This window comes from Bradyrhizobium sp. S3.2.6 (genome assembly GCF_040546885.1).
Classification (GTDB): domain Bacteria; phylum Pseudomonadota; class Alphaproteobacteria; order Rhizobiales; family Xanthobacteraceae; genus Bradyrhizobium; species Bradyrhizobium cytisi.
In genome coordinates this window covers 1-55,115 of sequence record NZ_JBEPOS010000027.1, presented here as the reverse complement: position 1 = coordinate 55,115, position 55,115 = coordinate 1, and the positions used below count along the sequence as shown (strand labels likewise).

General features: G+C 64.4%; 58 protein-coding genes (1 of these 58 running past the window's edge). 26 read left to right on the top strand and 32 right to left on the bottom strand.

What is annotated here, in order from left to right:
* Together ABID58_RS32365 and ABID58_RS32360 are read left to right on the top strand one after the other, a co-directional pair.
* On the top strand, positions 1-466 hold the 3' portion of the coding sequence (locus ABID58_RS32365; protein ID WP_354036941.1) for an NAD(P)-dependent oxidoreductase. It extends 443 nt beyond the left edge of the window; only the last 466 of its 909 coding nucleotides appear in the window; its start codon lies beyond the left edge, outside the window; its stop codon occupies positions 464-466.
* Positions 467-628: 162 nt separating this feature from the next.
* Positions 629-2,374, top strand: coding sequence for a tannase/feruloyl esterase family alpha/beta hydrolase (locus tag ABID58_RS32360; RefSeq protein ID WP_354036940.1), 1,746 nt, complete (start codon positions 629-631; stop codon positions 2,372-2,374).
* Positions 2,375-2,414: 40 nt separating this feature from the next.
* On the opposite strand, the gene lysA is transcribed toward ABID58_RS32360, so the two are convergent.
* The 3 genes from lysA to argH all read right to left on the bottom strand — a co-directional run bounded on the left by lysA (position 2,415) and on the right by argH (position 5,485).
* Positions 2,415-3,680, bottom strand: coding sequence for a diaminopimelate decarboxylase (gene lysA, locus ABID58_RS32355; protein ID WP_148751690.1), 1,266 nt, complete (start codon positions 3,678-3,680; stop codon positions 2,415-2,417).
* A gap of 23 nt (positions 3,681-3,703) precedes the next feature.
* Complete coding sequence (gene lptM / locus ABID58_RS32350; RefSeq protein WP_254134669.1) at positions 3,704-3,994, bottom strand: LPS translocon maturation chaperone LptM; 291 nt, start codon at positions 3,992-3,994, stop codon at positions 3,704-3,706.
* A gap of 93 nt (positions 3,995-4,087) precedes the next feature.
* A complete protein-coding gene (gene argH, locus ABID58_RS32345; protein ID WP_354036938.1) occupies positions 4,088-5,485 on the bottom strand; it encodes an argininosuccinate lyase in 1,398 nt (465 codons plus the stop codon).
* 101 nt (positions 5,486-5,586) lie between these two features.
* Between argH and tlpA the strand changes: the two genes are divergently transcribed.
* Positions 5,587-6,252, top strand: a complete 666-nt coding sequence (gene tlpA / locus ABID58_RS32340; RefSeq protein ID WP_148751686.1) for a thiol:disulfide interchange protein TlpA — start codon at positions 5,587-5,589, stop codon at positions 6,250-6,252.
* Here tlpA and ABID58_RS32335 read toward each other — a convergent pair.
* The 6 genes from ABID58_RS32335 to ABID58_RS32310 all read right to left on the bottom strand — a co-directional run bounded on the left by ABID58_RS32335 (position 6,249) and on the right by ABID58_RS32310 (position 10,200).
* Positions 6,249-6,443, bottom strand: a complete 195-nt coding sequence (locus ABID58_RS32335; RefSeq protein ID WP_148751685.1) for a hypothetical protein — start codon at positions 6,441-6,443, stop codon at positions 6,249-6,251. The two genes, tlpA and ABID58_RS32335, sit on opposite strands and share 4 nt — an antisense overlap.
* A gap of 71 nt (positions 6,444-6,514) precedes the next feature.
* Positions 6,515-7,396: a 3-hydroxybutyryl-CoA dehydrogenase gene (locus ABID58_RS32330; protein ID WP_148751684.1), complete on the bottom strand. Its 882-nt coding sequence runs from the start codon at positions 7,394-7,396 to the stop codon at positions 6,515-6,517.
* A gap of 209 nt (positions 7,397-7,605) precedes the next feature.
* Positions 7,606-8,556 carry an electron transfer flavoprotein subunit alpha/FixB family protein gene (locus ABID58_RS32325; RefSeq protein ID WP_354036937.1) on the bottom strand — a complete coding sequence of 317 codons (951 nt, stop codon included), beginning with the start codon at positions 8,554-8,556 and terminating at the stop codon, positions 7,606-7,608.
* The gene (locus ABID58_RS32320) at positions 8,556-9,305 is read right to left on the bottom strand and encodes an electron transfer flavoprotein subunit beta/FixA family protein (protein WP_148751682.1); all 750 of its coding nucleotides are present in this window, start codon (positions 9,303-9,305) and stop codon (positions 8,556-8,558) included. Before ABID58_RS32320 ends, ABID58_RS32325 begins: the two co-directional genes overlap by 1 nt.
* A 126-nt stretch (positions 9,306-9,431) precedes the next feature.
* On the bottom strand, positions 9,432-10,004 hold the full coding sequence (locus ABID58_RS32315) for a cob(I)yrinic acid a,c-diamide adenosyltransferase (protein WP_148751680.1): 573 nt from the start codon (positions 10,002-10,004) through the stop codon (positions 9,432-9,434).
* A 1-nt stretch (position 10,005) separates the two neighbouring features.
* Positions 10,006-10,200: a twin transmembrane helix small protein gene (locus ABID58_RS32310; protein WP_148751678.1), complete on the bottom strand. Its 195-nt coding sequence runs from the start codon at positions 10,198-10,200 to the stop codon at positions 10,006-10,008.
* Between the two features lie 182 nt (positions 10,201-10,382).
* On the opposite strand from ABID58_RS32310, the gene ABID58_RS32305 reads away from it, so the two are divergent.
* A complete protein-coding gene (locus tag ABID58_RS32305; protein ID WP_148751816.1) occupies positions 10,383-11,276 on the top strand; it encodes a YihY/virulence factor BrkB family protein in 894 nt (297 codons plus the stop codon).
* On the opposite strand, the gene ABID58_RS32300 is transcribed toward ABID58_RS32305, so the two are convergent.
* Positions 11,203-12,477 (bottom strand): ATP-binding protein, encoded by a 1,275-nt coding sequence (locus tag ABID58_RS32300; protein WP_354036936.1) that lies wholly within the window; start codon positions 12,475-12,477, stop codon positions 11,203-11,205. The two genes, ABID58_RS32305 and ABID58_RS32300, sit on opposite strands and share 74 nt — an antisense overlap.
* A 106-nt stretch (positions 12,478-12,583) precedes the next feature.
* Positions 12,584-13,456 carry a tRNA glutamyl-Q(34) synthetase GluQRS gene (gluQRS, locus tag ABID58_RS32295; protein ID WP_148751674.1) on the bottom strand — a complete coding sequence of 291 codons (873 nt, stop codon included), beginning with the start codon at positions 13,454-13,456 and terminating at the stop codon, positions 12,584-12,586.
* Positions 13,457-13,603: 147 nt separating this feature from the next.
* On the opposite strand from gluQRS, the gene ABID58_RS32290 reads away from it, so the two are divergent.
* From ABID58_RS32290 to ABID58_RS32260, 7 genes are all read left to right on the top strand, one after another.
* On the top strand, positions 13,604-14,251 hold the full coding sequence (locus tag ABID58_RS32290; protein WP_148751672.1) for a DNA-3-methyladenine glycosylase family protein: 648 nt from the start codon (positions 13,604-13,606) through the stop codon (positions 14,249-14,251).
* 242 nt (positions 14,252-14,493) lie between these two features.
* Complete coding sequence (locus tag ABID58_RS32285; protein ID WP_354036934.1) at positions 14,494-16,287, top strand: flavin-containing monooxygenase; 1,794 nt, start codon at positions 14,494-14,496, stop codon at positions 16,285-16,287.
* Positions 16,288-16,301: 14 nt separating this feature from the next.
* Positions 16,302-17,279, top strand: a complete 978-nt coding sequence (locus ABID58_RS32280; protein WP_354036932.1) for a peptidyl-alpha-hydroxyglycine alpha-amidating lyase family protein — start codon at positions 16,302-16,304, stop codon at positions 17,277-17,279.
* 183 nt (positions 17,280-17,462) lie between these two features.
* Positions 17,463-18,020, top strand: a complete 558-nt coding sequence (locus ABID58_RS32275) for an HNH endonuclease (RefSeq protein WP_148751668.1) — start codon at positions 17,463-17,465, stop codon at positions 18,018-18,020.
* 329 nt (positions 18,021-18,349) lie between these two features.
* Entirely contained in the window at positions 18,350-19,600 is a 1,251-nt protein-coding gene (locus tag ABID58_RS32270; RefSeq protein ID WP_354036930.1) for a glycosyltransferase family 87 protein, read from the top strand.
* Between the two features lie 173 nt (positions 19,601-19,773).
* Complete coding sequence (locus ABID58_RS32265) at positions 19,774-19,995, top strand: dodecin (protein ID WP_354036929.1); 222 nt, start codon at positions 19,774-19,776, stop codon at positions 19,993-19,995.
* Between the two features lie 181 nt (positions 19,996-20,176).
* A complete protein-coding gene (locus ABID58_RS32260; RefSeq protein WP_354036927.1) occupies positions 20,177-22,081 on the top strand; it encodes a sensor domain-containing diguanylate cyclase in 1,905 nt (634 codons plus the stop codon).
* Positions 22,082-22,133: 52 nt separating this feature from the next.
* Here the strand turns inward: ABID58_RS32260 and ABID58_RS32255 are convergent, their stop codons facing one another.
* The 7 genes from ABID58_RS32255 to ABID58_RS32225 form a co-directional block, all read right to left on the bottom strand.
* Positions 22,134-23,378: an MFS transporter gene (locus tag ABID58_RS32255; RefSeq protein WP_354036925.1), complete on the bottom strand. Its 1,245-nt coding sequence runs from the start codon at positions 23,376-23,378 to the stop codon at positions 22,134-22,136.
* 64 nt (positions 23,379-23,442) lie between these two features.
* On the bottom strand, positions 23,443-24,411 hold the full coding sequence (locus ABID58_RS32250; protein ID WP_354036923.1) for an ABC transporter ATP-binding protein: 969 nt from the start codon (positions 24,409-24,411) through the stop codon (positions 23,443-23,445).
* Entirely contained in the window at positions 24,408-25,415 is a 1,008-nt protein-coding gene (locus ABID58_RS32245) for an ABC transporter ATP-binding protein (protein WP_354036921.1), read from the bottom strand. Before ABID58_RS32245 ends, ABID58_RS32250 begins: the two co-directional genes overlap by 4 nt.
* Positions 25,415-26,332 carry an ABC transporter permease gene (locus ABID58_RS32240; protein WP_354036920.1) on the bottom strand — a complete coding sequence of 306 codons (918 nt, stop codon included), beginning with the start codon at positions 26,330-26,332 and terminating at the stop codon, positions 25,415-25,417. Before ABID58_RS32240 ends, ABID58_RS32245 begins: the two co-directional genes overlap by 1 nt.
* On the bottom strand, positions 26,298-27,257 hold the full coding sequence (locus ABID58_RS32235) for an ABC transporter permease (RefSeq protein ID WP_354036918.1): 960 nt from the start codon (positions 27,255-27,257) through the stop codon (positions 26,298-26,300). Before ABID58_RS32235 ends, ABID58_RS32240 begins: the two co-directional genes overlap by 35 nt.
* Positions 27,258-27,286: 29 nt before the next feature.
* Complete coding sequence (locus ABID58_RS32230; protein WP_354036916.1) at positions 27,287-29,077, bottom strand: peptide ABC transporter substrate-binding protein; 1,791 nt, start codon at positions 29,075-29,077, stop codon at positions 27,287-27,289.
* A 261-nt stretch (positions 29,078-29,338) separates the two neighbouring features.
* Entirely contained in the window at positions 29,339-30,757 is a 1,419-nt protein-coding gene (locus tag ABID58_RS32225) for a M20 family metallopeptidase (protein WP_187434890.1), read from the bottom strand.
* A gap of 286 nt (positions 30,758-31,043) precedes the next feature.
* Between ABID58_RS32225 and ABID58_RS32220 the strand changes: the two genes are divergently transcribed.
* The 3 genes from ABID58_RS32220 (at position 31,044) to ABID58_RS32210 (ending at position 33,396) form a co-directional block, all read left to right on the top strand.
* Positions 31,044-32,015 (top strand): S1C family serine protease, encoded by a 972-nt coding sequence (locus ABID58_RS32220; protein ID WP_148751658.1) that lies wholly within the window; start codon positions 31,044-31,046, stop codon positions 32,013-32,015.
* A gap of 20 nt (positions 32,016-32,035) precedes the next feature.
* On the top strand, positions 32,036-33,103 hold the full coding sequence (locus tag ABID58_RS32215) for a carboxylesterase family protein (protein ID WP_148751657.1): 1,068 nt from the start codon (positions 32,036-32,038) through the stop codon (positions 33,101-33,103).
* 86 nt (positions 33,104-33,189) lie between these two features.
* A complete protein-coding gene (locus tag ABID58_RS32210) occupies positions 33,190-33,396 on the top strand; it encodes a hypothetical protein (RefSeq protein WP_148751656.1) in 207 nt (68 codons plus the stop codon).
* 82 nt (positions 33,397-33,478) lie between these two features.
* Here ABID58_RS32210 and ABID58_RS32205 read toward each other — a convergent pair whose 3' ends face one another.
* The 4 genes from ABID58_RS32205 to ABID58_RS32190 all read right to left on the bottom strand — a co-directional run bounded on the left by ABID58_RS32205 (position 33,479) and on the right by ABID58_RS32190 (position 35,845).
* A complete protein-coding gene (locus tag ABID58_RS32205) occupies positions 33,479-34,138 on the bottom strand; it encodes a DsbA family protein (protein ID WP_354036915.1) in 660 nt (219 codons plus the stop codon).
* Positions 34,139-34,225: 87 nt separating this feature from the next.
* Positions 34,226-34,948 carry an LrgB family protein gene (locus ABID58_RS32200; protein ID WP_354036914.1) on the bottom strand — a complete coding sequence of 241 codons (723 nt, stop codon included), beginning with the start codon at positions 34,946-34,948 and terminating at the stop codon, positions 34,226-34,228.
* Positions 34,945-35,328, bottom strand: coding sequence for a CidA/LrgA family protein (locus tag ABID58_RS32195; protein ID WP_148751652.1), 384 nt, complete (start codon positions 35,326-35,328; stop codon positions 34,945-34,947). Before ABID58_RS32195 ends, ABID58_RS32200 begins: the two co-directional genes overlap by 4 nt.
* Positions 35,329-35,368: 40 nt before the next feature.
* Positions 35,369-35,845 (bottom strand): PaaI family thioesterase, encoded by a 477-nt coding sequence (locus ABID58_RS32190; RefSeq protein WP_354036913.1) that lies wholly within the window; start codon positions 35,843-35,845, stop codon positions 35,369-35,371.
* A 100-nt stretch (positions 35,846-35,945) separates the two neighbouring features.
* On the opposite strand from ABID58_RS32190, the gene ABID58_RS32185 reads away from it, so the two are divergent.
* Positions 35,946-36,494 (top strand): TetR/AcrR family transcriptional regulator, encoded by a 549-nt coding sequence (locus ABID58_RS32185; RefSeq protein ID WP_354036912.1) that lies wholly within the window; start codon positions 35,946-35,948, stop codon positions 36,492-36,494.
* A gap of 41 nt (positions 36,495-36,535) precedes the next feature.
* Here ABID58_RS32185 and ABID58_RS32180 read toward each other — a convergent pair whose 3' ends face one another.
* Positions 36,536-37,033, bottom strand: a complete 498-nt coding sequence (locus tag ABID58_RS32180) for a hypothetical protein (RefSeq protein ID WP_148751648.1) — start codon at positions 37,031-37,033, stop codon at positions 36,536-36,538.
* A 186-nt stretch (positions 37,034-37,219) separates the two neighbouring features.
* Between ABID58_RS32180 and ABID58_RS32175 the strand changes: the two genes are divergently transcribed.
* Complete coding sequence (locus ABID58_RS32175) at positions 37,220-37,495, top strand: PsiF family protein (protein ID WP_354036910.1); 276 nt, start codon at positions 37,220-37,222, stop codon at positions 37,493-37,495.
* Between the two features lie 100 nt (positions 37,496-37,595).
* A complete protein-coding gene (locus tag ABID58_RS32170; RefSeq protein ID WP_148751645.1) occupies positions 37,596-38,681 on the top strand; it encodes an AbrB family transcriptional regulator in 1,086 nt (361 codons plus the stop codon).
* Here ABID58_RS32170 and ABID58_RS32165 read toward each other — a convergent pair.
* Positions 38,678-39,307: a pyridoxamine 5'-phosphate oxidase family protein gene (locus tag ABID58_RS32165; RefSeq protein ID WP_148751644.1), complete on the bottom strand. Its 630-nt coding sequence runs from the start codon at positions 39,305-39,307 to the stop codon at positions 38,678-38,680. The two genes, ABID58_RS32170 and ABID58_RS32165, sit on opposite strands and share 4 nt — an antisense overlap.
* A gap of 124 nt (positions 39,308-39,431) precedes the next feature.
* On the opposite strand from ABID58_RS32165, the gene ABID58_RS32160 reads away from it, so the two are divergent.
* On the top strand, positions 39,432-40,316 hold the full coding sequence (locus tag ABID58_RS32160; protein ID WP_354036909.1) for a LysR family transcriptional regulator: 885 nt from the start codon (positions 39,432-39,434) through the stop codon (positions 40,314-40,316).
* 3 nt (positions 40,317-40,319) lie between these two features.
* On the opposite strand, the gene ABID58_RS32155 is transcribed toward ABID58_RS32160, so the two are convergent.
* Positions 40,320-40,739 carry a PaaI family thioesterase gene (locus ABID58_RS32155; RefSeq protein ID WP_148751642.1) on the bottom strand — a complete coding sequence of 140 codons (420 nt, stop codon included), beginning with the start codon at positions 40,737-40,739 and terminating at the stop codon, positions 40,320-40,322.
* A gap of 173 nt (positions 40,740-40,912) precedes the next feature.
* The gene (gene pobA, locus ABID58_RS32150; protein WP_354036908.1) at positions 40,913-42,082 is read right to left on the bottom strand and encodes a 4-hydroxybenzoate 3-monooxygenase; all 1,170 of its coding nucleotides are present in this window, start codon (positions 42,080-42,082) and stop codon (positions 40,913-40,915) included.
* A gap of 257 nt (positions 42,083-42,339) precedes the next feature.
* Here pobA and ABID58_RS32145 point away from each other — a divergent pair, with 257 nt between their 5' ends.
* The 8 genes from ABID58_RS32145 (at position 42,340) to ABID58_RS32110 (ending at position 48,951) form a co-directional block, all read left to right on the top strand.
* Positions 42,340-43,356, top strand: a complete 1,017-nt coding sequence (locus tag ABID58_RS32145; protein WP_354036906.1) for a TRAP transporter substrate-binding protein — start codon at positions 42,340-42,342, stop codon at positions 43,354-43,356.
* 74 nt (positions 43,357-43,430) lie between these two features.
* The gene (locus ABID58_RS32140) at positions 43,431-43,937 is read left to right on the top strand and encodes a TRAP transporter small permease (RefSeq protein WP_148751638.1); all 507 of its coding nucleotides are present in this window, start codon (positions 43,431-43,433) and stop codon (positions 43,935-43,937) included.
* Positions 43,938-43,939: 2 nt separating this feature from the next.
* Positions 43,940-45,259, top strand: coding sequence for a TRAP transporter large permease (locus tag ABID58_RS32135; RefSeq protein ID WP_354036905.1), 1,320 nt, complete (start codon positions 43,940-43,942; stop codon positions 45,257-45,259).
* Positions 45,260-45,269: 10 nt separating this feature from the next.
* Positions 45,270-45,731 (top strand): DUF3237 domain-containing protein, encoded by a 462-nt coding sequence (locus ABID58_RS32130; RefSeq protein WP_354036904.1) that lies wholly within the window; start codon positions 45,270-45,272, stop codon positions 45,729-45,731.
* A gap of 312 nt (positions 45,732-46,043) precedes the next feature.
* Entirely contained in the window at positions 46,044-46,463 is a 420-nt protein-coding gene (locus tag ABID58_RS32125) for an HIT domain-containing protein (RefSeq protein WP_148751635.1), read from the top strand.
* An 11-nt stretch (positions 46,464-46,474) separates the two neighbouring features.
* Positions 46,475-47,413, top strand: coding sequence for an NAD(+) diphosphatase (nudC, locus tag ABID58_RS32120; protein ID WP_354036902.1), 939 nt, complete (start codon positions 46,475-46,477; stop codon positions 47,411-47,413).
* 6 nt (positions 47,414-47,419) lie between these two features.
* On the top strand, positions 47,420-48,343 hold the full coding sequence (locus ABID58_RS32115) for a sugar kinase (protein ID WP_354036900.1): 924 nt from the start codon (positions 47,420-47,422) through the stop codon (positions 48,341-48,343).
* A 98-nt stretch (positions 48,344-48,441) separates the two neighbouring features.
* Positions 48,442-48,951 (top strand): Lrp/AsnC family transcriptional regulator, encoded by a 510-nt coding sequence (locus tag ABID58_RS32110; protein WP_148751631.1) that lies wholly within the window; start codon positions 48,442-48,444, stop codon positions 48,949-48,951.
* A 160-nt stretch (positions 48,952-49,111) separates the two neighbouring features.
* On the opposite strand, the gene ABID58_RS32105 is transcribed toward ABID58_RS32110, so the two are convergent.
* The 6 genes from ABID58_RS32105 to ABID58_RS32080 all read right to left on the bottom strand — a co-directional run.
* Positions 49,112-50,611, bottom strand: a complete 1,500-nt coding sequence (locus tag ABID58_RS32105) for a phosphomannomutase/phosphoglucomutase (RefSeq protein ID WP_354036898.1) — start codon at positions 50,609-50,611, stop codon at positions 49,112-49,114.
* Between the two features lie 154 nt (positions 50,612-50,765).
* Positions 50,766-51,113: a HepT-like ribonuclease domain-containing protein gene (locus ABID58_RS32100; protein WP_354036897.1), complete on the bottom strand. Its 348-nt coding sequence runs from the start codon at positions 51,111-51,113 to the stop codon at positions 50,766-50,768.
* Positions 51,103-51,399 (bottom strand): nucleotidyltransferase family protein, encoded by a 297-nt coding sequence (locus ABID58_RS32095; protein ID WP_354036896.1) that lies wholly within the window; start codon positions 51,397-51,399, stop codon positions 51,103-51,105. The genes ABID58_RS32100 and ABID58_RS32095 overlap by 11 nt, the downstream gene beginning before the upstream one ends.
* A 63-nt stretch (positions 51,400-51,462) precedes the next feature.
* Positions 51,463-51,975: a TIGR02281 family clan AA aspartic protease gene (locus tag ABID58_RS32090; RefSeq protein ID WP_354036894.1), complete on the bottom strand. Its 513-nt coding sequence runs from the start codon at positions 51,973-51,975 to the stop codon at positions 51,463-51,465.
* Between the two features lie 128 nt (positions 51,976-52,103).
* Complete coding sequence (gene hrpB / locus ABID58_RS32085; protein ID WP_354036893.1) at positions 52,104-54,578, bottom strand: ATP-dependent helicase HrpB; 2,475 nt, start codon at positions 54,576-54,578, stop codon at positions 52,104-52,106.
* 141 nt (positions 54,579-54,719) lie between these two features.
* On the bottom strand, positions 54,720-55,115 hold a 396-nt coding region (locus tag ABID58_RS32080), incomplete at its 5' end, for a UDP binding domain-containing protein (RefSeq protein WP_354036891.1).

The following is a 55,115-nucleotide window of genomic DNA, read 5'->3' as shown; positions in this document are numbered from 1 at the left end:
GCTCGACGTGATCGGAAAGGTGTTCTTCATCGGCGAGAAGCCGGGCGCTGCACAGACCATGAAGCTCGCCAACAATTTCCTCTCGGCCACCGCGATCGTGGCGACGTCGGAAGCCGTGGTGATGGGCGTCAAGGCCGGGCTCGATCCCGCCGTGATGATCGACGTCATCAATTCAGGTTCGGGCATGAACACGGCGAGCCGCGACAAGTTTCCGCGCTCGGTGCTGCCGCGGACCTTCGACTTCGGCTTCGCCACGGGGCTGATGGTGAAGGACGTGCGGCTGGCGCTGGAGGAGATGAAGCAGCTCGGCCTGTCGATGGAGGTCGCGGATGCCGTCGGGCGGCTGTGGGAGACGGTGATCAGCGCCGAAGGCGCCGAGTCCGATTTCACCGCAGCGATCAAGCCGATCGAGAAGAAGGCAGGTGTGGTGGTCGGCGGCAAGACCGGCGGATTGGCGGGGAGATAACCGCGCAGCCCGAGTTGTCGAGACGCCATCGTGCCCTGATCCTCACAACCGAGGCGCGAAGCTGCAGGCTGCTTCGCGAGGCGGCGCTTCATCCTTGAGTTGTATTCGTTGTGGGGTATCCTGCGGGCCCTACACGACTGCAAAAAAATCAGGGAGGACGGAATGAAGCGTCATCGACACTTACTTGTCGGTGCGACCACGGCCCTGTTTGGCTGTGTCGCACTCGGTACGTCGCCCGCCATGGCGACGGCGTGCACCAATCTTCGATCCTTGCAACTGCAGCACACGGTGATCAATTCGGCGGACGACAACACGACCGGCACCTTCGTGCCGCCTGGCGCGAGCCCGATCACCGGCCTTCCCGCCTTCTGCCGCATTACCGCAACCGTGATCCCGAGCTCGGATTCCAGCATCAAGATCGAGGTCTGGCTGCCCGAGACCACGTGGAACGGCAGGTTCCTCGGCACCGGCGGCGGCGGCTTCCAGGGCGTGATCACCTACAACGAGCTCGGCATCGGCATCCAGGGCGGCTTTGCCGCGACCAACAGCGACCTCGGCACCGGATCATCGGGATGCAATCCGCTGTTCTGCGGCTCGGCCGGCAACATGGGAAATCCGCTCGCGATCGAGTTCGGCGATCCGACGGCGCCGTCGACCGGCCTGTTCGGGCATCCCGAGCGGATCAAGGATTTCGGCTACCGCGCGATCCATCTGATGACCGAGCGGGGCAAGGAGATCGTCAGCGCGTTTTACGGCCATCGATCGCAACGGGCCTATTTCGCCGGTTGCTCCACCGGCGGCCAGAACGCCCTGATGGAGGCGCAGCGCTTCCCCAACGACTATGACGGCATTCTCGCCGGCGCCGCCGCATTCAACCGCACCCATTTGCACATAGCGGGACTCTATGGCTGGCAGAACACGCATGCGAGCCCCGGCCGGTTCATCCAGCCCGGCCAGATGACGCTGATCAACCAGGCTGTGCTGAAGCAATGCGTCGGCCAGGACGGCGGCGCCAAAACCGATCAGTTCCTGACCGATCCGCGCGACTGCCATTTCGATCCGAAGGTCCTGCTCTGCACCGGCGGCAACGCACCGCCGGCCTGCCTGACCCCCGACCAGGTCACGACCATGCAGCGCTATTACGCCGGCACGATCGACCCGGTGAACGGACAGCTCGTCAATCCGGGCTCCGAGCGCGGCAACGAGACCGACGACATCCTCGCCCTCGGCCTGGCGTTTCAGGAACGACTGCCCGAGCCGGCCTTCGACGGCCTGTTCTACTGGGTGTTCGGCCCGAGCTTCGGCTATCCGGCAAGCCCGACCAATTTTGCCAATTTCGATTTCCACCGCGACATCGACAAGGTCGACGACCAGCTCGCCACGGTGCTGAACGCGACCAGCACCGATCTCGGCGAATTCAGGGGACACGGCGGCAAGCTGCTGATGTACCACGGCTGGGCCGACCCGCTGATTCCGTCCCAGAGCAGCATCAACTATTTCCTGGCCCTGGTGGGGAATGAAGGCCCGGGATTCCAGCAAGGCCTCCAGCCGGTCGGCTTCTTCGATCACGGCAACGGCAATCCGGCGCTGCGACGGACCCAGAGTTACGCGCGTCTGTTCATGGTGCCCGGGCTGTACCACTGTTCCGGCGGCCCCGGTCCCAACACGTTCGATGCGCTCACACCGCTGGTCAAATGGGTCGAGGCCGGCGTCGCGCCGGAGACGATCCTCGCCACGAAGTTCGTGGCCGATACGCCGCCCGCGGTTCAGATGACCCGGCCGCTCTGCGTCTTCCCCAAGGTCGCGAAATACAACGGCAGTGGCGACACCAACAACGCAGCGAGCTTCACCTGCGTCACCGACGAGAACGATTTCAACCAGAAGCCGGCTCCGAAATACGGGCCGTGACAAACACGCGGCGCCGGCGAGCGCATGCTCGCCGGCGTCCTCACAGCCACGGCGCCGGCGTATCCATCGCGATCAGCTGCTCGACCTCGATGCGCGGGCGCACGACCGCGTATTGATCACCCTTCACCAGCACCTCAGGCACCAGCGGTCGCGTGTTGTAGGTGCCGGCCTGCACGGCGCCGTAGGCGCCCGCGGTCATGATGGCGATGAGATCGCCCACCTTCGGCGTCGGCAGCGTGCGGTCGAGAGCGAGGTAGTCGCCGGTCTCGCAGACGGGGCCGACGACGTCGGCCACGACGGTCGCCGCGCCCTTTGCCGGCTGCGTCACCGGCAGGATGTCGTGATGCGCCTCGTACAGCGTCGGGCGGATGAGGTCGTTCATCGCGGCGTCGATGATGACGAAGTTCTTGCCGTCGCCGTGCTTCACATAGATCACCTTGGCGACGAGGATGCCGGCATTGCCGACGATCATGCGGCCCGGCTCGAACATCAGGGTGCAGCCGAGATTGTGGCTGACGCGCCTGACCATCGCGGCATAGGCATCCGGCGCCGGCGGCGCCTCGCGGTCCATGTAATAGGGAATGCCGAGCCCGCCGCCGAAATCGACGTGGCTGATGTTGTGGCCGTCGGAACGCAGCGTCTGCACGAATTCGGACAGGATGCGGAACGCGGTCTCCATCTTGGACAGGTCGGTGATCTGGCTGCCGATATGCACGTCGGTGCCGGTCACCTGGATGCCCGGCAGCTTCGCGGCCCGCGCGTAGACCTCGCGAGCATGCGCGATCGGGATGCCGAACTTGTTCTCGGACTTGCCGGTGGAGATCTTGGCATGCGTGCCGGCATCGACGTCCGGATTGACGCGGATGGAGATCCGCGCGGTCTTGCCCGTCTCGGTCGCAAGCCGCGAGAGCAATTCGAGCTCGGGCTCGGATTCGACGTTGAGACAGAGGATGTCGGCGGCGAGCGCGGCGCGCAGCTCGTCTTCGGTCTTGCCGACGCCGGAGAACAGGATCTTGCTGGCAGGGATACCGGCGGCCAGCGCGCGCTTCAGCTCGCCGCCGGAGACGACGTCAGCGCCGGCACCAAGCTTCGCCAGCGTGCGCAGCACCGACTGGTTGGAGTTCGCCTTCATGGCATAGCAGACCAGCACCTTCTCGCCGGCAAAGGCATCGGCGAAGACGCGATAGTGCCGCTCAAGCGTGGCGGTCGAATAGCAATAGAACGGCGTGCCGACGGTTGCGGCCAGCTCGGACAGGTTCACCGCCTCGGCGTGCAGCACGCCGTTGCGGTAGTCGAAATGGTTCATGGCGATGGCTCGGTTGCCCCAGCCTATCGGCTGGGTTTTTCGTCCAGGAGCGGGTCGAGGATAAACGGTTTCTTCTTGCCCTTGGTCGCCGCCGGGGGGGCATCCGCGCCATAGGTCGGATTGAACACGCTCGGCGTTTTCTGGGCTTCGGTCTCGGTGTCGGTCGGCGCGGCGATATTGGCCGTGGACGCGTTGGAGGCGGTCGGCGGCAGATCGAGCGGGCCCTTCCGGCCACAGCCGGCGAGCGCAAGCGCGCTCAGGCTCAAGACAATGATGGCCCACCCCGAGCCGGCCGGGCGAAACTTTGACGTCACGACGAAATCCCCACTACGCGGGGCGCACCATACAGAGATTGGCGCGCTCTGGCGAGAGCCGGATGACCATGAAACATAAGCGAAATTTTGCCTTCAGCCCAATTTTCGCTCTTTTTCCAGCCGCTTCGCCCATGCCTTGGCCTGCGACGTCACGTTCTTCGGCGCAGTGCCGCCGAAGCTGGTGCGGCTCTTCACCGACGATTCGACCGAGAGCACGCCGAGCACGTCCTTGGTGATCCTGGGCTCGATCGCCTGCATCTCCTTCAGCGGCAGCTCGTGCAGCGCCACGCCGCCCTCGGCGGCCTTGGCGACAATGCGGCCGGTGACGTGATGGGCCTCGCGGAACGGCATCTTCAGCGTCCGCACCAGCCAGTCGGCGAGATCGGTCGCAGTGGCATAGCCCTCGCCTGCGGCGGCCTTCATTTTTGCCTCGTCCGGAATGAGGTCGCGGACCATGCCGGTCATGGCGCGGATCGCCAGCGACAGCGCGGCAAAGCCCTCCATCGCGCCCTGCTTGTCCTCCTGCATGTCCTTTTGATAGGCGAGCGGCAGGCCCTTCATCACGATCAGGAGACCGTTGAGCGCACCGATGACGCGGCCGGTCTTGGCGCGCACCAGCTCGGCCGCATCAGGATTGCGCTTCTGCGGCATGATCGAGGATCCGGTGGTGAACTTGTCGCTGAGGCGGATGAGGCCAACCAGCGGCGAGGTCCAGATCACGATCTCCTCGGCGAAGCGCGACATGTGCACGGCGCAGATCGAGGCCGCCGACAGCGTCTCCAGCACGAAGTCGCGGTCGGAGACCGCATCAAGCGAGTTCGCCATCGGACGGTCGAAGGCCAGCGCCTTGGCGGTGGCATGACGGTCGATCGGGAACGAGGTGCCGGCGAGCGCGGCCGCGCCGAGCGGGGATTCATTGAGCCGCTTGCGCGCATCCTGGAAACGGCCGCGATCGCGCGCAGCCATCTCGACATAGGCGAGCAGATGGTGACCGAACGTCACGGGCTGCGCGGTCTGCAGATGCGTGAAGCCGGGCATCACCGTTCCCGCATGCTCCAGCGCGCGCTCCACCAGCGCCTGCTGGAACGCGGCGAGCGCGGCATCGGTCTCGTCGACGATCTCGCGGACATAGAGACGGAAGTCGGTCGCGACCTGGTCGTTGCGCGAGCGCGCGGTGTGCAGGCGGCCGGCGGCCGGCCCGATCAGCTCCGACAGGCGGCTCTCGACATTCATATGAATATCCTCGAGCGCGCGCTTGAACTCGAAGCCGCCCTTCCCGATCTCTGACAAAATCGTGTCTAGACCCTTGCCGATATTTTTCGCATCAGAGGCCGTGATGATGCCTTGGCTGGCAAGCATCGCGGCGTGGGCCTTGGACGCGGCAATGTCCTGGGCGAAGAGGTGACGATCGACGTCGATGGAGACGTTGATCTCTTCCATGATCTCATCGGGACGTTCCGAGAACCGGCCGCCCCACATCTTGTTGCTCATGATCCCCTGCTCACGCCTTGCTTTGCCGCACGTTTGCTGGCGGAGGCCAGCCGTATTAAGAGGCCCCTGATAGCCATATCTGCGACCGGATGACAAACGATATGCTCGACCAGAAGCCCTCCGCCACGCGCCGGATCCCCATCGTCATCGCCACCGTGGTGGTCGGCGGGCTGGCCGGCTTCGCCGCGCTGTACGGGCTGGGCCTGAGCCGGGCGCCATCAGGCGATCCGGCCTGCCGGGCTGCGGTGGCCACCGCCCAAAAGATCGCCCCGCTCGCCCATGGCGAGGTGGCGGCACTGACCATGGCGAGCGCCCCCCTGAAGCTGCCGGACCTGGCCTTCGAGGATGCCGATGGCAGGCCGAAGAAGCTGTCCGATTTCCGAGGCAAGACGCTGCTGGTCAACCTCTGGGCGACCTGGTGCGTGCCGTGTCGGAAAGAGATGCCGGCGCTGGACCAGCTCCAGGCCAAGCTTTCCGGCCCGAATTTCGAGGTGATCGCGATCAATATCGACACCCGCGATCCCGAGAAGCCGAAGAATTTCCTGAAAGACGCCAGCCTGACTCGGCTTGGCTACTTTACCGATCAGAAAGCTAAGGTTTTTCAGGATCTTAAGTCGATAGGCCGAGCCCTGGGCATGCCGACCTCGGTGCTCGTCGACCCGCAGGGCTGCGAAATCGCGACGATTGCGGGACCGGCCGAATGGGCGAGCGACGACGCGCTCAGGCTGATCCGGGCCGCGCTGGGGCCGACCGCTGCGTCGCTTTAAGCTGTGATATTGAGGTTGCCGCCAACGCCTGCGCCGACATTGGCGAGCGAGGGCTGACCAGCGCCCAGCAGCGTCAGGACGGCGGATTTCTCCGCATCCGCGTTCTGCTTCATCAGCGTTGCCGAGATGTTCGACTGCAGCGCGCCTTGCTGAGAGGCCAGCATGGTGCTGACCATCGCCATCGTGTCCATTACGCAAATCCTCGTACCGGCGGCAGCCTAGGGGCGAGCGGTTAACGCGACATGAATTGTCACAAGATGGATCAGCGCGTCGGAACCGGCTTGGCACCGCGGTAGTCGTAGAAGCCGCGCTGCGTCTTGCGGCCGAGCCAGCCGGCCTCGACGTATTTCACCAGCAGCGGGCACGGGCGGTACTTGGAGTCGGCCAGGCCCTCATGCAGCACCTGCATGATCGAGAGGCAGGTATCGAGACCGATGAAATCGGCGAGCTCGAGCGGGCCCATCGGATGGTGGGCGCCGAGCTTCATCGCCGCGTCGATCGCCTCGACGTTGCCGACACCTTCGTACAGCGTGTAGATCGCCTCGTTGATCATCGGCAGCAGGATGCGGTTGACGATGAAGGCCGGAAAATCCTCGGAGACCGCGACCTGCTTGCCGAGCTTGGCGACGAATTCCTTGGACGCCTCGAAGGTCGAATCGTCGGTGGCGATGCCGCGGATCAGCTCCACCAGCTCCATCAGCGGCACCGGATTCATGAAGTGAATGCCGATGAAGCGCTCGGGCCGGTCGGTGGCGGCGGCGAGCCGCGTAATCGAGATCGAGGACGTATCGGAGGCGACGATCGCCTCCGGCTTCAACACCGCGCAGAGCTCGTGGAAGATCTTGCGCTTGACCTCTTCCTTCTCAACCGCGGTCTCGATCACGAGATCGCAGTCGGCGAGGTCGTCGAGCTTCTCGGCGAGCTTGATGCGCGCCATCGCCTTGGCCTTGTCGTCCTCGGTCACGCCCTTCTTGGAGACCTGGCGGGCCAGATTGCCGTTGATCGTCGCCATGCCCGACTTGAGGCGGTCGGCCGAGATGTCGTTGAGCACCACGTCGAAGCCGGCCAAGGCCGCGACATGCGCGATGCCATTGCCCATCTGACCCGCGCCGATCACGCCGACCTTCTTGATTACTGCCGCCATAATGTCATCCACCGGAACGGCGCGCAGATCGCGCCCTGCCTATCCCCTGAGCCGGGGAAGTCTGATTTATCAGAAGCTCGATTAGATCAGAATCCTGGCTCGAAACCTAGATTGGATCGCTTCGAAGGCGTGCCCCACGCCAAAGAAAACGCCTCGAAAAAGCAACACCGGCCGGAGTTTATGCCTCCGGCCGGTGTTTTTAACGCGTTTTACTTGCCGAGTTTGCCGAGTTCGGCCGTCAGCTCCGGAACCGCCTGGTAGAGGTCGGCGACCAGGCCGTAGTCGGCGACCTGGAAGATCGGCGCGTCCTCGTCCTTGTTGATCGCGACGATCACCTTGGAGTCCTTCATGCCGGCCAGATGCTGGATCGCGCCGGAAATACCCACCGCGACATAGAGCTCGGGGGCCACGACCTTGCCGGTCTGGCCGACCTGCCAGTCGTTCGGCGCATAGCCGGCGTCGACCGCCGCGCGCGAGGCACCGACACCGGCGCCGAGCTTGTCGGCGAGCGGCTCGATGTACTTGGCGAAGTTCTCGCGGCTCTGCATGGCGCGGCCACCGGAGACGATGATCTTGGCCGAGGTCAGCTCAGGACGGTCGCTCTTGGCGACTTCCTCGCCGACAAAGGACGACAGGCCCGGATCGGCCGCAGCCTGAACGCTCTCGACCGGCGCGCTGCCGCCGGCAGCTGCCGCCGCGAAGGTCGAGGTACGGACCGTGATGACCTTCTTGGCGTCCTTCGACTTCACCGTCTGGATGGCGTTGCCGGCATAGATCGGACGCTCATAGGTATCGGGCGCGACCACCTTGGTGATCTCCGAGACCTGCATGACATCGAGCAGAGCTGCGACGCGCGGCATCACGTTCTTGAAGCGCGAGGTCGCGGGCGCGACGATCGCGTCATAGGAGGGCGCCAGCGAGACGATCAGGGCGGCCAGCGGCTCGGCCAGATCGTGCGCGTAGGGCTCGCCTTCGGCGACCAGCACCTTGGCAACGCCCGTGAGCTTCGAGGCAGCCTCGGCCGCAGCCTTGGTGCCCTGCCCGCCACCGGCGACCAGCACATGGACGTCGCCGCCGAGCTGGGACGCCGCGGTCAGCGCCTTGTTGGTGGAGTCCTTGAGGACTTCCTGTTCGTGTTCGGCAATCAGCAACGTCGTCATCAGAGCACCCCGGCTTCGTTCTTGAGCTTCGACACCAGCTCGGCGACGTCCTTCACCTTGACGCCGGCCTTGCGGCCCGCGGGCTCAGCCGTTTTCAGAACTTCGAGGCGCGCGGTGATGTCGACGCCGTAATCGGCGACGGTCTTGTCCGCGATCGGCTTCTTCTTGGCCTTCATGATGTTGGGCAGTGAGGCATAGCGCGGCTCGTTAAGACGAAGATCGGTGGTGACGATCGCCGGCCCCTTCAGCTTCACGGTCTGCAGACCGCCGTCGACTTCACGCGTGACCTTGAAGTCGCTTCCTTCAACTTCGAGCTTCGAGGCGAAGGTCGCCTGCGACCAGCCGAGCAGCGCGGCCAGCATCTGGCCGGTCTGATTGCTGTCGTCGTCGATCGCCTGCTTGCCGAGAATGATCAGGCCGGGCTGCTCTTCTTCCGCGACCTTCTTCAGGATCTTGGCGACGGCGAGCGGTTCGACGGTGCCGTCGGCCTTCACCAGGATGCCGCGGTCGGCACCCATGGCGAGCCCAGTGCGGATCGTCTCCGATGCCTGCGCCGGTCCGATGGAGACCACCACGACCTCGGTAGCCTTGCCGGCTTCCTTCAGGCGCAGCGCTTCCTCGACCGCGATTTCATCGAAGGGATTCATCGACATCTTGACGTTGGCGAGTTCAACGCCCGATCCATCGCTCTTGACGCGGACCTTGACGTTGTAATCGACCACCCGCTTTACCGGCACTAAGACCTTCATCGATCCTCTTTCACTCAATTTGGGAGGGGGGCTATTCAACTGGCGCGGAACCTAAAGGCCTGATCCGGCCCGGTCAACGCGCGACAGGGCCAAATTTTAGACCTTGGAAATGCGCTGCTCAATGGGTCAGCGGTTCTGGCCCGGAATCCAGAGCACGTCGCCGGCGCCATTATGGTTGGCCGCACGGCTGGCCACGAACAGGAAGTCCGACAGGCGGTTCATATACTGGATGCCAGCTGCACCGACCGGCTCTCCGGGCCGGGCCGCCAGTTCCACCATCATACGTTCCGCCCTACGGCAAATCGTGCGGGCGACATGAAGGTAGGCGGCGGCCGGCGTGCCGCCCGGCAGCACGAAAGACGTGAGCGGTGCGAGCTTGTCGTTGAGCGCGTCGATATCGTGCTCGAGCCGCTCGACCTGGCTCGCCACCACGCGCAACCGTTCCGCTTTGCCTTCCCGCTCGGGCACCGCGAGGTCAGCGCCAAGGTCGAATAGATCGTTCTGGATCCGGCCGAGCATCGCATCAAGCTCAGGCGCATCCTTTGTGTACAGGCGAACAACGCCGATCGCGGCATTGGTCTCGTCGACCGTGCCATAGGCCGCGATGCGCAAATCATATTTCGGACGGCGCTCGCCGGTTCCGAGCGCTGTCGTTCCGTCGTCACCAGTCTTGGTGTAGATGCGGTTGAGCACGACCATGTTAGCGCCCCATGGCCCAGACGGCGAGCATGGCAACCACGATCGCCACGAACTGAAGCAGTACGCGCAAGCGCATCAGCTTCTGCGAGGTGTTGGGCGAGCCGCCGCGCATCATGTTGACGAGACCGAGCAGCAGCACAATCGCCACGGCGCCGGCTGCCACCGGCAGGATGAAAGTACTTAGGAGAGATGCCATCAGGGCTAGATAACACCGTGTGCGCCGGTCCGCTATGGCGCACGCCGTCATTCCGGGCTCGATGCTCGGGCTTGCGCTCCGCGCGGTCCTACGCATCGCCCCGGAATGACAACGGGGGAAACAGGTAGCGTTTTCGCGATCTGGCTTTTAGGCCAATTATATCAGATGTTAGCCCAATGATCTTGAGAGCGATCCGCTACATCTACGTCGTCGCGATGGACGCGTTTTATACCTTCCTGGCCGACGACGGCTGGGCGATCGCGAGCCACATCGCGCTGTCGACGCTGATGGCGCTGTTCCCGTTCCTGATCGTGCTGACGTCGCTGGCCGGCTTCTTCGGCTCCAAGGAGCTCGCCGACCAGGCGGCTGGTCTGATGCTTCAGGTGTGGCCCACGCAAGTGGCGGATGCGCTCTCCGGCGAGATCCACGACGTGCTGACCACCACCCGCACCGGCGTGCTGACGATCGGCGCGGTGCTGTCGGTTTATTTCGCCTCGAACGGCGTCGAGGCGCTTCGCGTTGCGCTGAACCGCGCTTATGCGGTGGTGGAGATGCGGCGCTGGTACTGGCTGCGGCTGGAATCGATCGGCTACACGCTGGTCGCGGCCATCACCGCGCTTGCCATGGCATTCCTGATCGTGCTCGGCCCGCTCTTCATCGAGGCAGCGCGGCGCCACATTCCACTGTTCGTCGAATCCAACGAAAGCATCCTGACCTGGCTGCGCTACGGCATCACCATCAGCGCGCTGGTGGTGGCGCTGATCATCCTGCATACCTGGCTGCCGGCCGGACGGCGCGGCTTCCTCCAGATCCTGCCCGGCATCGTCTTCACCATCGTGGCGTCGCTGATCTCGGGCGTCGTGTTCGGCCAGTACCTGGCGCGCTTCGCCAACAATTACGTCACGATGTATGCGGGGCTCGCCTCGGTGATCATCGCGCTGGTGTTTCTGTATTTCATCGCCGCGATCTTCGTCTTTGGCGGCGAGCTCAACGCCGCGATCATCAAGTCGCGGCTTCCTCACGGCGTCTCGCTTCAAGCAGCGCAGTCGCTAAAGCCCGCGGGGACACAGGCTTGACCAGGAAGGCGTTGGCGCCGGCCTCGCGCGACGCCGCCTCGTCCTCGCCGCGACCGGACACGCCTATGATCGGGATCTGAGCCAGCGGCGCCTGCATCGTGCGGATCCGGCGGATCGCCTCAACGCCGTCGATGCCCGGCAACACCATATCCATCAGCACCGCATCGAAACCGCCCTGCGCGAGCCGGTTCACCGCGTCCTCGCCGCGGCCGATGAACTCGGCATGATGACCGAGCTCGGTCAAAATTGTGTTGAGCACGACGCGGCCGAACGGATTGTCCTCCACGCTGAGCACGCGCAACGCCGCCAGCGCATTCGGCTCCTCACCGCCCGATTTGCGGGACTTCGCGGGACCCGCCGCATCCAGCGACACCGTCAGCGTGAAGGTGGCACCACCGCCGCGCCGTGGCGCGACCGTGATGTCGCCGCCCATCGCGCGCGCCAGCTGCTTCACCGAGGACAGACCGAGCCCGGCGCCGCCGAAGCGCGACGCGATGGTGACATTGGCCTGGGTGAACGGGCGGAACAGCCGCTTGATCTCGGCCATGGTCAGGCCGATGCCGCTGTCCGACACCGCAAAGGCGACGCCGACTTTGCGCTTGCCTTTCACCTTGTCCTTGGTCTTGCCTCTTCCGCCGCCCTTGGCGGGGCGCCAGGGCGTCGCCGATATCGCCACGCCGCCCTGGTCAGTGAACTTCACGGCATTGTCGATCAGATTCTCGAGCGCGGCGCGGAGGCGGACGGGATCGCCGACCACGAGGCCCGCAAGCTTGTCGGAGATATCGACCTCGGCCTGAAGACCCTTGGCGGCGGCGCGGCCGGCGAGCGAATCGCCGGTGCTGCGGGCGAGCGCCCGCAGATCGAACAAATCCTGCCGCAGCGTGCTGCCGCCCGCGCCCTTGCCGGTCTTGGCGGCATCGACGAATAGCGTGGCAAGGTTCGCCAGATGCTCGGCACCGGCCTTGATGGTATCGGCCCAGCGCCGTTCCCGCTCGCCGAGATCGGAGGTCGAGAGCAGGTCGCTGATCGCCAGAATCCCGGTCAGGGGGGTGCGGACCTCGTGGGCAAAGGCGGCTAGCGCCACCTGGACCATGTCCGGTGCGGCCGGCTTGGCGCCGCGCTTGCGTACCTTACCGGCCGCCGCGGGTCGCTTCCGCGGCGGTCGCCTGGACGCCCGCGTAGTGCGCGTTTTCGCCGCCATAAATCCCCTTCGAAGTATATCCCCTTCGAACCCCTGGCTATCGGCTAAGCATGGCACGGCGGAACCCCTGGAGTCACGGCAGCGTTTTGCTAACCCCCAGAGAAACTTAGCCTAATCCCACGAACGTGCGGATACCGGCGGGCGAGATGCCCGCAGCGCGTAACTCCCGCAGACCGGTCGAGCGGTCCGATTTCGACAGCTTCCGCCCGTGGGCGTCGCGAATCAGGGGGTGGTGGCGGTAGGCGGGCTCAGGCAGGCCGAGCAGAGCCTGGAGCAGGCGGTGGACCGAGGTGGCGTGGAACAGGTCCTGGCCGCGCACGATCTCGCTCACACCCTGGAGCGCGTCGTCGACCACGACGGACAGATGGTAGCTGGTCGGCGTCTCCTTGCGGGCCAGGATCACGTCGCCCCACGCCTCGGGCAGTGCGGCGACCGTGCCGCGCTCGCCATCGGGGCCCTCACCCAACTCATTCCAGGTCAGGCCGGCAACGCGCCGGCAGGCGGCCGCCATGTCGAGCCGCAACGCGTAAGCCGCGCCGGTATCGATCAAATGCGACCTCTCGCCGGCCGCCAGCGATTTCGCGTCACCGGGATAGAGCGGTGCACCGTCGGGATCGCGCGGCCATGGTCCATGGGCCTCGCGCGCAGCCACGAGCCTGGCGATCTCGGCGCGGCTTTCGAAGGCGGGATAGACGAGGCCGAGCGCGGCGAGTTTTTCCAACGCAGCGCGATAATCGGCGAGATGCTCCGACTGCCGCCGCACCGGCGTCTCCCAGGTGATCCCCAGCCAGGCGAGGTCCTCATCAATCGCCGTCTCGAACTCCGGCCGGCAGCGCGTCGCGTCGATGTCCTCGATCCGCAGCAGCAGCCGCCCGCCGGTTTGCTGCGCGCGATCGAAATTGAGCAGCGCCGAATAGGCGTGGCCGAGATGCAAGAGGCCGTTCGGGCTGGGGGCAAATCGGAAAACGGGTGGCGGCATATGCAAAGATCTCGTCATGGCCGTGCATAGCCGTTAAGGACGGCATCGCTTCCGCTCGCCCATAACCCGGCCATCCATCTTCCAAGACCCTGTTACGATATGAGATGGATGCACGGGTCAAGCCCGCGCATCACGAGTTAGGCAACAATGACCATCCACCTCGAAGCCCAGTCCGATCTCGAAGAGGCCGTCCATACGCTGGTCAAGCGCGATCCGCGTCTGAAGCCGGTGCTCGAGATCGCGGGCATGCCGGCGTTACGGCGGCGCGAGCCGGGGTTTGCGGGACTTGCCCATATCGTCTGTGGACAGCAGCTCTCGACCGCGAGCGCCGCGGCGATCTGGGGACGCCTGTCCGCCGCCTTCGATCCGTTCGACCACGAGGCCGTGCGCCGTGCCCGCACCGACCGGCTGGGGCGGCTCGGCCTGTCGGCCGCCAAGATCAAGACACTGAAACATCTCGCGCGCGAGATCATCGCGGAGCGGGTGAATCTCGACGTGCTCGCCGAAGAAGATGCGGATGCCGCGCATCACACGCTGATCTCGCTGCCCGGCATCGGGCCCTGGACGGCGGACGTCTATCTCCTGTTTTGCCTCGGCCATGGCGATGCCTGGCCGGCCGGCGACCTCGCCGTGCAGGAGGGCATCAAGATTGGCCTCGGCCTTCAGGCACGGCCGACGGAAAAGCAGATGGCGCCGCTCGCCGAGCCCTGGCGTCCGTTCCGTGGTGCTGCCGCGCATCTGTGGTGGAGCTATTACCGCGCGGTGAAAAAGCGCGAGGGCGTGCTTTCGGCGTGAGGCCGCCGAACAGCGTTTAAAGCTATGTTGCAGTTGCAACGACGCGTGCGTGGTCAACGAGATGCCGGCACAGACACAAGCCGGGATTTCGCCGCCAACAACATGAGGCGCATTCCGCCCGAGCAGAGCCACATGCTCTCGCTGCTCGGGTAACGCGCTTTCGACATCGACTGAACCAGTATAGCGTCCGACCTCAGAGGAAACGCCAGAGGAAACGCCGCGAAGACGGCACGAGGTCGCGTATGCTGGACAAGACGAAGGATATTTCCGTCTCCGCGCAAGCCTGGCTGGACGAATTCGAGCGCACGCTTGCTCGATCCGATCGCGCTGCTCTCGACCGCCTGTTCGTCGCCGAATGTTTCTGGCGCGATGTGCTGGCACTAAGCTGGAATCTACAAACCATCGCCGGACGCGATAACGTCGCTCGAGCATTGACCGGCCTCGCACCCAATGCGGCGCCGAGCAATCTCAGGATCGCCACGAACCGCGCAGCGCCGCGCTGGGTGACACGTGCCGGCACAAACAATATCGAGGCGATCTTCAATTTCGAGACCGCGCAGGGGCGCGGCAGCGGCATCTTGCGGCTCGTGCCCGATGCCGCCGACGGCGATCGTTTGACGGCGTGGACGCTACTTACCGCGCTCGACGAGCTCAAAGGTTTTGAGGAACAGCTCGGCACGTCGCGACCGCGCGGCCAGGCCTATTCGCGCAATTTCCGCGGGCCGAACTGGCTCGACTTGCGCAAGGCCTCGCGCGACTATTCCGATCGTGATCCCGCCGTACTGGTGGTTGGCGGCGGCCAGGCCGGGCTCGCGATCGCGGCGCGGCTGAAGCAGTTGCAGATCGACACGCTGATCGTCGATCGCGAGACGCGGGTCGGCGATAATTGGCGCAAGCGCTATCACGCGCTCACCCTGCACAACGAGGTGCAGGTCAATCACCTGCCCTACATGCCGTTCCCGCCGAGCTGGCCGACCTACATCCCCAAGGACAAGCTCGCGAACTGGTTCGAAGCTTACGTCGACGCGATGGAGCTGAACTTCTGGACCGGCACCGAATTCGAAGGCGGCGCCTATGACGAGGCCAAGGGACGCTGGACGGTGACGCTGCGCCGCACCGACGGCAGCAAGCGCACCATGCATCCGCGTCATGTGATCATGGCAACCGGAGTCAGCGGCATCGCTAACGTTCCTGATATTCCGACTCTCGATCGTTTCAAGGGCACGCTGCTGCATTCCAGCCGCTACGAGGACGGCGAGAACTGGCACGGCAAGCGCGCCATCGTCATCGGCACCGGCAACAGCGGTCACGACATCGCGCAGGATCTTCATTCCAGTGGCGCCAAGGTGACGCTGGTGCAGCGTTCGCCGACGCTGGTCACCAATATCGAGCCGTCGGCACAGCTGGCCTATGCGATCTACAATGAGGGCACGCTCGAGGACAACGATCTGATCGCGACATCGATGCCGACGCCGCTGGCGAAGAAGACCCATGTGGTGCTGACGGAACAGTCGAAGGAACTCGACAAGGAGCTGCTCGACGGACTGCGCCGCGTCGACTTCAAGCTCGACTTCGGCGAGGCCGGCACCGGCTGGCAGTTCAAATACCTCACCCGCGGCGGCGGCTATTATTTCAACGTCGGCTGCTCCAACCTGATCGTCGAAGGCGCGATCGAGCTGAAGCAATTCGAGGACATCGACGGCTTCACGGCCGATGGCGCGCAGCTGAAGGATGGCACGACCATCGCAGCCGATCTCATCGTGCTCTCGACCGGCTACAAGCCGCAGGAATACCTCGTGCGAAAGCTGTTCGGCGACGGCGTCGCCGACCGTATCGGCCCGGTCTGGGGCTTTGGCGATGGTTTCGAGCTGCGCAACATGTATGCGCGCACCGGGCAGCCCGGCCTGTGGTTCATCGCCGGCAGCCTCGCGCAGTGCCGGATCAACTCGAAATTTCTCGCGCTGCAGATCAAGGCGATCGAGGAGGGGATTTTGGGACGGGCCGCGGCTGCAAACGAGCAAGACAGAGGCAACTGAAGAGGGGACAACACATGCCAGCGATTCTCGGCACCGGCGAACACCGCTACCGCGTCGTCGAAAATTTCGCGAAGCTTCCCGACGGCTGGCAGCTCACCGACGTCGCCTCGGTGGCGGTCGACAGCAAGGACCGCGTCTATGTCTTCAACCGCGGCGCCCATCCGATGGTGGTGCTCGACCGCGAGGGCAATTTCCTGCGCAGCTTTGGCGAAGGCCTGTTCTCGCGCGCGCACGGGCTGCACATCGATGCCGACGACAATCTCTACTGCACCGATGACGGCGACCACACCGTGCGCAAATGCACCACCGACGGCAAGGTGCTGCTGACGATCGGCATTCCCGCAAAGCCTGCGCCATTCATGAGCGGCGAGCCGTTCCATCGATGCACCCACACCGCGCTGTCGCCGAAGGGCGAGATCTACGTCTCCGACGGCTATGGCAATGCCCGCGTGCACAAATACACGCCCGACGGCAAGCTTATCAAAAGCTGGGGCGAGCCGGGCACGGATCCCGGCCAGTTCAACATCGTGCACAACATCGCCACCGATGCCGATGGCTGGGTCTATGTCGCCGATCGCGAGAACCATCGCGTGCAGGTGTTCAACGGCGAGGGCAAATACGAGACGCAGTGGAACAATCTGCACCGCCCCTGTGCGCTGTGCTGCTGCGGCGGGGGCAAGAGCCCGACCTTCGTCATCGGCGAGCTCGGCCCCGGCATGGCCGTCAATCGCAAGGTGCCCAATCTCGGCCCGCGGCTGTCGATCGTGGACGCCACGGGAAAGCGCATCGCGCGGCTCGGCGGCGAGCAAGGCCCGGGTGTCGCCAGCGGAAAGTTTCTGGCACCACATGGCATCGCGCTGGATTCGAAGGGCGATATCTATGTCGGCGAAGTCGGCGTCACCGACTGGAAGACGAGCTTTCCGGACGAGGAGATGCCGGCCGCGGTCCGCGCGACGCGGTGCTTGCAGAAGCTGGAGCGGGTGCAGGAGTAGCCCAGCCCATCACTCCTGGGCACGGCCTCCCCAAATCGCGGCGTTTTTGAGCATCTGCCACCCCGCCGCCGTATTGCTTGCGCCTGAATAAGTCGCTCAACGGGCTTCACAATCCCGTCACGCTGCATGTAGTATGTCAATACATGCTGCTTCGCAGCGTATATTGGAGGCCGGGAGCGTTACTTGAACGCACATGTCTCGCAAGGCAGTTGGCCGGTGCTGGTCCTCAACGCGGACTTCCGGCCGCTGAGTTACTACCCACTGTCTCTGTGGTCGTGGCAGGACGCGATCAAGGCGGTGTTCCTCGATCGCGTCAATATCGTAGCGCATTACGATCAGGCGGTTCACAGCCCCACGCTGCAAATGCAGCTGCCGAGCGTGGTTTCGCTCAAATCCTTCGTCAAGCCGACCACGCATCCCGCCTTCACCCGGTTCAACGTCTTCCTGCGCGATCGTTTCGCCTGCCAGTATTGTGGCTCGCCCGAAGACCTCACCTTCGATCACATCGTCCCGCGCAGCAAAGGCGGCCAGACCACCTGGGAAAACGTGGTCGCGGCGTGCTCGCCCTGTAACCTGCGCAAGGGCAATCTCACGCCGGCGCAGGCCAAGATGTTTCCGCGCCAGCACGCCTTCGCGCCGACCGTGCACCAGCTCCACCGCAACGGCCGCCTGTTTCCGCCGAACTACCTGCACGACAGCTGGCTGGACTATCTCTACTGGGATACGGAGCTGGATCCGTAGCGCTCGCTCGTCGCGCTATGCTAGGACTCGATCCGTTCGAACGGTCGAAACCGTTGACGCGTCACAAAACGACCTCGCGATCACGGTTGCAGTCCGAGCGAGGACCGGTCCTCCGCTCGCCTCACCTGATACGCAAAGACTTTAATCGGTAATTTCCAGGGCTATCGGATCCAACCGTCCGTTCAGCCTGTCGTTAACGATGGCCGGTGGCGGCTTCGGACCGCAAATTGCGATCCAAAGCCGGAATCCTTTCCGGTTCGTTACCGTCCCTTAAGGCCCGCTCGGCAATCTGAGCTGCAAAGCGCAGTCTCGCCGTAAGGTCGTCATATATGCTCACCGCAACCCTGGAGCAGATTCAAGCCTCGCCACGGAAGCGGACGATCTATGTCTGCGTCATTCTCTCGCTCCTCGCAGCCATACTGATCTTCAAGGCCTTCCGGTTCTTCGAAGGCGGCCTCTGGTACGGCAACCAGACACCCGACTTCACCGCCTTCCACATCGTGGCGCAACGAATCTGGCTCGAGGATCTCGACCTGACCTACCAATTCGCGTCATTCACGAAGATGCAGCTCGCGGCAGCCGGCGGCCCGGCCGACGTCATGCCCTGGACCTACCCGCCGCAATTCGACCTGGTGCTTGCGCCCCTCGCGTTTCTTCCGGGCTGGGTCGCCTATTTTCTCTTCACGGCGGTCACGCTGGCGGCCTATCTGATGACGCTCCGCGCCATCGCCGGAAACAACTTCGCGCTCGTGCTCGTCGTGTTTTTCCCGGCTATCGCGATCACGATCGCTATCGGCCAGAACGGCCTGTTGACCGGCGCGCTGATCGGGCTGATCTGCATTAACGCGGAACGGCGCCCGGTGCTCGCCGGCATCACGCTCGGCCTGATGGTCATCAAGCCTCATCTGGCCGTTGCGGCCGGCATCTACATGCTGTTGACGCGCCGCTGGCCGGCGGTGCTGACCGCCGCGATCGTGGTGGTCGCGAGCTCGCTCCTCTGCACGCTCGCCTTCGGTCCGCAAATCTGGCTCGCGTGGCTCGGCAGCATCCGGGAAGCCGCAGGCTTTCTGGAGGAAGGCCGCTACCAGCTGTATCGGATGATCTCGGCCTATGCGGCCCTGTACAATGCTGGCCTCCCCGCCACTGGCGCGTTCTGGGGGCAGATGGCAATGGCAGGTCTTGCGCTGGCCACCGTCGCACTTGCGGTTGCTCGCGGACCGTCTCCCCGCTTCGCACTCGGCATCGTCGCGGTCGTCTCCGTGATGATCAGCCCCTACGCCTACGACTATGACCTGCCGATCGTGGGGATCGGGCTTGCCCTGCTGCTTCCGGACTTTGCCGGCCTGGCGAGCTCGCGCGAACGCAGCGCGGTCTACGCCCTGCTCCTGCTGGCTAACGCCTATGGGCTGCTGCAATCGGCCCGGCTGTCCGCAGAGAACGTCACCGCGAGCGACCTGCAAAATCGCGTGGCTCCGGCCGTTGGCGGCTTCGCACTCATGGCGGTGCTCGCGATACTGCTGCGGTGCCTGCTGCGCGACGCCAAGCCTGCCGCCATCCGCCTGCATGGCGAGCCCGCATAGCTCCGCGCACTGAAGCGATTACGTCCGTTGGCGCTTGGCAGGCGAGCCCGGCCTGCTCCACCGCGATTGGCGCATGCGGCCATCGCGGGCGACGGAACCGGAAAGGCCCGCGCCCGTTCAGACCAAAGACCCCGCGACGGCTGACGCCGCAGCGCAACCGAGGGAGGCCCACCATGCCGGCAGCCGAGAAGGATCATGTCTACAAGATCCTGGAACTGGTCGGATCGTCCGAGACTTCGATCGAGGACGCGGTCAAGAACGCGATCGGCCGCGCATCCAAGACCGTGCGCGAGATGAAATGGTTCGAGGTGGTGCAGACACGCGGCCACATCGAGAACGGCGCGGTGCGCCACTACCAGGTAACGCTGCGCGTCGGATTTACGCTGGATGGGTGAAGCGGCAAGCGCGAGGTGAAAACATCACGCCGCGGAACCGTGGTTAACATCCGCCGACGAAACTGGATCGAAATGCCGACAACTCCCTCCGGTTGAGTACGGCCCCGCGCAATCATCACAGTTGTTGCAATGGGCCGTTAAGGCCAAAGTGAGAGGTTTGCACCGAATTGGAGCAAACCCGATGGTCACGAGCCGCGAACTCGGCAAGACCCGCCTTCCGCTCTGGGCGGCGGGATTCGTTGCACTGATCTGCGTGACGATTTTGGGCTTGAGCGTCTGGCGCGAATGGGAAACGCGCGATGCGGAGCTCAGAAGCGCCGAGATCGACGTTACCAATCTGGCGCATTCGCTGATCCAGCACGCGGACGACACGTTCGAGCTCACCGATACGATCCTGGTCGGACTAGTCCACCGGCTCGAGCTCGACGGGACCGGCCCCGATACGATCACAAGGCTCCAGGCGTATTTGCCGACCCGCAAATCGTCGGAGCGCATTCGCGGCATCTTCGTCTATGACGAGACCGGCCGCTGGCTTGCCACCACTGAGCATGTCGATTTCTCCGGGCTCAACAACAGCGACCGCGAATATTTTCAGCGTCATCGCGATTCGCGGGATCGCGACACGCTGATCGGGCGCCCCGTCAGGAGCCGCGCCGGCGGCCAGTGGATCATCACTGCGTCGCGCCGGATCAACCATCCCGACGGAAGCTTCGGCGGCGTCGCCCTGCTGACGATTGACGTCAGCTATTTCGTCAAGTTCTACGAACGCTTCGACCTCGGTCCGCACAGCTCGGCGTCGCTGCTGAACAACGACGGCATCATGTTGGCGCGCAGCCGCGACGAGAGCAGCGCCTTCGTCGGACGCGACCTGTCCAATGCTCCGTTGTTCAAGCAATGGAAAAGCCGTCCGGCTGCGGCGGTCTACTATTTCAAGTCGCCGCTGGATAACGTGCAGCGGCTGAGCTACTACCAGCGCAGCAGCCACTATCCCCTGATGGTGCTGGCGAGCAAGTCGCAGGACGACGTGCTCGCCCCCTGGCGACACGCAGCGGCCGCGCGCATGATCTTCGTTCTCGGCCTCGTGCTGCTGATCGCCGTGATCGGCTTCTATCTGGTCCGTCAGTTGTCGCAGCGGCAACGCATGGCACAGGTCCTCGTCGCCAAGGAAGAAAATTTCCGCCTGCTGGCCGAGCAATCCAGCGACATGGTGACCCGGATCGGGCTGGATAACCGGCTGCTCTACGTCTCTCCCGCATGCGTGCGCATCACCGGCTGGCCCGCCGAGGACCTGCTGGGCACGTCGGCTCTGGCCGGCATCCACCCGGATGACATGGAACGGGTCGAGCAGGCCATCGCCGCGCTGAAGAACGGCGAAGCCGAGGAAGCGCGGTTCGTCTATCGCCAGCGCCATCGCGACAAGGGCGAGATCTGGGCCGAGGCGGCACTGCACGTGACGCTGGCGTCGGACAGTGGCGAGATCGACGGCGTCGTCGCTGTCGTGCGCGATATGACCGAGCAGAAAGACCTTCAGGACAAGCTCGCCGCGCTTGCGACGACCGACGGCCTCACCGGGCTTGCCAACCGGCGCGCATTCGACGAACGCCTGGCCGACGAATGGGCGCGCGCCCGGCGCGATGGCACGCAGCTATCGCTTCTGCTGATCGACCTCGATCATTTCAAGAAGTTCAACGACCATTACGGACATTTGGCCGGCGACGGGTGTCTGCGCGCACTGGGCCGGATCCTATCCACACAGGCCAGGCGCCCGGCCGACCTCGCAGCGCGCTATGGCGGCGAGGAATTCGTCGTTCTGCTACCGAACACCGGCCCGGACGGCTGCGCCGAGGTCGGCGAAGGAGTCCGCCAGGCGCTGCACGATCTCGCCATGCCGCATGCGCAAAATCCGGCTTCCCGGCTGGTGACGGCCAGCGTCGGCGCCGCGACGAGTTTCCCGTCCCAGATCGCGACGGACTGCAGCACGCTGATCGCAGCCGCCGACCGCGCGCTCTACACCGCCAAGGACAGCGGTCGTGACCGGCTAGTGATGGCGGGACAGGTCGTCCCCTGGCCCGCCAAGAGCGCATGACGGGATCCACCGCGCTCCGGGCATGGCCAACGCGGGCGAACGGGCTGCTCCGTCAGGCGAGATCGACGCCGCGCCGCTCCGGGATGAGCGCGAGCAACGCCACGATGTCGATGAGGTAGAGCAGTGCAAGGCCTGCGATTGCGGTCGGGAAGCCGTAAGCGACACTGACGATGCCGACGACCAGCGGACCAAAGCCGGCAACGGCGCGACCGATATTGAAGAACACGTTCTGCGCAGTGGCGCGCGCCGCGGTCGGATAAAGCTCGCTCATCAGCGCGCCGTAGCCGCCGAGCATGCCGTTGACGAAGAAGCCCATCGCAGCTCCGCCGATCAGCAGCGCACCAGCACTCGTCAGTTGCGAATAGACCACCACCATGACGGCCGCGCCCAGCATGTAGGTCAGAAACGCCGCACGGCGGCCGAAACGATCAGCCGCATGACCGAACAGGAAGATGCCGAGCGCCATGCCGGCGATGGTGACTGATGTCCAGAGCGCCGATTGTGTCAGGCCGTAGCCGAATCGCGTCGAGAGATAGTTCGGCAGCCAGATCATGATGCCGTAATAGCCGAAATTCTGCACCGAGCAGAGAATGATCATGCCGATGCCGATCCGGATCGTCTCCGCATCGGCGACGAGCGCGCGAAGTGACGAGCCGGTATTCGCCGCATTCGCCTTGTGCGCGATGAAGACGTCCGGTTCGTGCAGCTTGCGCCGGATGACGTAAGCGACCACCGCCGGAAACACGCCGAGTGCAAACATCCCGCGCCAGCCAATGATCGGCAACAGCACCGGCGTCACCAGCGCCGCCGTCAGCACGCCGAACTGCCAGCCAAGCCCGACATAGGACGTTGCCCGCGCCCGCTTGCCCGCGGGCCAGGCCTCGGCCACCAGGGCCATGCCAATGCCGAATTCGCCGCCGAGGCCGATGCCGGCGATGGCCCGGTAGGTCAGCAGGTCCCAATAGCCCTGGGCCAGCGCACACAGGCCGGTGAAAACCGCGAACAGGACGATGCTCCAGGTCAGAACCCGCACGCGGCCGAGCCGGTCCGACAACATGCCAAAGACCAAGCCGCCAACGACCGCGCCGACCAGCGTTCCCGTCACCAGCGAGGCCGCCTGCGGCTGGGTGAAATGAAGGTCTTTCGAAATCGCCGTCAGCATGAAGCCGAGGATGAGGAGGTCGAACCCATCCATGGCATAGCCGAGCGCCGATCCCCACAGCGCCCTGCGCGCTTCCGCATCCGTCGCACGGTCCGTATCAACCGCGCCGAGAGTTACATCCTGTACCTGGCTCATGCGCTCCCCTACGCCGGCCGGTCCCTTGGGATCAAGGCCTCCGACGACCTATGCACCGCGCACCTCAGGCCAGATGGCACGCCACGAAGTGCCCGCCTGCGCCTTCCTTCAGTTCCGGCGCGCTTTCCGCGCAGCGTGGCTGGGCGATCGGGCAACGGGTGTGGAAGTGACAGCCTGCCGGCGGCTTCATCGGGCTCGGCACGTCGCCCTTGAGACGGATGCGGTTGCGCTTGAGCTTGGGATCGGGCACCGGAACGGCGGAGAGCAGCGCCTTGGTGTAGGGATGCTGCGGATTGCGATAGAGGTCGCTCGCCTTCGCCAGCTCGACGATGCGGCCGAGATACATCACCGCGACGCGGTCCGAAATGTGCTCGACCACCGAAAGGTCGTGCGCGACGAAGAGATAGGTGAGGTTCAACTCGCCCTGGAGATCTTCCAGGAGGTTGATGACCTGCGCCTGGATCGAGACGTCGAGCGCGGACACCGGCTCGTCGCAGACGATCAGCTTCGGTTCGACCGCGAGCGCACGCGCGATCACGATGCGCTGGCGCTGGCCGCCGGAGAATTCGTGCGGGTAGCGGCGCATGTGCTCGGCCTTGAGGCCGACCTTGACGAGCAGGCTTGCGACGCGATCCTCACGCTCCTTGGCCGACGACCCGAGCTTATGAATAACGAGGGCTTCGCCGAGAATGGCGCCGACCGTCATGCGCGGATTGAGCGAGGCGAACGGATCCTGGAACACGAGCTGCATGTTCCGCCGCATCGCGCGCAGGTCGTTGCCGCCTAGCTTGCCGACGTCCTGGCCGTCGAACACGACCTCACCATCGGTCGGCTCGATCAGGCGCAGCACGCAACGCCCGGTCGTCGACTTGCCGCAACCGGATTCGCCGACGAGACCGAGCGTCTCGCCGCGATTGACCGAGAACGACACGCCGTCGACCGCATAGACGGTGCCGACCTGGCGCGACAGCAGCCCGCCAAGCACGGGGAAATATTTCTTCAGGCCGCTGACGCGGAGCAGGGGTTCGCTCATGCCAGTGCTCCTGCCGCGTCTCCCGACTGCACATCTCCCAGATGGCAAGCCATGCGATGGCCGGGCGCGATCTGGCGCAGCAGCGGCTCCTTCTCGGTGCAGACGTCCATGGCAAACTTGCAGCGCGGCGCGAAGCGGCAGCCGACCGGCGGATTGATCAGGATCGGCACCGAGCCGCCTATCGCCTCGAGCCGCGTCTTGTGCTCGCTGTCGAGATCGATGCGCGGGATCGAGCGGATCAGGCCCTGCGTGTAGGGATGGCGCGGATCGGCGAAGAGAGCGTCGACATCCGCCTCCTCCACCACCTTGCCGGCATACATCACGACGACACGCTGCGCCGTCTCGGCGACGACACCCATGGCGTGGGTGATCAGCATCACCGCCATGCCGAAGCGCTCCTTCATGTCCTGGAGCAGGTCGAGGATCTGCGCCTGGATGGTGACGTCGAGCGCGGTGGTCGGCTCGTCGGCGATGATCAGCTTTGGCTTGCAGGCCAGCGCCATCGCGATCATCACGCGCTGGCGCATGCCGCCCGAGAACTGGTGCGGATAATTGTGCACGCGGCCTTCGGCGTTGGGGATCTGGACCAGCTTCAGCATCTCTATGGTGCGCTCGAGTGCCTGCTTCCTCGTGACGTTCTCGTGGCGGCGCAGGCTCTCGGCGATCTGCTCGCCGACCGTCAGCACCGGATTGAGCGAGGTCATCGGCTCCTGGAAGATGAAGCCGATCTCCTTGGCCCGGATCTCGTCGAGCTGGTTGCTCGTCAGCGGCACCAGATCGCGGCCCTCGAAGATGATCTCGCCGGCCGCGATGCGGCCCGGCGGCATCGCGATCAGCTTCAGGATCGACATCGCGGTGACAGTCTTGCCGCAACCGGACTCGCCGACGACGCAGAGCGTCTCGCCCCTGTTGATGGTGATGTCGACGCCATCGACGGCCTGGAGGATGCCGTCGTCGGTGGAGAAGTGGGTCTTGAGACCTTTGATCTCGAGCAGCGGCGCCATCAGATCACCCGTCGCGCATCGAGCGCGTCACGCAGACCGTCGCCGATGAAGTTGATGGCGACCACCGCGATGAAGATCGCGCCGCCCGGGAACAAGGCCCAGTGCGGGCCGATGTCGAGGAAGTCCTTGGCATCGTACAGCAGCCGGCCCCAGGTCGGGGTATCCGGCGGAAAGCCGAGGCCGAGGAAGGACAGCGTCGATTCCGCGATGATCGCGGCGGCAACGTCGATGGTGCCGGCGATGATCACCGGACCAAGCGCATTGGGCAGGATGTGCTTCACCACCTGCCGCACCGGGCTCGCACCGAGTGCACGCGCGGCCTCGACGAACTCCTTCTCGCGGATCGACAGGAACTGCGCACGCACCAGGCGCGCCACCGGCATCCAGCGCAAACCGCCGATCACGAGGACGATCAGGATGAAGATGCCGCCCTCGGGGCCGAACACCTGCTTCAACCCGTCGCGGAACAGATAAATCAGCAGCAGGAGCAGCGGCAGCTGCGGCAGCGACAGAAAGAGGTCGGTGAGCCACATCAATCCGTGCCCGAGCGCGCCGCGCGACATGCCGGCGAGCGCGCCGACCAGCGTGCCGATGAACACCGACACCAGCATCGCGGCGAGCCCAACCGCGAGCGAGATGCGGCCGCCATAAATCATGCGCGCCAGAATATCCTGACCGAGATCGTCGGTGCCGAACGGATGAGCCAGCGACGGACCTTGCATGCCCGCCACGATATCGATGTCGTTGATCGAAACACGCCAGATGAAGGGACCGATCACCACCGCAAGAATCAGGATGAGAAGCAGAAACGCGCTGACGACGGCGAGCTTGTGCCGGCTGAAGCGCCGCCACGTCTCGCGCCAGGGCGAGTAGACGCCCCGCTCAGCGGAGGGAGATGCGAGGGTCAAGCCAGCCATACAGCACATCCGCGATGAGATTGAAGAGCACCACCAGACAGGCGAACACGAAGGTCACGGCCATCACGACCGGGGTGTCATTGGAGAGAATGGAGGAGATCAGCAGCGAGCCGATGCCGGGAATGCGGAATATCTGCTCGGTGACGATGGCGCCGCCAAACACCGCAGGCATCTGCAGCGCGATCAGCGTGACCACCGGAATCATGGCGTTGCGCATCACATGCTTGACGATGACATTGGCCTGCCCGAGGCCCTTGGCGCGCGCCGTGGTGACGTAGTCGAGCCGGATCACGTCGAGCATCGCCGAGCGCACGAAGCGCGTCATCGACGCTGCCTGGAACAGCCCCAGCACCGCCACCGGCATGATCGCCTGCCGGATCATTTCGAGCACATAATGGATGCCCGTGGCCTTGATGTCGGTGGTGTAGACGAAGGGCAGCCAATCCAGCGTGACCGAGAAGATCAGGATGAACAGGATGCCAGTGAAGAAGGTCGGCAGCGAGAAGCCGACGAAAGCGAGCGTGTTCGCGATCTGGTCGAACAGCGAATAGGGCTTCGTCGCCGCATAAACGCCGACGGGAATCGCAATCAGCAGCGCCAGGACCTGCGCCGAGCCGATCACGTAGAGCGTGGCCGGCAGGCGCTGGAGGATGAGCGTGTCGACGTTCATCCGGCTGACAAAGGAGAAGCCCCAGTCGCCGTGCAGCATGGCGTTGAGCCAGTGCAAATAGCGAAGGTAGATCGGATCGTCGAGGCCGAACCTGGCCCGAAGCGCTTGTTGCACTTCGGGGGGCACGTTCGGATTGGTCGCAAGCTCGCTGAAGGGGTCGCCTGGCGCGAGCGCCAGGACGACGAACAGCACGAGCGAGATTCCGAGCAGGCTCGGAATCGCGATCATCAGACGACGCAGGACGTATTGACTCATGCGCGAATAATCCGCCTCAACGTCCGTCCTCAGCCCTCTCGGTACCAGTCCTGCAGATTGTCGGTTTGGTTGGCCCAGCCTGACAGCGCCGGACGAAGCGTGTTGCTCGCAGCCTCCACCGCGAGACGGTGCATCACGGGAATGACGACGGTGTCCTGCCACATCAGATCATTGCACTTGATGTAGAGCGCAGCTCGCTTGACCGGATCGGTCTCGGTGTCGGCGGCGTCGACCGCGGCATCGAAATCCTTGTTGACCCAGCGCGGGAAGTTCTGCCCCTGCCACTTGTTCTCCTTTGTGGCCAGGTTGCGCGAATGGTAGCGGCGCATATGGAGGCCCGGATCGGGCTGCGTCATCGGGATCTGGAACATCTCGATATCGGCGTAGAACTTGGAATAGGTGTCGGGGTTGGCGACGTCGGAGGAGAAGAACACCGAGGCCACGACCGATTTCAGCTCGACGTCGATGCCGGCCTTCTGGCAGGCTTGCTTGACGATCGCCTGGGTCTTCTGGCGCGGGCCGTTGATCGAGGTCTGGTAGACGAACTTCAGCTTCTTGCCGTCCTTCTCGCGGATGCCGTCGGCGCCGGCCTTCCATCCGGCCTTATCGAGCAGCGCGACCGCCTTCTCGACGCTGAATTCCCATTTGGTGTTCTTGGACACGAAGTCGTCGGGACCATTGAGGTAGTTCGCGGTGGCGCGGCCTGCGCGGCCGTAGATCGCCTTCTTGATCGAGTCGCGATCGACCAGCAGCGCGAGCGCCTGGCGCACCGCGGGGTCCGACAGGGTCGGATGCTTGGTCTTCAACGACGAACGCTCGCCGTCGACCTCGGTGTTGGGATCGGTGAAGTTGATGGCGATGAACTCGATGTCGCCGCCGACGGCATAGAGCGTCTTGCCCTTGCCGCCCTTCTCCAGGCGCAGCAGGACCTCGTCCTCCACCTGCATGTTCCAGGCGAAATCATATTCGCCGGTCTGAATCACGGCACGCGCCGCTGAGACCGCGTCACCGCCGCCCTTCATTTCGATGCTGTCGAAGAACGGCCGGTTGGCCATGTGGTAATCGAGATTGATCTCGCCGCGCACCAGATCGCCCGGCTTGAACTCGACGAACTTGTAGGGACCGGTGCCGACCGGCTTCAGATTGTTCGGGGCCTCGCGCGACTTGCCGCCCTTGTATTCGGCGAACAGATGTTTCGGGATGATGCAGCCATAGGCACCGACGAAGGCGTTGGCCCAGAACGGCGTCGGATTCTTGAACGTGATGCGGATGGTGAGGTCGTCGATCTTCTCGACAGTGAGGTCGCTATAGGGACCGCTCGAAACCGCCGCAGTGGTGGGGTCGCTGGCATATTCCCAGTTGAACACGAGGTCGTCGGCCGTGACGGGCTTGCCGTCGTGCCATTTCACGCCGGGCTTGAGCTTCCAGATCACGGTCTTCGCATCGGCGGACAGGCCGCCATTCTTGATCGACGGGATTTCGGCGGCAAGGATCGGATTGAGGTGGCCGTCGACGTCCCAGCTTGCGAGCGGCTCATAGAAGAGACGCGAACCGTCCTGATCCTTGGTGCCGGTGGCGAAATGCGGATTGAGCAGCGTCGGTCCCTGCCACCACAGCAGCTTGAGCGGGCCACCACCGCCGCGCTTGGTCGGAGGATAGGGAGACGGGCTCTGGGCCATGGCGACGCCGCCGATGGCGAGGATCTGGTTTGCCAGGGGCGCGGTGAGGCCGACGGCAGCGAGGCGCTGGATGAAGGCACGGCGATCCATCCGCCCGTCCTTCACGTCACCGATCATCGAACGCAGTTCTTTATCCAGCATGGTTGTCCCCCGTCTGGTTCCCGTATGGATGCAGGCGGCCGCGGGGCGGCCGCCGGGTTTTGGCTGGCGGTAGATGGCACACTGAATAGGCCGCGCGTCAACTGCGACCGTGTGTGTGCAAACGGTCTTCTGGCTGTCCGTTGAGCAAAACTTCCTTCCGCAGCCCAAGGGTTCGGCATTCCCGCGTCAAAATCCGCCGGAAACCAAGTTGCACTGCGAAAAATTTGTTCGCGAGATCAGACGAAGTATCGAGACGGAATTCTACGCCACGGACATATCGAGCGGCGGCGCGACGTGGTCCGGTAGCGGGCAGACATAAGGCGTCTTGGTCGTCCGCTTCGTAAGATCGGCCTTCGCAGCCTTGATCAGTTCCGGTTCCGTCAACGCCTTGATGCCGAGGCCAGCCATCGCCTTGGCCGCCTGCACCATGGCCTTGTGGGCATGCGGGCTCTTGCCCTGCGCGACCACCTGCCAGGTGTGGAACGGCGTGCCGATTGCAACCGTTGGTGCGTGAACCTGCACGGTCGGCACCACCCAGCTCACATCGCCGACATCCGTCGAGCCAACCAGCGGGTTGCGCTTGGCGTCGAGCGGCACCAGGAAGTCCGCCAGCGGCCGATCGGTCGGCTCCATGCCGATCGCGTAATAGATGGACGCAATGTCCTTGTCGGTCAGCGTCGCGCGGATCTGGCTCGCGAAGCTCTTGTCCGCATCGTCGAAATGCGGCGGTCCGAGCTCTTCCATGACACGGTGCAGCGCCTGCTCCAGCGGCGTATTCGGCAGGATGTTGGAGACCGCGGAGATGATCTTCATCTCCATCTTGGTCTCGGTCATAAGAGCCGCACCCTGGGCAATCTTGTTCACGCGCCCGACCAGCTCGTTCATGCCGGGGAGATCACGGGCGCGAATGGAATAGCGCACGCGGGCATGCGCCTGCACCACGTTGGGCGCAATGCCGCCGGTGTCGAGCAGCGCGTAATGCACGCGTGCATCGCTGGGCATGTGCTCGCGCATGTAGTTCACGCCGACATTCATCAGCTCCACCGCGTCGAGCGCGGAGCGGCCGAGATGGGGCGAAGCCGCGGCATGCGATGTGCGGCCGGTGAAGATGAAGTCGGCGCGGGTGTTGGCGAGCGACGGCGTCACCGCGACTTCCCAAAAACTATGCGGATGCCAGGTGATGGCGATGTCGGCATCCTCGAACGCGCCGGAGCGCACCATGAAGGCCTTGGCCGCGCCGCCCTCTTCCGCCGGGCAGCCGTAATAGCGCACGCGGCCGGGCACCTTGTTCTCGGCGAGCCAGTCCTTGACGGCCGTGGCGGCGAGCAGCGCCGCGGAACCCAGCAGATTGTGACCGCAGCCATGGCCGTGACCGCCGGTCTCGACCGGACGGTGCTCGGCAACGCCAGCCTCCTGGCTGAGGCCCGGCAGCGCGTCATATTCGCCCATGAAGGCGATGACCGGACCGCCCTCGCCCCATTCGCCCATCACAGCAGTCGGAATGCCCGCCACCTTCTCTGTGATACGGAAACCCTGGTGGCGCAGCTCGGTGAGATGCTCGGCGGCGGAACGCGCTTCGGTGTAGCAGACTTCGGGCATGCCCCAGACCTTGTCGCTGAGGTCGATGAAACGTCCCTTGATCGTGTCGATGCCACGCCAGATGTCGCTGCGATTGTCCATGGTTTGGTCCGTGATCTCTTGGTCAAACGAAGCCGCAATGGTTAGCAGCTTCATTGAACTCCGCCTAGCATCCCGCGGGACACCAGCCATGCGACCGATGCCGGATTGGGCGGCTGTCGGCCGAATTCGGGCGAACAATTTCTGTCATCTTCGGAAATCGGCGGCGCGGCATCTGGAATAGTTGCCGTCAAGTCTTTCAAGACGGCCTCCTCCGGCCTAAATTATGCTTGCTTCGTGCGTCGTTCCGCTGCCACGGCGGAGCGATGCTCTCAGCCAGGAGAACTCCATGCCCGCCTTGACCGAATGGAGAGTGCCGCCGGCCAATCAACCGCGTGCGAGCGATTACGGCTTCGATCTCGACCGTGCGCTCGCCTCCGTCATTGGCCTGCACGCCATCATCCCGCCGGATGCCTTCAGCGCCGAAACGCTCGGTACCGAGCGCGCCGGCAACGGCGTCGTCATCGACGACGGGCTGGTGCTCACCATCGGCTATCTCATTACCGAAGCGGAATCCGTCTGGCTTCACCTCGGCGACGGGCGCGTGGTGGAGGGACATGTGCTCGGCTTCGATGCCGTCACCGGCTTCGGCCTGGTACAGGCGCTCGGCCGGCTCGACATCGAGCCGCTGCCGCTCGGCTCGTCGGCGGAGACCCGGCTCGGCGACCGCGTTGTGGTCGGTGGCGCCGGGGGACGGACGCGATCGGTCGCAAGCCAGATCGTCGCCAAGCAGGAATTCGCCGGCTACTGGGAGTATCTGCTCGACGAGGCCTTGTTCACCTATCCCGCCCATCCGAATTGGGGTGGCACCGGATTGATCAACGCGCGCGGCGAGCTGATCGGCATCGGCTCGCTCCAGCTCGAGCGAGAACGCGACGGCAAGGCCGAGCACGTCAACATGATCGTGCCGATCGACCTGTTGAAGCCGATCCTCGATGATCTCCGCAAGTTCGGCCGCGTCAACAAGCCGGCACGGCCCTGGCTCGGACTCTATTCGACCGAGATCGACAACCGCGTGGTGGTGATCGGGATCTCCGCCAACAGTCCCGCCGCGCGCGCGGAACTCAAGACCGACGACATCATTCTTGCGGTGGATGGCGACAAGGTCACGAGCCAAACGGCGTTCTACAAGAAGATGTGGAGTCTCGGCGCCGCCGGCGTCGACGTGCCGCTCACCGTGCATCATGAAGGCGTCACCTTCGACGTCACCGTGACGTCGACCGACCGCTTCAAGCTTCTGAAAGCGCCGAAGCTGCACTGATCCGAGCAAGGGAAGCGGCAATGACCGAGGCCGTGGTGGACGACATCGTGGCCATGCTGCCGCCGTTGCTCAACGCGCTGGAGGCGCTCGGCTTCTTCCAGCGGCATCTGCATCCGCCGGCCTTCGCCACCGTGATGAACGCCATCGGCGCGCCGGACGATGCGCTTCGGTCGGCACATGCAGCAATCGGCGCGTGGCCGGAGCAATTCGCCGGACTGCGCGAGCGGCTCGATCGTGCCTGCAACGAGACGCTCGCCGCCTTCGCCGCCATCCGCGATGTCGAGCGCGGCAACGGCGATCTCGTCGCGGTGTTCCGCGCGTTGCGCCATGTGCCGCGCGCACAGGAGGCGCTGTATCCGCTATCGCTGCAATTTCCGCCAGTGAGCAACTTCTTCCTCAACAGCGCCAGTCGCGAGAATGGTGAGCTGCTGGCGCGGCTGGAAGTCGGCGCCAGCGAGGACACCGGCATCTTTCACGATCACAACGAGCCCGGCAGCCGCGGCGGCTTCTCGGTCTATGTTCCCGAATATTACACGCCCGATCGCAGCTGGCCTCTGGTGATGGCGCTGCATGGCGGCAGCGGCAACGGACGCGGCTTTCTGTGGAGCTGGTTGCGCGATGCCCGCAGTCTTGGCGCGATCCTGGTGGCGCCGACAGCGACCGGCTCGACCTGGGCGCTGACGGGCGACGACGGCGACACGCCCAATCTCATGCGCATCCTCGAAACCGTGCGCGGTCGCTGGAGCATCGACGCCTCGCGCCTGCTGCTGACCGGCATGAGCGACGGCGGCACCTTCAGCTATGTCAGCGGTCTCGACGGTGCTTCGCCATTCACCCACCTCGCGCCGGTGTCGGCGACCTTCCATCCGCTGATGGCGGAGATCACCGACGCCACGCGACTACGGGGCCTGCCGATCTTCATCACCCACGGCAAGCTCGACTGGATGTTTCCGGTGCAGACCGCACGGCAGACGCAAGCGGCACTCACCGCCGCCGGCGCCGATGTCACATACCGCGAGATCGACGACCTCAGTCATACCTATCCGCGCGAGATCAACGCTGAGCTGCTGCAATGGCTGAACGGGTGATGAACGAAGCGTCCTTAACCGCGCCGCACTGTCGCGGAACCATCACTCCGGGCCCGACGTTATCCGCCCGACACCGGAGGTTCGCCATGCAGACTTTTTTCGGAATGATTTTGGGTGCGCTGCTGCTCGGCTGCGGCGTGTATGTCTATGACTCCATGCAGACGTCGTCAGTCGCCAATGGCGAGGTCGCGACTGCCAATCGCACCATCGTGAACTGGGATGTCGCGAAGGCCGACTGGGACGCGCTACGCGACCGCGCGCACAAGGACTGGGTCAGGATCTCGTCGAAGTAATCTCGATCGACCGAATATGAACAAGGCGCCGTCGCGATCCGCGGCGGCGCCTTTGTGCTGGCTGCGATCGGCCGCTTGCGCGTCAGTTCATCTTGGCTTTGCGGGCGTCGGCGATGACCTGCTCGAACTCGGCCATGCTGAGCACACCAGGCACGCGGTACTTGCCGACAATGAAGGACGGCGTGCCGCGGAAGCCGAAGGCTTCAGCCTGGTCGTTGTTGCGCTTGAGGATCGCGTCGATGTCCTTGGAGCGCGCGGTGAGGTCGCGCTTGAGGCGGTCCATGTCGACGCCGGCGGCCGCGAGCAACTCGTTGATGCGCGACTCGGTCAGGCGCGAGCTGACGCCCATCATGGCGTCATGGGCCTGGTGGTATTTGTCCTGGAATTTCGCGGCGAGCGCGATCCGGGCAGCCGTCACCGAGACGGGCCCGAGGATCGGCCAGTCTTTCAAGACCAGCCTTACCTTGCCGTCGTCCTGGATGACCTGGCGCAATTCGGGCTCGAGCTTTCGGCAATAGGGACAATTGTAGTCGGACCACTCGATGATGCTGATGTTGCCATCGGGATTGCCGGCAACGGGCACGTCCGGATCGCGCAGCACCTTGGCTTCGGTGAGCACTTCGTCATCACCAGTGCCTGCGCGCGCCAAGGTCATACCGCCAGCCGCGAAAGTGCCTGCCCCGATCAGCGTCAGCGCCGCGCGGCGGCTCAGCCCAAGGCCCTTAGTCCTGAATCCAGCCATATCTCGTCCCGTTTCGGTCCCATCACCGCAATTACGGCTCCGGACCGGGAAGTGTTACGCCCCATATAGAGTGTGGCGAGGACGATGTCATCGCACCAGCAGGGTCACCACCATGGGGACCAGGAACGAGGTCACCAGAGCATTGAGGCTCATGGCGATGCCGGAGAAGACGCCGGCGATCTCGTCGACCTGGAACGCGCGTGCCGTACCTATGCCGTGCGCGGCAAGGCCGGCAGCAAAGCCGCGGGCGCGGAAATCGGTCACGCCGGTGCGGTTCATGAGCGGCGAAACAATGATCGCGCCCATGATGCCGGTGAGGATGACCGCAACCGCCGCCAGCGAAGGATCCGCGTGCAGGGATTCGGCGATGCCCATGGCAACGCCGGCGGTGACCGATTTCGGCGCCAGGGACAGCACCACGTCGCGCGGCAGGCCGGCAAATTCGGCCAGCAACACGACCGACACCACGGCCGTCACCGAACCTGCAACCAGCGCCACCAGCATTGGCACGATGGAGCTAACCACCCGCTTGCGGTTCTCGTAGAGCGGCACGGCGAGTGCGACGGTGGCGGGCCCAAGCAGGAAGTGTACGAATTGGGCGCCGGCGAAATAGGTGGTGTAGGACGTACCGGTCGCGAGCAGGAACGCGCCGATGATCCACATCGCATGCAGCACGGGATTGGCAAGCGGATGGCGTCGCGTCGCCAGCGACACCGCATCCGTGGTCGCATAGACCAACAGCGTCACCGTCAGCCAGAGCAGCGGAGATTGCGAGAGATAGACCCAGAGCGAGAACGGATTGTCCTTCATCGGGCGTCCTGTTGCTTCAACAGGCGGCTGATCAGGCGGAAGGTCAGGACGGTCGCGAGCAAGGTGAGGACCACCGAGAGCGCGAGCACCAGGACGATCGCGATGCCGTGGGAGGCGAGCAGATCAAGCTTCTGCACGACACCGACGCCGGCGGGCACGAACAGCAGCGACAGATGAGCCAGCAGGCCCTTGCTTGCGGTCTCCACGCCGTCGTTTCGCAGCGGTCCGCGCGCGAGCCGTGCAAAGCGGTCGCGTGCGAGCAGCAGGACGAGAAGCAGCACCAGGCCAAGCACGGGTCCCGGCAGCGGCAGGGCGAGGCCGCGGACCACGGCCTCGCCGATCAATTGGCAGAGCAGAATGAGGCTGAGACTCGCAAGCATGACGCATCAAGGAATGCGTCGCACGGCTTGTCAATTGCCGCTAAGCCCGGGACGCGCGCGGTTCGTGCGAAGCTGCAATACGGGGCAGCATCGCCATCAGCGTTCCGGTCATGGTGGCGATCAGCGTGGTTTTGCCCTCGTGCTCTGCAAACGCCTTCGCCTCACAGAAAGTCAAGGTACGGCCAGGCTTGACCACCTCGGCCTTGAACACAAATCGCTCGCCGCGGGCAGGGGCGAGCAGCGTGGTCTTGAACTCGACCGTGAGGATATCGGCTTCGGACGGCATCAGCGTGAAGGCGGCGACGCCACAGGCGTTGTCGAGCCCCGCAGTGATGATACCGGCATGGACAAAACCGTTCTGCTGCGTGAATTCAGGCGAATGCAGCATGGCCAGCTCAACCTCGCCCGGCGCGAAGCGGACGATCACGATACCGAGTGTGCGCATCGCCGGCTGCCCCTCGAACATCGCGACCGCCGCCGCACGATAGCCAGGATTTTTCGGCTCGAACGCAGCCATGGCATTTCCCAGCCGTTTTTGATTGTTGATACGGTAGCGTATCAGACACGGGACGCGTTAGCAATACGGCACCGTATCAAGAACCGGTGAGGCTTCCTTCATGAACGACGGCAAGAGCGATGTCTGGGTCGAGGCAGGGTTTACCGAGCTCGCCCGCGCTGGTGTCGAGGGGGTGCGGGTCGAGGTGCTCGCCAAGAATTTGGGCGTCACCAAAGGCGGCTTCTACCGCCGCTTCGCCGACCGCGCGGCGCTGCTCGAGGCCATGCTGGTGCACTGGCGCGAGGGACGCTCGGCATCAATTGCACAGCAGACCAGCCTGGATGGGCAAGAGCCCCGCGAGCGGCTGAGGGCGGTGATCCAGCTCTATTCCGAGCGGCTCAATCCGGAGGGCATGGCGGTCGAGCTCGCGATCCGGCAGTGGGCCCGCTCCGACGAGAGCGCTGCGGCGGCGGTGGCGAGCGTGGATGCGGCGCGGCTCAGGCACGTTGCCGAGCTCTATCGCGCGACCGGCCTCGAGGCCGAGGAGGCCGAGGCGCAGGCTTTCCTGTTCTATTGCTTCATCTTCGGCCAAAGCCTCTTGTTCGTCGAGCGTGGCCCGCGCAAGCGGTCACAGCTCGTGGCGAAATCGGCCGAGAAACTGTTGGACTAAGCAAAATGGCCGGAGCTTTGCTCCGGCCATCACATCGAAGCTCAGGCGGCGCCCTTCAGCTTCTTGTTGCATTCGCTGTAGTAGCCGCCGCCCTTCTCGATCCACTTCATGCCGCCATTGCCGTTGGTGGTCTTGTTGGCGTTGTACTGGTCGACGCAGGTATGGAGGCGGGCCTTGCCGGCGCTCTCCTTGGCGTATTTTGCATCGACCGCGTTCGGGAAGATCGCAGGGCCGGCCGGTAGGGTCGGCGCCGGAGCAGCAGCGGGGGCTGCCTCCTTCTTGGCCTGCTTCGGCTCGGCAGCAGGCGGAGGCGCAGCCGGGGCGGCCGCGGTCGGCGCGGCCGCGGGCGTTGCATCGGCGCCGCACTGGGCCTTGCGGAAGTCATTCCACTTCATGGTGCCGAGCGAGCCGTCCTTCTTGGCGGCCTGATATTTCGCGCTGCACTCTTGCGACGTCAACGCCTGCGCCGGCGCGCTCACCATCAGCGCGGCAACGCCCGACACCGCAATCGCACACAACAATTTGGCTTGAATAGTCATCCTTGGTCTCCCTCAGGAAAGCAAAACGAGGACTGCTATCCTAGCGTGCTCCGGACATCCGACAAGGAAGTGACGCTGCTCGGCGCTAAAATATAGTGATCGCGCCGTACAGGGTTATTCATGTGGCGTTCAGCAAGGCGGGCCGACGTTCGCGCTCCTCCGCAACTCTCGCAAGAAGAGCCCATCATGACCCTCGCCTCCCGTCTCGCCGTCGTCGCGATCGCCTCCCTGTTCGCCACCGGCACTGCCTTCGCGCAGACCGCCGCGCCGGCCGCAAAGACCGATGCCGCCACCACCACCGACAAGAAGGCGCCGAAGGAGCATTCGGCCGAATCGCTCGAATGCTCCAAGCAGGCAGACGCCAAGGGCCTGCACGGCAAGGAGCGCAAGAAATTCCGCTCCGATTGCATCAAGACCGCCAAGGGCGGCATGGCCGCGCCGGCAGCCGCCGACAAGAAGTAAATCCATCACAATCCTCCCTTCGCCCCTGGCGAGAGGCGCACGCATTGCGGCATGACGAGCCTGCAATTGTGCGCCTCTCGCCGATTTGCCATAAGACGGCGTGAAGCAAATCACCGCATCCCTGTCGTTCGAGTGGCCGAGCCGTGCCAAGGTTTTGAGCACTGCGGAGACGCTTGTCATCGGTGCCGCCGGCGGTCTGGCCTTCCTGGCCGCGGGCCTTCCGGGCGGGTTGATCTCGGGCTCGATGATCGCAGTCGGGATCGCTGCGATTGCCGGACGCCAGCTTTCGGTGCCGCCACTCCTGACCCAGACCGTGCTGGTGCTGCTCGGCATTTCGCTCGGCTCGGTGGTTTCGCGCCATCTGATCCAGCAGGTCAGCGCCTACCCTCTCACCATCGGGCTGTTGGCGCTCGCGACCTTCTGCTCGACCTTCGGCTCGAGCTATTACCTCCAGCGGATTCATGGCTGGGACCGCACCTCTGCCTTCCTCGCCGGCAGCCCGGGCGCGCTGTCACAGATCACGATATTGGCGGTCGAGCGCGGGGCCGACCTGCCGGGCATCGCAGTGGTGCAGACCATGCGCGTGATCATCCTCACCGCAGCACTGCCGATGGTGCTGGCGATCGCCGGTGTCGCACCCTCCGTGGCACCCTCGCTGACGACGGCGATTGCCTCGCCGCTCGATCTTCTGGAATTGGTCGCCGCTTCGCTGGCGGCATCGCTCGTGCTGCGGCTGATCAAGTTTCCGGCGAGCTGGATGTTCGGCGCGATGATCGGCTCCAGCGTGCTGCATGGTGCGGGCTGGGTCGAGGGCGGCCTGCCGAACTGGGTGCGCGGCGTCGCGCTGGTCGGCATCGGCGCGCTAATCGGCAGTCGCTTTGCCCGGATGCGAATCAAGACCCTCACCGGCCACATCAACGCCGCCCTGGGCTCGTTCGCCGTGGCGATCGCCGTCTCCTCGATCTTCGTCGGCATCATCGCACTCACCACGCAGGTGAAATTCTCCGATGTCGTCGTTGCCTTTGCACCCGGCGCGATGGACGCGATGCTGGCGCTGGCGCTGACGCTGCACATCGACCCGATTTTCGTCGGCGCTCATCACCTCTCGCGCTTCGTGTTCGTGACGATCGCGACGCCAGGCATCGTGCACCTGTTCGGCCGCACGCAGGACGACGTCGACGATTAGCTCTCCTCTGCCGTTGCCCGCCCCTTCAGCGCCGCAACCTGCGCCTCGAGCTCTGCAATCCGCTGGTCTCTCGCAGCCAATGCCGCCGCGACATCCGCCGCGTCGAACTTCTGCGGAATGTGCTGCGGGCAGTTGGTGTCCCAGGCCGCGATCTTGAACACGATCACCTGCTCGGGCCGGGCGCGATAACCCTTCGGCATCAGCACGTCCGTCAGCGCATCGTCATCCTCGACCACCCGCGCCTCCCCCCAGATCTTCACCCGGCGGCGATGGGCGTAGTCCATCACGAAGATGTAGGCCTTGGCATTCTCGGAGAGATTGCCCTGGGTCAGGTATTGCTGATTGCCGGCATAATCGGCGAAGGCGAGCGTCTGCTTGTCCAGCACCTTGAGAAACCCCTTCGGGCCGCCGCGGTGCTGGATATAGGGCTGGCCGTCAGCCGAGGCGGTGGCAAAATAGAAGCTGTTGGCATCGGCCAGGAAGGCCTCGAGGTTTTCATCGACCTCGGTGCGCCAGCCGCGCTGCTCGACGCGGCCATAGGCCTCGCGGGAGCCCTTGCGCGTCTGGATCGCCTTGACCGCATGGGTAAAGGCGACGTCGCTAGCATAGGTGTGGGCTGCGGTCATGGAAACATCTCCTGAAAATTCCGGCGCATCTCCGCGTCTTTCCGGCATTAAAAATGGCTCCTCCGGCGTTCAAAACAATCAGCCTGCTTGACACTTCATCGTTGCAATATATGCAATAATGCCCATGGACCGCCTCGAAGCCATGCATGTCTTCGTCACCGTTGCCGATCTGCGCGGCTTTGCGCCCGCGGCGCGCAAGCTGCGGCTATCGCCCTCGGCGGTGACGCGGCTGATCGCGGCGCTGGAGGATCATCTTGGCGCAAGGTTGCTGCAACGGACCACGCGGCAAGTGACGCTGACCGACGTCGGCACTCGCTATCTGGAGCGCGCCCGGCGAATCCTTGCCGATGTCGAGGAAGCCGACGGCTCGGCGCGGCAAGAGCGCAACCGCCCGAGCGGACGTCTGGTGGTATCGGCCCCGGTCGGCTTCGGCCGGCTGCATGTCGCCCCGGTCATAACCGACTATCTCAAGCGCTATCCCGAGGTTGCCTGCGAACTCAGGCTCTCGGATAATCTCGTCAACCTCGTCGAGGACGCTGTCGATGCGGCCGTCCGCATCGGCCATCTCGCGGACTCCTCACTGGTTGCGCGCCAGGTCGGCGAGATGCGGCGGATCGTCGTGGCCACGCCCGGCTATCTGAAGCGCCATGGCGAGCCGAAAACGCCGGAGGCGCTGACCGAGCATCAGACCATCCGGTTCGGTCCCACGACGGCGTGGCGCTTTGCGCATGACGGCCGCGACATCGAGGTGACGCCATCCCCCCGCTTCATCAGCAACAGCGCCGACGCCGCCCTGCAATATGCCGAGGTCGGCGGCGGCATCACGCGCGTGCTGGCCTATCAGGCTGCCGAGGGCCTGAAGCGCGGGCGGTTGAAAATCGTGCTGGCGAAGTACGAGCAGCCGGCGCTGCCGATCCACATCGTCTACCCGACCTCGCGCCTGCTCTCGGCCAAGGTGCGCGCGTTCATCGATCTCGTGGTGGAGACGACGGCGTGGAGGTTTGGATAGATCTTACGCCTTCTTCGGCACCACCCGGAATGTCCCGCTGGCCCGCGCGATCACGACGCCGTCGGCTTTGATCAGGCACTGCGCGAAGCAGATCGTCTTACCCGTCTTGATGACATCGCTCTCGATCGAACACCATTGGCCGATCTCGGCGGAGCCGACGAAATCGATCGACAGCGAGACCGTCACGAACGAGGTGGTCCAGTTCGTCACCTGCGCGCAGCTGTAGCCCATGGCATTGTCGGCGAGCGCGGCAATCAGGCCGCCATGGATCAAGCCACGGCCGTTTGTGTGCGGCCTTGCCAGACGAAGGCCGATAATGACGGCCTTGTCGGTTTTCTTCGCGTAGAGCGGCTTCCACGGTTCTGTGAGCGGGCTCTCGCGGGACAACGGCTCAAAGCCGTCGGGGATGGCGCTGTCGGTCATGCGTGTCTCGCGTCCGTTGGTGGATTGCCGCCATTGAACGCGATGTGGATGACAGTTTCACCGCCTACAAAGTTTTAAACGAGATTTGCGCGGGTGTTTGAAATGATGCTCGCCGTCGCGAGCGAAGATCCTGTAGGGTGGGCAAAGCGTAGCGTGCCCACCGTCTCCGCCGCCTAAAACGGCAATCCCACATAATTCTCCGACAGCGACGTCATCGCGGCCTGCGACTGCGTGACGTAATCGAGCTCGGCGAGCTGGATGCGCGCGCCGATGGTGCCGGTGTCGGGGAATTTGTGCAGCATCGAGGTCATCCACCAGGAGAAGCGCACTGCCTTCCAGACCCGCGCCAAGGCCTTCGCCGAATAAGCGTCGATGCCGGCGCTGGATTTCTCGTCGTAAAATTCGTGGAGCGCGCTCGACAGATAATGCGCATCGCTTGCCGCCAGGTTCAGCCCCTTGGCGCCCGTCGGTGGCACGATGTGGGCGGCATCGCCGCACAGGAACATCCTGCCGAAGCGCATCGGCTCGGCGACGAAGCTGCGCAGCGGCGCGATGCTCTTCTCGATCGACGGGCCTGTGATCAGATTGTCGGCGGCCTCCTGGTCGAGCCGGCGCTTCAATTCGTCCCAGAAGCGATCGTCCGGCCATTGATCGACATGGTCGTCGAGCGAACACTGCAGGTAATGCCGGCTGCGTTTCATCGAGCGCATGGTGCAGAGCGCAAAGCCCCGTGCATGGTTGGAATAGATCAGCTCGTGGCTGACCGGCGGCGTCTCGGACAAAATGCCGAGCCAGCCGAACGGATAGACCCGCTCGAACTCCTCGATCGCCGAGGCCGGGACACTGGCGCGGCTGACACCGTGAAAGCCGTCGCAGCCGGCGATGAAGTCGCAATCGAGCGTGTGGGTGACGCCGTCCTTGACCCAGGTTACGCGCGGGTGACTTCCGTCGAAATCGTGCGGCTGCACATCCCTGGCTTCGTAGACGGTAGTGAGACCGGCGGCGTTCCGCGCATTCATCAGGTCGAGCGTGACTTCGGTCTGGCCGTAGATCATGACCGTCTTGCCGGTCGCGCCCTTCATGTCGATGCGATGACGTCGGCCGGCGAAGGCGAGCTCGATGCCTTCATGCACGAGGCCTTCGGCATGCGCCCGCGCGCCCGCGCCGATCTGGTCGAGCAGCCCGACAGTTCCCCCCTCCAGGAGGCCGGCGCGGATGCGGCCGAGCACGTAATCCGGGCTTTGCCGCTCCAGAATGAAATTGTCGATGCCGTATCGATGCAGAAGTTGCCCAAGCAACAATCCTGCCGGCCCAGCCCCGATGATTGCGACTTTTGTCCGCAATACTTGCTCCTTCCGATCCTGTAGGCTTTGGTCGCGGCGCGCTTGTCGCGGTCGTCCACGCGCGATAATTATATCACATAACGGTTGGGCAAAAGGGGGGTGCTTGTCGCCGCTAACGGCGAGAAATCCATGCAATATGGCTGACGTAAATGACGCGGCGGCAGTTCCGGCTTGAACGCGCCAGCCAATTAGATAACATGTTAATTAATGAGGCTGGGCCAGCGCAGCCCGCCGTCGAAAAGAGGGAGACACGACCGATGAGGAAAGCCTGTCTGGCTTTGCTGCTGACAGCAAGCGTGACGCCTGCGTTCGCGCAGGACAAGACCTTCGACCTGAAGATCTCGCATTGGGTGCCCGCCTCGCATCCGCTGCAGAAATCGCTGGAAGACTGGGCGGCCGCGATCGAGAAGGACTCAGGCGGCACCATCAAGGGCAAGGTGTTTCCGGCCCAGCAGCTCGGCAAGGCTTTTGACCATTACGACATGGCGCGCGACGGCATTGCCGACGTCACCTACGTCAATCCCGGCTACCAGCCCGGCCGCTTTCCGATCGTCGGTGCCGGCGAATTGCCGTTCCTGATCTCGGACGCCAAGGGCGGCTCGATGGGGCTTGACGCTTGGTACCGCAAATATGCCGAGAAGGAGATGAAGGACGTCAAATACTGCCTCGCCTTCGTCCACTCGCCCTCCTCCTTCCACTCCCGCACCAAGAAGATCGTGATGCCGGAGGACGTGAAGGGCATGAAGATCCGCCCGGCTCACGCCACCATGGCGAACTTCGTCACCGCGCTCGGCGGCACCAACGTGCAGTCGTCGGCACCTGAAGTGCGCGACATCATCGAGCGCGGCGTCGCCGACGGCGTGACGTTCCCCTGGGGCTCGCTGGTGCTGTTCGGCATCGACAAGGTGACGAAGTACGATATGGAGGCCCCGCTCTACACGACGACATTCGTGTTCGTCATGAACAAGGACAAGTACGACGCGATGTCCGACAAGCAGAAGGCCGCGGTCGACAAGAACTGCTCGACCGAGATGGCGGGCGTTGTCGGCGAGCACTGGGGCAAGTTCGAGGACGCCGGCATCGACAAGGTGAAGGCGGAAGAAGGTCACGAGGTCTACAAACTGACGCCGGACCAGACCGCCGCCTGGAAGAAGGCGGCCGAGCCGCTGGTCAAGACCTGGGGGGATGGCGCCAAGAAGGCCGGCATCGATCCTGACACTGCGCTGACGGATTTGAAGGCCTCGCTGAAGAAATACAACGCGCTGGCGGAGTAGTTTTCACCGAAACAGAAGCTGCGGCGGGAATCCTTCCGCTGCCGCTTTACTGCAAATTTGAGGACCCTCCACCCATGAAGCGCTGGATGGATCGCGTCATCGACTCGATCGAGTGGATCGCTGCCGCGTTCGTCGGCATCGTCGCGCTCGACATCTTCCTGTCGGTGCTGCTGCGCAACACACTGAACTATTCGATTCCCGACAGTTTCGACATCGGCCGCATGCTGCTTGGCATCCTCATTTTCTGGGGCATCGCCGCGACCTCCTATCGCGGCACGCACATCACCGTCGACCTGGTCTGGGGCAATGTCGGCCCGCGCTACCAGCGCTGGATCGACGTGTTCGCAACGTTGGTGCTGCTGTTCGTGGTCACGGTTCAGACGTGGACATTGTTCGACAAGGTCCGCGGCACCTACAAGGACAACGTCCAGACCTTCGACATGCACATGCCGACATGGCCGTTCTTCGCGATCGCCTGGATCGGCGACGTCTCGGCCGTGCTGCTGATCGCGATCCGCACTTACCGATTGATCTTCCATCCCGAAGACATGCACGACCCCAAGCTGAAGGCGACGGAGTAATCATGAGCACCGATGCCGTCGCCGTTCTCGGCTTCGTTTCCCTGTTCGCGCTGATGCTGCTGCGCGTGCCCGTCGGCATGGCGATGGGCCTCGTCGGCGTCTCCGGCTTCTCCTATCTGGTCGGCGCAACGCCGGCGCTGAAGCTGGTCGGCCAGACCTCGATGCGCACGGTCACCGACTACACTTTCGGTGTCATCCCGATGTTTCTGCTGATGGGCTCCTTCGTCAGCAATTCCGGCATGAGCCGCGAGTTGTTCCGCGCCGCCAACGGCTTTGTCGGGCACTTGCGCGGCGGCCTCGGCATTGCCACCGTCGGCGCCTGCGGCGGCTTTGCCGCGATCTGCGGCTCGTCCGTCGCAACCGCCGCGACGTTCTCCGCGGTCGCCTACCCCGAGATGCGCCGCTTCGGCTATCCGCAGTCCTTTGCTACCGGCGTGATCGCGGCCGGCGGCACGCTGGGTGCGATGCTGCCGCCCTCCACCGTGCTCGCGGTTTACGGCATCATCACCGAGCAGGACATCGGAAAACTCTTCATCGCCGGCATCATTCCGGGCCTGCTGGCGATGACCATGTACATGATCACGATCTTCCTGATCGGCTATTTCCGCCCCGACTTCCTGCCCAAGGGCAAAGTGCTGCCCTGGCGCGAGCGCTTTGCCGGCCTGAAGGACATCTGGGCGCCGGTGCTGTTGTTCGTGTTCGTGATCGGCGGCCTTTACGGCCTGCCGTTCCTGCCGCGCTTCACGCCGACGGAAGCCGGCGGCGTCGGGGCCACCGGTGCCCTCATCATCGGCGTGCTTACGGGCCGGCTCGATCGGGAGAAGATTCTGGCCTCGCTGCTCCAGGCGACGCGCACGGCGGCGGCCGTGTTCACCGTACTGATCGGCGCGCTGATCTTCGGCTATTTCCTCACGGTGACGCAGACGCCGCAAAAGGTGACGGAATTCCTCACCGGCCTGGGCTTGGGCCCCTACGGCGTGCTGGCGCTGATCATGGTGATGTATCTCGTGCTCGGCTGCCTGATGGATGCCATGGCGATGATCATCCTGACCGTGCCGATCATCTTCCCGGTCATCACGCATCTCGGCTTCGATCCGATCTGGTTCGGCGTCATCATCGTCATGACCGTCGAGCTCGGCCTGATCCATCCGCCGGTCGGCATGAACGTCTTTGTCATCAAGAGCGTGGTGAAGGACGTCTCATTCTCCACCATCTTCAAGGGCGTGATCCCGTTCGTGGCGACCGACTTGGTGCGTCTGGTGATTTTGATCGCGTTCCCGTTGCTGGCGACTTGGTTGCCGACGCGCATGATGGCGCATTGAAGGTGAAGCGATGACCACACCGACGCTCGAGACGAAATACGTCTTCACCATCACCGCTGAAATCGGCGACGTCATCACCGCCGGCGAAACCGGCATCGGCGTCCGCCGCATCATTCCGATCATCGGCGGCGAGGTGAAGGGTGCGATCACCGGCAAGGTGCTCCCGTTCGGCGCCGACTTCCAGACCATCCGCCCCAACGAGCTGATCGATCTCGAAGCCAAATACGCCTTCGAGACCGACGACGGCGCCGTTGTCTATGTCGAGAACAAGGGCATGCGCTTCGGCCCGGTCGAGCTGCTGCAAAAGCTCAAGCGCGGCGAGCCGGTCGATCCCAAGCTGATCTATTTCCGCACGGTCCCGAAGTTCGAGACGGGACACGAGAAGTATCGCTGGCTGATGGAGCACATTTTTATCGGCTCAGCAGCGCGACATGCCGACCGCGTGGTGATCGACGTGCATCAGGTGGCGTAAAAGCTTCAGCGCGTAGGGTTCAAACCGCCTCAAGCTCCACTTGACAGGGGTAAGGAAGGCTTTTGGCGTCCCCCTCCGAACCTTACGGGCGGTTCTCCCGCATACGGCTCTTCAGTCGTTGGACAGGGATTCTTACCGCGCATCCGCCCCGGCCTACCCGGCGCAATAGCCGCGACTTCTCACACAGCCTGCTTCGCCGAGACGACAACAGAGCATGTGGGACCTGCGGAGCCTCAACCTTCCCTCGACTGACCCCGTATCGTATGGTCCAACCAGACGCGCCCGCTCCCATCGGGCATTCCGGAAACGCATATGTCAGATCCCGCCTGGTCGCTGCACTCCCGCCTGAAAGAGGACACCATCGACATCGGTGATTTGCCGCTGTCGAAAGTGCTCGTTATCAAGGACGCGCATTATCCCTGGCTGCTGCTGGTGCCGCGGCGCGCCGACGCGGTCGAGATCATCGATCTCGACGAGGTCCAGCAGGCACAGCTGATGACCGAGATCTCCCGCGTCTCGCGCGCGCTGAAGGAGATCACCAAATGCGACAAGCTCAACGTCGCAGCGCTCGGCAATCTCGTGCCGCAGCTTCACGTTCATATCATTGCACGCCGCACCGGTGACGCCGCCTGGCCACGGCCGGTCTGGGGCGTGATGCCGCCCCTGGCGCATGACGCCACTGAAGTACAGAATTTCATCAGCGCGCTTCGCCGAAAAATCTGGTTGGGTTGAAAGAACAAGAAATGTCAGCATTCGACTCGTTTCCGCTGGGGCAACCGGCCTTCGTCACCAACGTCCTCGATCGCGCCGCGCATCTGCGCCGCGATGACGAAAAACTGTTCGCAATGGAGCAGAAGCCGTCGTCGCGCGCCTATGTCATCTACCGCGACTCGCTGCTGGTGAAGCGCGACGGCGACAAGACGCGCGCGCTGCTGGGAATCGACGAGGCGCTGAAAAGCGGGGCCAATCCCGGCACGATCTTCCTGGGCTTGCGCGATGGCGCCGCGATCTTCGGCATGGGCCTCGCTCAGGCCGCCGCCGAGAAGCTGATCGGCCGCGAAGACTTTACCGTCACCGAGCTGCGCGGCATGGCGATGCAGGGCGCGATCCCGCCCGAGGAGTTGTCGGCGATCGCGATGGCGAAGTCGATGGTCGGCTGGCACCAGCGCCACGGCTATTGCGCCAATTGCGGCACCCGCAGCGCGATGAAGGAAGGCGGCTGGAAGCGCGATTGCCCGGCCTGCAAAGCCGAGCATTTTCCGCGCACCGATCCGGTCGTGATCATGCTGGTGGCATCAGGCGAAAAATGCCTGCTCGGCCGTCAGAAGCAGTTTCCGCCGGGCATGTATTCCTGTCTCGCCGGTTTCGTCGAAGCGGCCGAGACCATCGAGGACGCGGTGCGCCGCGAGATCCTCGAGGAATCCGGCATCCGCTGCACCGACGTGCAATATTACATGACCCAGCCCTGGCCCTATCCGTCATCCCTGATGATCGGTTGCAGCGCGCGGGCGTTGAACGAGGACGTCGTCGTCGATCGTTCCGAACTGGAAGACGCGCGCTGGTTCACGCGCGAGGAGGCGGCGCTGATGCTGACGCGGACGCATCCCGACGGGCTCGCCGGCCCGCACCCTTTCGCCATCGCGCATCATCTGCTCGGCCGCTGGGTGCACAACAAGAGCTGACCGCCGATGGCTGCATCACGGATCGCGCCGCGCATCCTCTGCATCGGCATTCCCGTGCGCGACCTCACCTTTCGGGTCGAGGCCGTGCCGGAGCACGGCAGCAAGGCCAACGCCACGCATCTTGCCGAGATCTGCGGCGGCAATGCGCTCAATGCCGCCATCGCGATGGCGCGGCTCGGCGGCCGTGTCGCGTTTGCCGGGCCGATGGGCGATGCACGGGAGACGTCGAGCAGCTTCATCCTCGAGCGGATGACCGCCGAGGGCATCGACATCAGGCATATCGTGCGCATGCCGGGCGTGGCCACGCCCGTCTCTGCGATCATCATCGACGCGACCGGCGAACGAACGCTGACGATCTATCGCGATCCTGCGCTGTGGACCGTGAAGCTGTCGGATGCCGACGAGCTCCTCGCCGATTGTCAGGCTGTCCTCGTCGAAAGCCGCTGCGGCGCCTTCTGCATCGATCTCTGCACGGAGGCACGCCGGCGCGGCATTCCGATTATCGTCGGCGTCGACCGCGCGATGGCGCCGGCTGACGGCCTGCTTACGGCCGCCTCGCATCTGCTGTTTTCCAGCGAGCAGGTCCAGGAGACCGCCGGCGTCGCTGACGACGGCGAGGCCTTGAAGCGGCTGGCCGGGTTGACGTCCGCCTTCCTCGCCGCCACCCGCGGCCCATTTGGCACAATCTGGCTGAACGCGGCGGGCACGCTGGAGGAGACGCCGGCCTTCCCGGTTGAGGCCGTCGATACGCTGGGCGCCGGCGACGTCTTCCACGGCACCTTCACGCTTCGGCTTGCCGAGGGCGGCGGCGTGCGAGAGGCGCTGCGATTCGCCGCGGCGACCGCCGCGCTGAAATGCACGCGCCATGGCGGTGGCCTCGCTGCCCCGCAACGCATTGAAGTTGAAGAGTTTTTGCGAAGCGAGCGCTAGAGCGATTCCACGGACACGCCGAGAATATGGACTTGCTGTGGAAGGATTTTCTCTATATCAGTTAAATCAGCCCCTGAAATGGAACAAAGTTCTTCAAAATGACTGACCTCGCTGTCCAACTCCCCGAGACCAGCCGCCGCCTCGACGCCATCGATCGCAAGATTCTGATGGTTCTCCAGGACGATGCCTCCCTGTCCGTTGCCGAAATCGGCGACCGCGTCGGGCTGTCCTCGACCCCCTGCTGGAAGCGCATCCAGCGCCTGGAGGCCGACGGCGTGATCCTGAAGCGGGTGGCGCTGGTCGATCAGAACAAGATCGGGCTCGGCATCTCCGTGTTCGTGTCGGTGGAGAGCTCCGATCATTCCGACGCCTGGCTCAAGAAATTCGCCGAAGCGGTCAGCGCCATGCCCGAGGTGATGGAATTCTACCGGATGGCCGGCGACGTCGATTACATGCTGCGCGTCGTGGTCGCGGACATGCAGGCCTATGACATCTTCTACAAGAAGCTGATCAGCGCCGTGCCGCTGAAGAACGTCACCTCGCGCTTCGCGATGGAGAAGATCAAGTCGGTCACGGCACTGCCGATCCCGGCCGTGGTCGCGGCTTAAAGTTTGCTCTCGCCGCACGGAAGTCGTCATCGCCCGGCTTGACCGGGCGATCCAGGTACGCCGCAGCTTCTCCGTATACGGCAACCGTCTCTGGAATACTGGATCGCCCGGCTTCGCGGGCGATGACAGTGTCGGATACGGCGAACGCGCGCCCCGCCGCTCAGATCTTCTGATTGTACTCGCCGACTTCGGGATGCGTGCGCAGCACGCTGTTCACCATCTCGAACATGTCGTGCATGCGCTGCTCGGAGACCGGGCTCTCGACCACGACCACGAGCTCCGGCTTGTTGGAGGACGCCCGCACCAGGCCCCAGCTGCCGTCCTCGACCGTGACGCGCACGCCGTTGACGGTGACGAGGTCGCGGATCGACTGGCCACCGATCTTGGCGCCCTTGGCCTGTAAGCCTTCGAAGTGCTTCACCACCTGGTCGATGACGCCGTACTTCACCTCGTCGGCGCAATGCGGCGACATGGTCGGCGACGACCACGTCTTCGGCAGCGCGTTCTTCAGATCGGCCATCGACTTGCCGGGCGCACGGTCGAGCATGTCGCAGATCGCGATCGCCGACACCAGGCCGTCGTCATAGCCGCGTCCATACGGCTTGTTGAAGAAGAAATGGCCGGACTTCTCGAAGCCCGCAAGCGCGCCCGTCTCGTTGGTGCGGCGCTTCATGTAGGAATGGCCGGTCTTCCAGTAGGCGGTCTTGGCGCCCTGCTTCTGCAAGACGGGATCGGTGATGAACAGGCCGGTCGACTTCACGTCGACAATGAACTGCGCATCCTTGTGGATCGCCGACATGTCGCGCGCCAGCATCACGCCGACCTTGTCGGCAAAGATCTCCTCGCCGGTGTTGTCGACGACACCGCAGCGGTCGCCGTCGCCGTCGAAGCCGAGGCCGACATCGGCCTTGTGATGCAGCACCGCATCGCGGATCGCGTGCAGCATCTCCATGTCTTCCGGATTCGGATTGTATTTCGGGAAGGTATGGTCGAGCTCGGTGTCGAGCGGGATCACCTCGCAGCCGATAGCGTCCAGCACCTGCGGCGCGAATGCGCCGGCGGTGCCATTGCCGCAGGCTGCGACGACCTTGAGCTTGCGCTTGAGCCTCGCCCGGCTGGTGAGGTCGGCGATGTAGCGCGCCGGATAATTCTCGTGGAACTGGTAGGAGCCGCCGGCCTTGTTCTTGAAATCGGCATTGAGCACGATCTCCTTCAGCCGCGTCATCTCGTCGGGGCCGAAAGTCAGCGGGCGGTTGGCACCCATCTTCACGCCGGTCCAGCCATTGTCGTTGTGCGAGGCCGTGACCATGGCGACGCAGGGCACGTCGAGATCGAACTGCGCGAAATAGGCCATCGGTGTCACCGCAAGGCCGATGTCGTGCACTCTGCACCCGGCCGCCATCAGGCCGGAGATCAGCGCGTATTTGATCGAGGCCGAATAGCCGCGGAAATCATGCCCGGTCACGATCTCCTGCTTGACGCCGAGTTCCGCGATCAGCGCGCCCAGCCCCATGCCGAGCGCCTGCACGCCCATGAGGTTGATTTCCTTCTGAAACAACCAGCGCGCGTCGTACTCGCGAAAACCGGTGGGCTTGACCATCGGCTCGGATTCGAAGGCGTAAGTGTTGGGCAACAAGACGGATTTCGGCTTGGGAAACATTGAGACGGTCTCATGAAAAAGGCAGGAATTGGTGCAGCCTTAGCGAATGCCGGGCCGCAGCGGAAGGCGGGAATGAAGGCTTATGGCCGATAATTGCGGCAGTTTGGTAACGGAAATGATGCGCTAGGAGAGACGGCATTTCTGGCCGGATCAGCTAACCTCCCAGGCGCGCCACCTCAACTTCGACGACCGCCCTGAGAGGTGGCAGAGCCTGTTGAACGGTCTCCCACACGAAATGGGCTGCAACGTCTTCATAGTTGTGGCGATAGACATTCCCCGCCGCCGCCATCTGCTTCCACGCGATAGATGGGTGCCTTGCCTTCAAACCCTCGGGCAGACGGCGAGACGCTTCCGAAATAATCTCCAGGCATCTTGTAACCGCGTAGACCGTCCGCAGGTCCGCCGCGAATGTCTCGCGATCGAGACCTCCGGCGAACTCAGCCGCCAGATCGATGTGATACAGAATGTCTCGCAGAGTCCCGTCGGTGCGCTCAGAAGGCATAAACGGCGTCAGCTGTCGCAGCGGGAACGACGTATGATTTCAAGCCGTCGCGATTGACGACATCAACTGGCTCATCAAAGAGGTTCGCGATATACTCCTTGAGCTCGACGTAATCGAAGACCGTGATCCGCGCATCCGGATCAATCTCGACCATGATATCGACATCGCTGCCGGAACGGTTTTCGCCCCTCGCAACCGAGCCGAACAATGCGGCATGCAAAACGCCTCGCTCACGCAGAGCGGGTTCCGAACGTCGCAGGATCGCTATCGCATCGAGGCTGTTCATGGATCGAGTATAGCACCCCGCACGCCTCGACGGGAGGCCCTACCAGGTCGGCTACGGCAGGACCTACTGCTCCAGCACCATCTGACCGTTCGCATACTCAAAGCGCTTCAGGCGGGACAGGAAGGAGAGGCCGAGCAGGTTCTCGGACAACGCCTCGTCCGGCAGCACCATGGCATCGACGTCGCGTACGATCAGGCCGCCGACGTCCAGCATGGCGATGCGGGTGCGCGCGGCCTTGATGGTGCCGTTGGCGGTGGAGACGGTGGCGTTGTAGTCGCTGCGCGAGGGACGCAGACCGAAGCGCGCGGCCGAGGTCTCGTTCAGCGCCACCACGGAGGCGCCGGTGTCGACCATGAAGCCGATGCGCTGGCCGTCGATGCGGCCGTCGGCCTGGAAGTGGCCACGGCCATCGCGGGGAATGTTGAGGCTGCGGCCGCCGGCCGGCGCCGTGGTCGCGACCGCAACCGTCGTATGCGGCGCTGACGTGGCGGACGCCGAGCTCATCCTGTCCGCCATCTGCGCCATGAAGGTGCCGAGGCCGATCATGATGGCCGCGATGATCATAATGTTACGCATCACACCATTTCCGAGCCGAGAGCTCGAGTTCACCACGCGGCACGCCCGTCCGCGAGCGCAGCCACGGCAGAGCCGGTGTCATTTTGACGAAAAGGATGAGCGTACGGTTAATGGCGGGGAGTGATTTCTCACGTCCCGCGCGGCTTGACCCGCCGGGTCGGCAGCGCGCTTGCCGGATCTTCGGGCCAGGGATGGCGCGGATAGCGGCCGCGCAGATCGGAGCGCACTGCGGCGTAACTGCCGCGCCAAAAACCGGGGAGATCGCGCGTCACCTGCACCGGGCGCTGCGCCGGCGACAGCAGTTCCAGCACCAGTGGCACCTTGCCGGCCGCAATCGACGGATGGGCGTTGAGGCCAAACAATTCCTGGAGGCGCACCGCGATGGTCGGCCCCTGCTCAGCCTCGTAGTCGATCGCGAGCACGCTGCCCGTCGGCGCCTCGAAATGAGTCGGCGCCTCGCGGTCGAGCCGCGCGCGCATCTCCCACGGCAATAGCGCCATCAACGCATCGGAGAGATCGCCGGCGGAGATGTCCTTCAGCGCGATCTTGTCGTAGAGCGCCGGCACCAGCCAGTCGTCACGCCGCGCGATCAACCCGTCGTCGGAGAGATCGGGCCAGCTTTCGCCTTCGGCCTTGCGCAAGAACATCACGCGGTCGCGCCATTGCTTGGCGGCCTTCGACCAGGGCAGCCGGTCGAGACCGGCGGCGATCAGCCCGTCGGCAAAGATGCGCGCGGTGTCTTCCGAGGGCGACACGGCAAGCGTGGCCTCGGACAGCGTGATCGCATGCAGCACGCGCTTGCGTCGCGCGCGCAACGCCATCGCGCCGCGGTCGAAGGATATCTCGTCGGCCGTGTCGATGTGCTCGGCAAAATGCCGCTCGATGTCGCTCTCGGCGATCTGCGCGGCGAGCAGGATGCGGCCGCTCGCAGCCGTCCCCGTCATCTCGCCGATCGCGATATAGGGCGCACGGGCGAGCGAGGACGTCTGCTCCACCGCGGCGCCACGGCCGTTGGCGAGCACGAAACTGCCGTTGCCGCGGTTGCGCGCGACGCGATCCGGGAAGGCATAGGCGAGCATCAGGCCGGTCGAGAGATCCTCCTGAGGGCCCGCCTTTTCGGACGCTGCGACCTGCGAGGCCCAGCGCCGCGCCAGGTCGCGCGCGCTTGCCGCCCGCGGCGAACGATCGCGGCGGAACTGGTCGCGCCGGTACTCGAGATCGGCGCTGTCGCCGCCGAGTCCACGCTCGGTGAGAATGGCCGCGATCTCGGCGGCTTCCTCGCCCGCGCCGGCGCGATGCGAATCCACGATCATGCGCGCCAGCCGCGGCGGCAGCGCCAGCGCCCGCAGGCTCTTGCCCTCCGCCGTGATGCGGCCGTCGCCATCGAGCGCATTGAGCTCGGAGAGCAGACTCTTGGCTTCCTTCCAAGCCGGCGCAGGCGGTGGGTCGAGGAACGACAGTGCCGCAGGGTCGGCGACGCCCCATTGCGCGAGATCGAGCACCAGCGAGGAGAGATCGGCGCTGAGGATTTCCGGCTGCGCATAGGGCGCAAGCGAGGCCGTCTGCGGCTCGTCCCAAAGCCTGTAGCACACGCCGGGCTCGGTACGGCCGGCGCGGCCGCGGCGCTGGTCGACTGCGGCACGCGCAGCGCGCACGGTCTCGAGCCGGGTCAGGCCGATGTCGGGCTCGTAGCGCGGCACGCGCGCGAGACCGGAATCGACGACGATGCGCACGCCTTCGATCGTGAGCGAAGTCTCGGCGATCGAGGTCGCGAGCACGACCTTGCGCGTGCCCTTCGGCGCCGGCGCGATGGCGCGGTCCTGCACGGCCGCATCGAGCGCGCCGAACAGCGGCACGATCTCGATGCTGGCATCCTGCACGCGCTCACCGAGGAAATTCTGGGTGCGGCGGATTTCGGCGGCGCCCGGCAGGAAGGCGAGCACCGAGCCGCTGTCGGCACGCAGGGCCGAGGCGATCGCGTCCGCCATCTGCCGCTCAATCGGCGCATCGGCCCTGCGGCCGAGATAGCGGGTCTCGACCGGAAAGGCGCGGCCCTCGCTCTCGACGACGGGCGCCTCGCCAAGCAGCTTCGCGACGCGCGCGCCGTCGAGGGTGGCCGACATCACCAGGATACGCAGATCCTCGCGCAGGCCGAGCTGCGCGTCGCGCGCCAGCGCGAGACCCATGTCGGCGTCGAGCGAGCGTTCGTGAAATTCATCGAAAAGGACGGCGGCAACGCCCGAGAGTTCGGGATCGTCGAGGATCTGGCGCGTGAAAATGCCTTCGGTCACGACCTCGATGCGTGTGGCTCGCGAGATCTTCGAGCCGAAGCGGACACGGTAGCCGACCGTTTCGCCGGCGCGCTCGCCAAGCGACTTGGCCATGCGATCGGCGCTGGCGCGGGCCGCAATGCGCCGCGGCTCCAGCACGATGATCTTCTTGCCCTTGGCCCAGGGCGCATCGAGCAACGCCAGCGGCACCCGCGTGGTCTTGCCGGCGCCCGGCGGCGCCACCAGCACGGCCGCGTTGTGCGCCTCCAGCGTGCGCGAGAGGTCGTCGAGCACGGCATCGATCGGGAGGGGCGTGTCGAAGTTGCGGGGCAAAAGTCTCGGTCCGTCATCGTCCGCCGTGTGCGCAATTGCGCGCTAGGGCGGACGATCCACTCATATCGGATCCCGGCCATTCCGAAGATCTCGCCGTACTGGATACCCCGCCTTCGCGGGGTATGACAATCATATGTAGTATCAGCCCTGCACGGATGGCCGGCCGATGCTCTCATAGGTGAAGCCGGCCGCAGCCATGTCTTCGGGGCTGAAGATGTTGCGGAGGTCGACGACGACGGGCTGCGCCATGACGCTCTTCAGCCGGTCGAGATCGAGACCACGGAATTGCACCCATTCGGTGACGACGACCAGCGCATCGGCACCTTGCGCGCAGGAATAGGCATCCTCGCAATAGGTGATGCTGGGCAGCTCGCCCTTGGCCTGCTCCATGCCGACGGGGTCGAACGCCTTCACCTTTGCGCCCATGTCGATCAGACCGGTGACGAGCGGGATCGACGGCGCATCGCGCATGTCGTCGGTGTCGGGCTTGAAGGTGAGACCGAGCACGGCGATGGTCTTGCCGCGCAGCGAGCCGCC

Coding starts and splice junctions, on each gene's coding strand:
- ABID58_RS32360 (WP_354036940.1), top strand. CDS start 629: ATGAAGCGTCATCGACACTTACTTGTCGGTGCGACCACGGCCCTGTTT.
- lysA (WP_148751690.1), bottom strand. CDS start 3,680: ATGAACCATTTCGACTACCGCAACGGCGTGCTGCACGCCGAGGCGGTG.
- argH (WP_354036938.1), bottom strand. CDS start 5,485: ATGAGCAACAAGATGTGGGGCGGCCGGTTCTCGGAACGTCCCGATGAG.
- tlpA (WP_148751686.1), top strand. CDS start 5,587: ATGCTCGACCAGAAGCCCTCCGCCACGCGCCGGATCCCCATCGTCATC.
- ABID58_RS32335 (WP_148751685.1), bottom strand. CDS start 6,443: ATGGACACGATGGCGATGGTCAGCACCATGCTGGCCTCTCAGCAAGGC.
- ABID58_RS32330 (WP_148751684.1), bottom strand. CDS start 7,396: ATGGCGGCAGTAATCAAGAAGGTCGGCGTGATCGGCGCGGGTCAGATG.
- ABID58_RS32325 (WP_354036937.1), bottom strand. CDS start 8,556: ATGACGACGTTGCTGATTGCCGAACACGAACAGGAAGTCCTCAAGGAC.
- ABID58_RS32320 (WP_148751682.1), bottom strand. CDS start 9,305: ATGAAGGTCTTAGTGCCGGTAAAGCGGGTGGTCGATTACAACGTCAAG.
- ABID58_RS32315 (WP_148751680.1), bottom strand. CDS start 10,004: ATGGTCGTGCTCAACCGCATCTACACCAAGACTGGTGACGACGGAACG.
- ABID58_RS32310 (WP_148751678.1), bottom strand. CDS start 10,200: ATGGCATCTCTCCTAAGTACTTTCATCCTGCCGGTGGCAGCCGGCGCC.
- ABID58_RS32300 (WP_354036936.1), bottom strand. CDS start 12,477: ATGGCGGCGAAAACGCGCACTACGCGGGCGTCCAGGCGACCGCCGCGG.
- gluQRS (WP_148751674.1), bottom strand. CDS start 13,456: ATGCCGCCACCCGTTTTCCGATTTGCCCCCAGCCCGAACGGCCTCTTG.
- ABID58_RS32290 (WP_148751672.1), top strand. CDS start 13,604: ATGACCATCCACCTCGAAGCCCAGTCCGATCTCGAAGAGGCCGTCCAT.
- ABID58_RS32285 (WP_354036934.1), top strand. CDS start 14,494: ATGCTGGACAAGACGAAGGATATTTCCGTCTCCGCGCAAGCCTGGCTG.
- ABID58_RS32280 (WP_354036932.1), top strand. CDS start 16,302: ATGCCAGCGATTCTCGGCACCGGCGAACACCGCTACCGCGTCGTCGAA.
- ABID58_RS32270 (WP_354036930.1), top strand. CDS start 18,350: ATGCTCACCGCAACCCTGGAGCAGATTCAAGCCTCGCCACGGAAGCGG.
- ABID58_RS32265 (WP_354036929.1), top strand. CDS start 19,774: ATGCCGGCAGCCGAGAAGGATCATGTCTACAAGATCCTGGAACTGGTC.
- ABID58_RS32260 (WP_354036927.1), top strand. CDS start 20,177: ATGGTCACGAGCCGCGAACTCGGCAAGACCCGCCTTCCGCTCTGGGCG.
- ABID58_RS32255 (WP_354036925.1), bottom strand. CDS start 23,378: ATGAGCCAGGTACAGGATGTAACTCTCGGCGCGGTTGATACGGACCGT.
- ABID58_RS32250 (WP_354036923.1), bottom strand. CDS start 24,411: ATGAGCGAACCCCTGCTCCGCGTCAGCGGCCTGAAGAAATATTTCCCC.
- ABID58_RS32245 (WP_354036921.1), bottom strand. CDS start 25,415: ATGGCGCCGCTGCTCGAGATCAAAGGTCTCAAGACCCACTTCTCCACC.
- ABID58_RS32240 (WP_354036920.1), bottom strand. CDS start 26,332: ATGGCTGGCTTGACCCTCGCATCTCCCTCCGCTGAGCGGGGCGTCTAC.
- ABID58_RS32235 (WP_354036918.1), bottom strand. CDS start 27,257: ATGAGTCAATACGTCCTGCGTCGTCTGATGATCGCGATTCCGAGCCTG.
- ABID58_RS32230 (WP_354036916.1), bottom strand. CDS start 29,077: ATGCTGGATAAAGAACTGCGTTCGATGATCGGTGACGTGAAGGACGGG.
- ABID58_RS32225 (WP_187434890.1), bottom strand. CDS start 30,757: ATGGACAATCGCAGCGACATCTGGCGTGGCATCGACACGATCAAGGGA.
- ABID58_RS32220 (WP_148751658.1), top strand. CDS start 31,044: ATGCCCGCCTTGACCGAATGGAGAGTGCCGCCGGCCAATCAACCGCGT.
- ABID58_RS32215 (WP_148751657.1), top strand. CDS start 32,036: ATGACCGAGGCCGTGGTGGACGACATCGTGGCCATGCTGCCGCCGTTG.
- ABID58_RS32210 (WP_148751656.1), top strand. CDS start 33,190: ATGCAGACTTTTTTCGGAATGATTTTGGGTGCGCTGCTGCTCGGCTGC.
- ABID58_RS32205 (WP_354036915.1), bottom strand. CDS start 34,138: ATGGCTGGATTCAGGACTAAGGGCCTTGGGCTGAGCCGCCGCGCGGCG.
- ABID58_RS32200 (WP_354036914.1), bottom strand. CDS start 34,948: ATGAAGGACAATCCGTTCTCGCTCTGGGTCTATCTCTCGCAATCTCCG.
- ABID58_RS32195 (WP_148751652.1), bottom strand. CDS start 35,328: ATGCTTGCGAGTCTCAGCCTCATTCTGCTCTGCCAATTGATCGGCGAG.
- ABID58_RS32190 (WP_354036913.1), bottom strand. CDS start 35,845: ATGGCTGCGTTCGAGCCGAAAAATCCTGGCTATCGTGCGGCGGCGGTC.
- ABID58_RS32185 (WP_354036912.1), top strand. CDS start 35,946: ATGAACGACGGCAAGAGCGATGTCTGGGTCGAGGCAGGGTTTACCGAG.
- ABID58_RS32180 (WP_148751648.1), bottom strand. CDS start 37,033: ATGACTATTCAAGCCAAATTGTTGTGTGCGATTGCGGTGTCGGGCGTT.
- ABID58_RS32175 (WP_354036910.1), top strand. CDS start 37,220: ATGACCCTCGCCTCCCGTCTCGCCGTCGTCGCGATCGCCTCCCTGTTC.
- ABID58_RS32165 (WP_148751644.1), bottom strand. CDS start 39,307: ATGACCGCAGCCCACACCTATGCTAGCGACGTCGCCTTTACCCATGCG.
- ABID58_RS32160 (WP_354036909.1), top strand. CDS start 39,432: ATGGACCGCCTCGAAGCCATGCATGTCTTCGTCACCGTTGCCGATCTG.
- ABID58_RS32155 (WP_148751642.1), bottom strand. CDS start 40,739: ATGACCGACAGCGCCATCCCCGACGGCTTTGAGCCGTTGTCCCGCGAG.
- ABID58_RS32145 (WP_354036906.1), top strand. CDS start 42,340: ATGAGGAAAGCCTGTCTGGCTTTGCTGCTGACAGCAAGCGTGACGCCT.
- ABID58_RS32140 (WP_148751638.1), top strand. CDS start 43,431: ATGAAGCGCTGGATGGATCGCGTCATCGACTCGATCGAGTGGATCGCT.
- ABID58_RS32135 (WP_354036905.1), top strand. CDS start 43,940: ATGAGCACCGATGCCGTCGCCGTTCTCGGCTTCGTTTCCCTGTTCGCG.
- ABID58_RS32130 (WP_354036904.1), top strand. CDS start 45,270: ATGACCACACCGACGCTCGAGACGAAATACGTCTTCACCATCACCGCT.
- ABID58_RS32125 (WP_148751635.1), top strand. CDS start 46,044: ATGTCAGATCCCGCCTGGTCGCTGCACTCCCGCCTGAAAGAGGACACC.
- nudC (WP_354036902.1), top strand. CDS start 46,475: ATGTCAGCATTCGACTCGTTTCCGCTGGGGCAACCGGCCTTCGTCACC.
- ABID58_RS32115 (WP_354036900.1), top strand. CDS start 47,420: ATGGCTGCATCACGGATCGCGCCGCGCATCCTCTGCATCGGCATTCCC.
- ABID58_RS32110 (WP_148751631.1), top strand. CDS start 48,442: ATGACTGACCTCGCTGTCCAACTCCCCGAGACCAGCCGCCGCCTCGAC.
- ABID58_RS32105 (WP_354036898.1), bottom strand. CDS start 50,611: ATGTTTCCCAAGCCGAAATCCGTCTTGTTGCCCAACACTTACGCCTTC.
- ABID58_RS32100 (WP_354036897.1), bottom strand. CDS start 51,113: ATGCCTTCTGAGCGCACCGACGGGACTCTGCGAGACATTCTGTATCAC.
- ABID58_RS32095 (WP_354036896.1), bottom strand. CDS start 51,399: ATGAACAGCCTCGATGCGATAGCGATCCTGCGACGTTCGGAACCCGCT.
- ABID58_RS32090 (WP_354036894.1), bottom strand. CDS start 51,975: ATGCGTAACATTATGATCATCGCGGCCATCATGATCGGCCTCGGCACC.